General features: G+C 55.3%; 51 protein-coding genes, 1 pseudogene and 1 riboswitch (1 of these 53 cut by a window edge). Of the genes and pseudogenes, 24 read left to right on the forward strand and 28 right to left on the reverse strand.

What is annotated here, in order from left to right; genetic code table 11:
• Positions 1-112: 112 nt before the first annotated feature.
• Positions 113-847, forward strand: a pseudogene (locus ACOTX5_RS02775) (MFS transporter); the annotation flags it as partial.
• A 54-nt stretch (positions 848-901) separates the two neighbouring features.
• On the opposite strand, the gene fbaB reads toward ACOTX5_RS02775, so the two are convergent.
• Positions 902-1954, reverse strand: coding sequence for a class I fructose-bisphosphate aldolase (gene fbaB / locus ACOTX5_RS02780; protein ID WP_015572352.1), 1053 nt, complete (start codon positions 1952-1954; stop codon positions 902-904).
• 248 nt (positions 1955-2202) lie between these two features.
• Between fbaB and ACOTX5_RS02785 the strand changes: the two genes are divergently transcribed.
• The 3 genes from ACOTX5_RS02785 to ACOTX5_RS02795 are packed head-to-tail and all read left to right on the forward strand — an operon-like array spanning position 2203 to position 5431.
• Positions 2203-3480: a nucleoside permease gene (locus ACOTX5_RS02785; RefSeq protein ID WP_045910737.1), complete on the forward strand. Its 1278-nt coding sequence runs from the start codon at positions 2203-2205 to the stop codon at positions 3478-3480.
• A complete protein-coding gene (locus ACOTX5_RS02790; protein ID WP_045910736.1) occupies positions 3477-4481 on the forward strand; it encodes an ADP-ribosylglycohydrolase family protein in 1005 nt (334 codons plus the stop codon). Before ACOTX5_RS02785 ends, ACOTX5_RS02790 begins: the two co-directional genes overlap by 4 nt.
• Complete coding sequence (locus tag ACOTX5_RS02795; protein ID WP_045910735.1) at positions 4478-5431, forward strand: PfkB family carbohydrate kinase; 954 nt, start codon at positions 4478-4480, stop codon at positions 5429-5431. The genes ACOTX5_RS02790 and ACOTX5_RS02795 overlap by 4 nt, the downstream gene beginning before the upstream one ends.
• On the opposite strand, the gene ACOTX5_RS02800 is transcribed toward ACOTX5_RS02795, so the two are convergent.
• The 3 genes from ACOTX5_RS02800 to thiM are packed head-to-tail and all read right to left on the reverse strand — an operon-like array spanning position 5405 to position 7761.
• Complete coding sequence (locus tag ACOTX5_RS02800; protein WP_003859242.1) at positions 5405-6151, reverse strand: GntR family transcriptional regulator; 747 nt, start codon at positions 6149-6151, stop codon at positions 5405-5407. The genes ACOTX5_RS02795 and ACOTX5_RS02800 overlap by 27 nt on opposite strands.
• A 42-nt stretch (positions 6152-6193) precedes the next feature.
• Positions 6194-6994, reverse strand: coding sequence for a bifunctional hydroxymethylpyrimidine kinase/phosphomethylpyrimidine kinase (thiD, locus tag ACOTX5_RS02805; RefSeq protein ID WP_045910734.1), 801 nt, complete (start codon positions 6992-6994; stop codon positions 6194-6196).
• Positions 6991-7761 (reverse strand): hydroxyethylthiazole kinase, encoded by a 771-nt coding sequence (gene thiM, locus ACOTX5_RS02810; protein WP_017693063.1) that lies wholly within the window; start codon positions 7759-7761, stop codon positions 6991-6993. Before thiM ends, thiD begins: the two co-directional genes overlap by 4 nt.
• 35 nt (positions 7762-7796) lie before the next feature.
• Positions 7797-7893, reverse strand: a riboswitch (TPP riboswitch).
• A gap of 615 nt (positions 7894-8508) precedes the next feature.
• Between thiM and ACOTX5_RS02815 the strand changes: the two genes are divergently transcribed.
• The 4 genes from ACOTX5_RS02815 (at position 8509) to ACOTX5_RS02830 (ending at position 13339) form a co-directional block, all read left to right on the forward strand.
• Positions 8509-9537 (forward strand): YadA C-terminal domain-containing protein, encoded by a 1029-nt coding sequence (locus ACOTX5_RS02815; protein ID WP_072052490.1) that lies wholly within the window; start codon positions 8509-8511, stop codon positions 9535-9537.
• A 185-nt stretch (positions 9538-9722) separates the two neighbouring features.
• Complete coding sequence (locus tag ACOTX5_RS02820; RefSeq protein ID WP_032103270.1) at positions 9723-10166, forward strand: hypothetical protein; 444 nt, start codon at positions 9723-9725, stop codon at positions 10164-10166.
• Between the two features lie 311 nt (positions 10167-10477).
• Entirely contained in the window at positions 10478-11854 is a 1377-nt protein-coding gene (locus ACOTX5_RS02825; RefSeq protein WP_015572345.1) for a diaminobutyrate--2-oxoglutarate transaminase, read from the forward strand.
• An 18-nt stretch (positions 11855-11872) separates the two neighbouring features.
• Positions 11873-13339: a pyridoxal phosphate-dependent decarboxylase family protein gene (locus tag ACOTX5_RS02830; protein WP_045910733.1), complete on the forward strand. Its 1467-nt coding sequence runs from the start codon at positions 11873-11875 to the stop codon at positions 13337-13339.
• A gap of 44 nt (positions 13340-13383) precedes the next feature.
• On the opposite strand, the gene ACOTX5_RS02835 is transcribed toward ACOTX5_RS02830, so the two are convergent.
• The 3 genes from ACOTX5_RS02835 to ACOTX5_RS02845 are packed head-to-tail and all read right to left on the reverse strand — an operon-like array spanning position 13384 to position 17170.
• Positions 13384-15582 (reverse strand): polysaccharide biosynthesis tyrosine autokinase, encoded by a 2199-nt coding sequence (locus ACOTX5_RS02835; RefSeq protein WP_045910732.1) that lies wholly within the window; start codon positions 15580-15582, stop codon positions 13384-13386.
• Entirely contained in the window at positions 15582-16031 is a 450-nt protein-coding gene (locus ACOTX5_RS02840; RefSeq protein ID WP_017383364.1) for a protein-tyrosine-phosphatase, read from the reverse strand. Before ACOTX5_RS02840 ends, ACOTX5_RS02835 begins: the two co-directional genes overlap by 1 nt.
• Positions 16031-17170: a polysaccharide export protein gene (locus ACOTX5_RS02845; RefSeq protein WP_017383365.1), complete on the reverse strand. Its 1140-nt coding sequence runs from the start codon at positions 17168-17170 to the stop codon at positions 16031-16033. Before ACOTX5_RS02845 ends, ACOTX5_RS02840 begins: the two co-directional genes overlap by 1 nt.
• A gap of 482 nt (positions 17171-17652) precedes the next feature.
• Between ACOTX5_RS02845 and ACOTX5_RS02850 the strand changes: the two genes are divergently transcribed.
• Together ACOTX5_RS02850 and ACOTX5_RS02855 are read left to right on the forward strand one after the other, a co-directional pair.
• Positions 17653-17985 carry an RcnB family protein gene (locus tag ACOTX5_RS02850; RefSeq protein ID WP_017383366.1) on the forward strand — a complete coding sequence of 111 codons (333 nt, stop codon included), beginning with the start codon at positions 17653-17655 and terminating at the stop codon, positions 17983-17985.
• Positions 17936-18415 carry a GNAT family N-acetyltransferase gene (locus tag ACOTX5_RS02855; protein WP_032654255.1) on the forward strand — a complete coding sequence of 160 codons (480 nt, stop codon included), beginning with the start codon at positions 17936-17938 and terminating at the stop codon, positions 18413-18415. The genes ACOTX5_RS02850 and ACOTX5_RS02855 overlap by 50 nt, the downstream gene beginning before the upstream one ends.
• Positions 18416-18504: 89 nt before the next feature.
• Here ACOTX5_RS02855 and apbC read toward each other — a convergent pair whose 3' ends face one another.
• Positions 18505-19614, reverse strand: a complete 1110-nt coding sequence (apbC, locus tag ACOTX5_RS02860; RefSeq protein ID WP_045910731.1) for an iron-sulfur cluster carrier protein ApbC — start codon at positions 19612-19614, stop codon at positions 18505-18507.
• 137 nt (positions 19615-19751) lie between these two features.
• Between apbC and metG the strand changes: the two genes are divergently transcribed.
• Positions 19752-21785, forward strand: a complete 2034-nt coding sequence (metG, locus tag ACOTX5_RS02865) for a methionine--tRNA ligase (RefSeq protein WP_045910730.1) — start codon at positions 19752-19754, stop codon at positions 21783-21785.
• A 109-nt stretch (positions 21786-21894) separates the two neighbouring features.
• Here the strand turns inward: metG and ACOTX5_RS02870 are convergent, their stop codons facing one another.
• Genes ACOTX5_RS02870 through ACOTX5_RS02880 form a run of 3 tightly spaced genes read right to left on the reverse strand, consistent with a single transcriptional unit; the run spans position 21895 to position 24810 of the window.
• Positions 21895-22365: a DUF1456 family protein gene (locus ACOTX5_RS02870; protein WP_015572337.1), complete on the reverse strand. Its 471-nt coding sequence runs from the start codon at positions 22363-22365 to the stop codon at positions 21895-21897.
• A gap of 46 nt (positions 22366-22411) precedes the next feature.
• A complete protein-coding gene (gene btsR, locus ACOTX5_RS02875; RefSeq protein WP_015572336.1) occupies positions 22412-23131 on the reverse strand; it encodes a two-component system response regulator BtsR in 720 nt (239 codons plus the stop codon).
• Positions 23125-24810, reverse strand: coding sequence for a sensor histidine kinase (locus ACOTX5_RS02880; RefSeq protein WP_032648895.1), 1686 nt, complete (start codon positions 24808-24810; stop codon positions 23125-23127). Before ACOTX5_RS02880 ends, btsR begins: the two co-directional genes overlap by 7 nt.
• A gap of 218 nt (positions 24811-25028) precedes the next feature.
• On the opposite strand from ACOTX5_RS02880, the gene mlrA reads away from it, so the two are divergent.
• Both mlrA and ACOTX5_RS02890 read left to right on the forward strand, forming a co-directional pair.
• On the forward strand, positions 25029-25769 hold the full coding sequence (gene mlrA / locus ACOTX5_RS02885; protein WP_017693055.1) for an HTH-type transcriptional regulator MlrA: 741 nt from the start codon (positions 25029-25031) through the stop codon (positions 25767-25769).
• Positions 25770-25838: 69 nt separating this feature from the next.
• The gene (locus tag ACOTX5_RS02890) at positions 25839-25952 is read left to right on the forward strand and encodes a protein YohO (protein WP_017383372.1); all 114 of its coding nucleotides are present in this window, start codon (positions 25839-25841) and stop codon (positions 25950-25952) included.
• Here ACOTX5_RS02890 and ACOTX5_RS02895 read toward each other — a convergent pair.
• The 5 genes from ACOTX5_RS02895 to bglX form a co-directional block, all read right to left on the reverse strand.
• Positions 25927-26664 carry an ABC transporter permease gene (locus ACOTX5_RS02895; protein ID WP_017383373.1) on the reverse strand — a complete coding sequence of 246 codons (738 nt, stop codon included), beginning with the start codon at positions 26662-26664 and terminating at the stop codon, positions 25927-25929. The genes ACOTX5_RS02890 and ACOTX5_RS02895 overlap by 26 nt on opposite strands.
• Positions 26648-27598, reverse strand: a complete 951-nt coding sequence (locus tag ACOTX5_RS02900; RefSeq protein WP_015572334.1) for an ABC transporter ATP-binding protein — start codon at positions 27596-27598, stop codon at positions 26648-26650. Before ACOTX5_RS02900 ends, ACOTX5_RS02895 begins: the two co-directional genes overlap by 17 nt.
• A complete protein-coding gene (locus tag ACOTX5_RS02905; protein WP_033487343.1) occupies positions 27591-28748 on the reverse strand; it encodes an ABC transporter permease in 1158 nt (385 codons plus the stop codon). The genes ACOTX5_RS02900 and ACOTX5_RS02905 overlap by 8 nt, the downstream gene beginning before the upstream one ends.
• A 12-nt stretch (positions 28749-28760) precedes the next feature.
• A complete protein-coding gene (osmF, locus tag ACOTX5_RS02910; protein ID WP_003859284.1) occupies positions 28761-29678 on the reverse strand; it encodes a glycine betaine ABC transporter substrate-binding protein OsmF in 918 nt (305 codons plus the stop codon).
• Positions 29679-29814: 136 nt separating this feature from the next.
• Positions 29815-32112, reverse strand: a complete 2298-nt coding sequence (gene bglX, locus ACOTX5_RS02915; RefSeq protein WP_023304110.1) for a beta-glucosidase BglX — start codon at positions 32110-32112, stop codon at positions 29815-29817.
• A gap of 189 nt (positions 32113-32301) precedes the next feature.
• On the opposite strand from bglX, the gene dld reads away from it, so the two are divergent.
• Positions 32302-34059: a D-lactate dehydrogenase gene (dld, locus tag ACOTX5_RS02920; protein WP_015572331.1), complete on the forward strand. Its 1758-nt coding sequence runs from the start codon at positions 32302-32304 to the stop codon at positions 34057-34059.
• Between the two features lie 102 nt (positions 34060-34161).
• Positions 34162-34716: a GNAT family N-acetyltransferase gene (locus ACOTX5_RS02925; RefSeq protein WP_045910728.1), complete on the forward strand. Its 555-nt coding sequence runs from the start codon at positions 34162-34164 to the stop codon at positions 34714-34716.
• Positions 34717-34821: 105 nt separating this feature from the next.
• Here the strand turns inward: ACOTX5_RS02925 and pbpG are convergent, their stop codons facing one another.
• Entirely contained in the window at positions 34822-35745 is a 924-nt protein-coding gene (pbpG, locus tag ACOTX5_RS02930) for a D-alanyl-D-alanine endopeptidase (RefSeq protein WP_015572329.1), read from the reverse strand.
• A 167-nt stretch (positions 35746-35912) separates the two neighbouring features.
• Entirely contained in the window at positions 35913-36500 is a 588-nt protein-coding gene (locus ACOTX5_RS02935; RefSeq protein ID WP_003859296.1) for a Yip1 family protein, read from the reverse strand.
• A gap of 157 nt (positions 36501-36657) precedes the next feature.
• On the opposite strand from ACOTX5_RS02935, the gene ACOTX5_RS02940 reads away from it, so the two are divergent.
• A complete protein-coding gene (locus tag ACOTX5_RS02940) occupies positions 36658-37230 on the forward strand; it encodes a DedA family protein (RefSeq protein WP_015572327.1) in 573 nt (190 codons plus the stop codon).
• A 77-nt stretch (positions 37231-37307) separates the two neighbouring features.
• On the opposite strand, the gene ACOTX5_RS02945 is transcribed toward ACOTX5_RS02940, so the two are convergent.
• The 3 genes from ACOTX5_RS02945 to dusC form a co-directional block, all read right to left on the reverse strand.
• The gene (locus ACOTX5_RS02945; RefSeq protein ID WP_023295053.1) at positions 37308-38072 is read right to left on the reverse strand and encodes an SDR family oxidoreductase; all 765 of its coding nucleotides are present in this window, start codon (positions 38070-38072) and stop codon (positions 37308-37310) included.
• Positions 38073-38122: 50 nt separating this feature from the next.
• On the reverse strand, positions 38123-39541 hold the full coding sequence (gene mdtQ, locus ACOTX5_RS02950; RefSeq protein WP_045910727.1) for a multidrug resistance outer membrane protein MdtQ: 1419 nt from the start codon (positions 39539-39541) through the stop codon (positions 38123-38125).
• A 331-nt stretch (positions 39542-39872) separates the two neighbouring features.
• On the reverse strand, positions 39873-40808 hold the full coding sequence (dusC, locus tag ACOTX5_RS02955; protein WP_015572323.1) for a tRNA dihydrouridine(16) synthase DusC: 936 nt from the start codon (positions 40806-40808) through the stop codon (positions 39873-39875).
• 168 nt (positions 40809-40976) lie between these two features.
• Here dusC and ACOTX5_RS02960 point away from each other — a divergent pair, with 168 nt between their 5' ends.
• From ACOTX5_RS02960 to ACOTX5_RS02985, 6 genes are all read left to right on the forward strand, one after another.
• Positions 40977-41372 carry a CidA/LrgA family protein gene (locus ACOTX5_RS02960; protein WP_063438812.1) on the forward strand — a complete coding sequence of 132 codons (396 nt, stop codon included), beginning with the start codon at positions 40977-40979 and terminating at the stop codon, positions 41370-41372.
• A complete protein-coding gene (locus tag ACOTX5_RS02965) occupies positions 41369-42064 on the forward strand; it encodes a CidB/LrgB family autolysis modulator (RefSeq protein WP_015572322.1) in 696 nt (231 codons plus the stop codon). Before ACOTX5_RS02960 ends, ACOTX5_RS02965 begins: the two co-directional genes overlap by 4 nt.
• Positions 42065-42192: 128 nt before the next feature.
• Positions 42193-43077, forward strand: a complete 885-nt coding sequence (gene cdd / locus ACOTX5_RS02970) for a cytidine deaminase (protein WP_017383380.1) — start codon at positions 42193-42195, stop codon at positions 43075-43077.
• Between the two features lie 127 nt (positions 43078-43204).
• On the forward strand, positions 43205-43915 hold the full coding sequence (gene sanA, locus ACOTX5_RS02975; protein WP_017383381.1) for an outer membrane permeability protein SanA: 711 nt from the start codon (positions 43205-43207) through the stop codon (positions 43913-43915).
• A gap of 134 nt (positions 43916-44049) precedes the next feature.
• On the forward strand, positions 44050-45399 hold the full coding sequence (locus ACOTX5_RS02980; RefSeq protein ID WP_045333653.1) for a type II toxin-antitoxin system HipA family toxin: 1350 nt from the start codon (positions 44050-44052) through the stop codon (positions 45397-45399).
• The gene (locus tag ACOTX5_RS02985; RefSeq protein WP_045333654.1) at positions 45396-45833 is read left to right on the forward strand and encodes a helix-turn-helix transcriptional regulator; all 438 of its coding nucleotides are present in this window, start codon (positions 45396-45398) and stop codon (positions 45831-45833) included. The genes ACOTX5_RS02980 and ACOTX5_RS02985 overlap by 4 nt, the downstream gene beginning before the upstream one ends.
• Before the next feature lie 38 nt (positions 45834-45871).
• Here the strand turns inward: ACOTX5_RS02985 and mglC are convergent, their stop codons facing one another.
• The 7 genes from mglC to ACOTX5_RS03020 form a co-directional block, all read right to left on the reverse strand.
• Positions 45872-46882, reverse strand: coding sequence for a galactose/methyl galactoside ABC transporter permease MglC (gene mglC / locus ACOTX5_RS02990; protein WP_003859318.1), 1011 nt, complete (start codon positions 46880-46882; stop codon positions 45872-45874).
• A gap of 15 nt (positions 46883-46897) precedes the next feature.
• Complete coding sequence (gene mglA, locus ACOTX5_RS02995; RefSeq protein WP_003859320.1) at positions 46898-48418, reverse strand: galactose/methyl galactoside ABC transporter ATP-binding protein MglA; 1521 nt, start codon at positions 48416-48418, stop codon at positions 46898-46900.
• Positions 48419-48497: 79 nt separating this feature from the next.
• Positions 48498-49496 (reverse strand): galactose/glucose ABC transporter substrate-binding protein MglB, encoded by a 999-nt coding sequence (mglB, locus tag ACOTX5_RS03000; RefSeq protein WP_017383382.1) that lies wholly within the window; start codon positions 49494-49496, stop codon positions 48498-48500.
• 295 nt (positions 49497-49791) lie between these two features.
• Complete coding sequence (galS, locus tag ACOTX5_RS03005) at positions 49792-50814, reverse strand: HTH-type transcriptional regulator GalS (protein ID WP_003859324.1); 1023 nt, start codon at positions 50812-50814, stop codon at positions 49792-49794.
• A gap of 155 nt (positions 50815-50969) precedes the next feature.
• Positions 50970-52127, reverse strand: coding sequence for a DUF418 domain-containing protein YeiB (yeiB, locus tag ACOTX5_RS03010; RefSeq protein WP_015572318.1), 1158 nt, complete (start codon positions 52125-52127; stop codon positions 50970-50972).
• An 18-nt stretch (positions 52128-52145) separates the two neighbouring features.
• The gene (gene folE / locus ACOTX5_RS03015; protein WP_015572317.1) at positions 52146-52814 is read right to left on the reverse strand and encodes a GTP cyclohydrolase I FolE; all 669 of its coding nucleotides are present in this window, start codon (positions 52812-52814) and stop codon (positions 52146-52148) included.
• 102 nt (positions 52815-52916) lie between these two features.
• Positions 52917-54065 carry a YbfB/YjiJ family MFS transporter gene (locus tag ACOTX5_RS03020; RefSeq protein WP_017383385.1) on the reverse strand — a complete coding sequence of 383 codons (1149 nt, stop codon included), beginning with the start codon at positions 54063-54065 and terminating at the stop codon, positions 52917-52919.
• Positions 54066-54202: 137 nt separating this feature from the next.
• Between ACOTX5_RS03020 and fghA the strand changes: the two genes are divergently transcribed.
• Positions 54203-55030: an S-formylglutathione hydrolase gene (gene fghA / locus ACOTX5_RS03025; protein ID WP_045910726.1), complete on the forward strand. Its 828-nt coding sequence runs from the start codon at positions 54203-54205 to the stop codon at positions 55028-55030.
• Between the two features lie 267 nt (positions 55031-55297).
• Positions 55298-56725, forward strand: partial view of a ligand-gated channel protein gene (locus ACOTX5_RS03030; protein ID WP_234101213.1) — the 5' portion only. It continues 558 nt past the right edge of the window; 1428 of the gene's 1986 nt are visible here — the first part of the coding sequence; its start codon is at positions 55298-55300; the stop codon falls past the right edge of the window.

Below are 56725 nucleotides of genomic sequence, written 5' to 3' on the forward strand. Positions count from 1 at the left end.
TTCGCACATCTTGTTGTCTGATTATTGATTTTTCGCGAAACCATTTGATCATATGACAAGATGTGTATCCACCTTAACTTAATGATTTTTACCAAAATCATTAGGGGATTCATCAGTGCGCAGCGTCAAAACCCCAACGCACATGCATAATCTCTCCACCCGGGAAAAATTCGCCGAGCTGGGCCGTGCGGCGACGCTGCTCTACACCAACCGCAGTATTCTGCTCTCCAGCATGGTGCGTATCATCAACACCCTCTCCCTGTTCGGGTTTGCCGTCATCATGCCGATGATGTTTGTTGACGAACTGGGCTTCACCACCTCCGAGTGGCTTCAGGTCTGGGCGGTATTCTTCTTCACCACCATCTTCTCGAACGTCTTCTGGGGCGTGGTGGCGGAAAAAATGGGCTGGATGCGGGTGGTGCGCTGGTTTGGCTGCATCGGGATGGCGCTCTCGAGCCTGGCGTTTTACTACATTCCGCAGCACTTCGGGCATAACTTTGCCATGGCGCTGGTCCCGGCCATCGCGCTGGGGATTTTTGTGGCGGCCTTCGTACCGATGGCGGCGGTGTTCCCGGCGCTGGAGCCGCGGCACAAGGGGGCGGCGATTTCGGTGTATAACCTGTCAGCCGGTCTGTCTAACTTCCTTGCGCCGGCGATTGCCGTGGTGCTGCTGCCCTGGTTCAGCACGCTCGGCGTGGTCATCGCCTATACGGTGCTTTATCTGCTGGCTTTTGTTCTGTGTGCCTTTATCCGCGTCACGCAGCCGGGCTTAGAAAAAGCAAATAGCAGCAAGAGAGGGATGGCGGGTCTGCTGAATACTCCTCATCCTGAAACGCTGAAGGAGTAAGCGAGAGAACTTTCCTGCCGGGTCACGCTTATCCCGGCAGGAAGATGCGTGCGATTAGGCAATCGTCACTTTATTGTCCAGATAGACATCCTGAACCGCATTAATCAGCTTCACGCCGTCGGCCATGGATTTTTTAAACGCTTTGCGGCCCAGGATCAGCCCCATTCCGCCGGCGCGTTTGTTAATCACCGCCGTGCGCACCGCGTCGGTCAGATCGGTTTCACCGCCTGCTGCACCGCCGGAGTTAATCAGCCCGGCGCGGCCCATGTAGCAGTTAGCCAGCTGGTAGCGCACCAGATCGATAGGGTTGTCGCTGGTCAGCTTGCTGTAGACGCGGTCGTCGGTATAGCCAAAGTTCACCGCTTTATACCCGCCGTTATTCTCGGCCATTTTCTGTTTCACGATGTCCGCGCCGATGGTTGCCGCCAGGTGATTTGCCTGACCGGTCAGATCCGCAGATACGTGGTAATCCACGCCGTCTTTCTTAAACGCGTTGTTACGCAGATAGGCCCACAATACGGTCACCATCCCCAGCTCGTGCGCGCGCTCAAACGCGGCAGAGATCTCTTCTATCTGCCGACGCGACTGCTCAGAGCCAAAATAGATAGTCGCCCCGACCGCTACCGCACCCATGTTGAACGCCTGTTCGACGCTGGCGTACAGTGTCTGGTCGTATTCGGTTGGGTAGCTCAGGGTTTCGTTGTGATTCAGCTTGACGAGGAACGGAATGCGGTGAGCATAGCGGCGGGAAACGGAGGCCAGCACGCCATACGTCGATGCCACACAGTTACAGCCCGCTTCAATCGCCAGCTCGACAATGTTTTTCGGGTCAAAGTAGAGCGGGTTAGCAGCAAACGACGCTCCCGCCGAGTGCTCTACGCCCTGGTCAACGGGCAGAATGGAGAGATACCCGGTCCCGCCCAGACGACCGGTATTGTAAAGCGTCTGCATATTTCGCAGTACGGCAGGCGGACGGTTGTTGTCGACCATGACGCGGTCTACGTAATCATGGCCTGGCAGATAAAGCTGATCGGCTGGAATGGTCATACAACGATGCTGTAAAAGGCTGTCGGCGTCTTTGCCAAGCAGTTGCGCAATATCAGTCATAGTGATGCTCCCGTAAGTCCGACATGATGTCGGAGCGTGTGATCCAAGCCCACGTTTTTGCAGGCAGACTAAGCCTGGTACCGACTTAACCTATTTTCCACCATTTGCAACTTTTTTAAGCACAATCTGCTGGCTCGTTTCGTGTACAACATTTTTGTTACACTGATCAAACAATCGCCTTAAAGGTATTTAAAAGGTATTATCACATGGTATGTTACATGCGTACCTCTGACATGCAGGATTAAAAAATGAAAACGAAAGTCCAACTGTCATTCATGATGTTCGTTGAATGGTTTATCTGGGGCGCATGGTTTGTGCCGCTGTGGCTGTGGCTGAGTAAGAGCGGGTTTACCGCCGGGGAAATTGGCTGGTCGTACGCCTGTACCGCGATTGCCGCGATCCTCTCTCCCATCCTTGTCGGCTCGCTGACTGACCGTTTCTTCGCCGCCCAGAAAGTGCTGGCCGTGCTGATGTTCGCTGGCGCGATTCTGATGTATTTCGCAGCACAGCAAACCCAGTTCAGCACCTTCTTGCCGCTGCTGCTGGCCTACTCCCTGACCTATATGCCGACCATCGCGCTGACCAACAGCATCGCCTTTGCGAACGTCGATGACGTGGAGGCTGATTTCCCGCGCATCCGCGTGATGGGCACCATCGGCTGGATTGCCTCCGGCCTGGCGTGCGGCTTCCTGCCGCAGATGATGGGCTATAGCGACATCTCTGACACCAATATCCCGCTGCTGATGACCGCTGCCAGCTCCCTTCTGCTTGGCGTCTTCGCGTTGTTCCTGCCGAATACCCCGCCGAAGAGTACCGGCAAGCTGGATTTCAAAGTGATGCTGGGGCTGGATGCGCTGATCCTGCTGCGCGATAAAAACTTCCTGGTGTTCTTCTTCTGCTCGTTCCTGTTCGCCATGCCGCTGGCCTTCTACTATATCTTTGCCAACGGCTATCTCACCGAAGTGGGGATGAAAAACGCCACCGGCTGGATGACCCTCGGCCAGTTCTCTGAAATCTTCTTCATGCTCGCTCTGCCATTCTTTACCAAACGCTTTGGTATTAAGAAGGTCTTGCTGCTGGGCCTGATCACCGCCGCCATTCGCTACGGTTTCTTTGTTTACGGCGGCGCCGAGCAATACTTCACCTACGCCCTGCTGTTCCTCGGCATTCTGCTGCACGGCGTAAGCTATGACTTCTATTACGTCACCGCGTACATCTACGTGGATAAAAAAGCGCCCGTGCACATGCGCAACGCGGCGCAGGGCTTGATCACGCTGTGCTGTCAGGGCTTTGGTAGCCTGCTGGGTTACCGTCTCGGCGGCGTGATGATGGAAAAAATGTTCGCATATAAAGAGCCGGTGAATGGGCTGACCTTCAACTGGGCCGGAATGTGGACGTTTGGTGCAATCATGATTGTGGTGATTGCCGTGCTGTTTATGCTGTTTTTCCGCGAATCGGATAAAGAGATCACCGCAATTGAGGTGGTTGATGGCGATACCGCGCTGACACGAGGGGAAGTTAAATGAAACAAGACCGTATTCTCGGTGCTCTTTACGGGCAGGCGTTAGGGGATGCGATGGGGATGCCGTCGGAGCTGTGGCCGCGCAAGCGGGTGAAAGCGCACTTCGGCTGGATCGACCGTTTCTTACCCGGCCCGGCTGAGAATAATGCCGCCTGTTACTTTAAGCAGGCCGAATTTACGGATGATACGTCGATGGCGCTGTGCCTGGCCGACGCGATTATCGAATGCGACGGGGAAATTAACCCTGAGGTTATCGGTAAGCATATTCTGGACTGGGCGCTGGATTTTGACGCGTTCAATAAGAATGTGCTCGGCCCGACCTCCAAAATTGCCCTGAACGCCATCCGTGACGGCAAGCCGGTGAGCCAGCTGGAAAACAACGGCGTCACCAACGGGGCGGCGATGCGCGCCTCCCCGCTGGGATGCCTCCTGCCAGCCACGCGTCTGGCGCACTTTGTGGAACAGGTTGCGTTAGCCTCCAGCCCGACCCATAAATCGGATCTCGCCATCGCCGGTGCGGTGGTGATCGCCTGGGCGGTTTCACGCGCTATCGACGGCGAGCGCTGGCATCACATCGCCGATGCCCTGCCGGGTATTGCCCGTGCGGCGCAGGAGGCGAACACGACCACCTTCAGCGCATCGCTTTCCGCTCGTATTGAGCTGGCCCTGAAAACCGTGCGCGAAGCCAACGGTACCGAGTCCGCCAGCGAGCAGATCTATCAGCTTATTGGCGCGGGCACGAGCACCCTTGAGTCCGTTCCGGCGGCGATTGCGATGGTCGAACTCGCGGGTACCGATCCGAACCGCTGCGCGGTGTTATGCGCCAACCTGGGCGGTGATACTGACACTATCGGCGCGATGGCGACGGCCATCTGCGGCGCGCTACACGGTGTACAGGCCATTGATCCGGCGCTCAAAAACGAACTTGATGCCGTAAACCGGCTCGATTTCGGCCACTACTGCGAAAAACTGCTGCACTTCCGGGAGCACAGGGAGGGCGTATGAGTGCTTTTGCCCGCCGTCTCGAAACCCTTCACGCCACGCGCCCCGTAACGGTGCTCGGCGCGGCGGTCATCGACGTGATTGCCGACGCCTACGCCCTGCCCTGGCGCGGGTGTGATATCGAGCTGAAGCAACAGGGAGTGAATATTGGCGGCTGCGCGCTGAATATCGCCATCGCCCTGAAGCGGCTCGGCATTGCTGCGCAAAATGCCCTTCCCGTCGGCCACGGCGTGTGGGCCGATATTATCCGTAACGCCATGGCAAAGCAGGATCTGCACAGCGCCGTGGAAGCGGAAACGGGCGATAACGGCTGGTGCCTGGCGCTGGTGGAGCCTGACGGTGAACGGACCTTTATGTCGTTTAGCGGCGTGGAGAACCAGTGGCAGCCGCGCTGGCTGGACGGATTAAGCGTACCGGCAGGGAGCCTGATCTCTTTGTCCGGCTACCAGCTGGCGTCCCCCAGCGGTGAGCTGCTGACGGCCTGGCTGGAAAGTCTTCAGGATGTGACGCTCTTTATCGATTTCGGTCCGCGCATTGCGGATATTCCCGACCCGCTAATGGCACGCATCATGGCCTGCAAACCAATCGTCTCGCTCAATCGTCAGGAGGCGGAACTTGCCGCCGAATGGCTTGGCGTGAACGTGGAAGAGCTCGGCCCACGGTGGCAGCAGAGGTTTGGCGCTGCGCTGATCGTACGCCATGATAAAGACGGGGCGGTGTGGTATGACGGTGACGCTTCCGGACACGTTCCGGCGTTTCCTGCTACCGTAGTCGATACCATCGGCGCGGGTGACAGCCATGCGGGAGGTACTCTTGCCGGGCTGGCCGCGGGATGGTCACTGCCAGAGGCGGTGCAGCTTGGCAATGCCGTAGCCGCCTGGGTAGTCAGCCATCGCGGTGGCGACTGCGCCCCCACGCGCGAGGCCCTACTCCTCGCACACAAAGACGTATAGGTCGCTGCGGCAGTAGCTGATGCTGTACTCAATTGGCCGGTGCTGTTGATCGAGCGCGACTTGCTTGATCACCAGCACCGGTATCTTATCGTCCATCTTGATATGCGCCTGAAACTCGCTGTCCGGCATCCGGGCGCTGACGCGCGAACGGGTGCGTTGCGGAAAGATATTCTGGCTGCGGAAGTAATCATAAAGCGAGACGCCGATGTCGTCCGGGTTGGGGATTAACCCTACCGGTACCCAGGACTCCTCTATTGATACCGCATCGTCATCCACGTAGCGGATGCGCTTAAGCAGAAAGACATCGCTGTCTGGCGCAAGGGAGAGGTGGCGGGCGATCTCCTCCGGACATTTCACGACGCGTTTATTAACCCACAGCGTGTTGGGCGTTTTGCCCCGTAGCACCACCTGCTGAGAAAACCCGCGCGCCTCTTTTAGCGAATATTCAAAGATATTGTTAATTTGCGTACCGTATCCACGCGCGCGGGTGACGACGCCAGCCTCTTCAAGCGCCTGCATCGCTTTACGCACCGTAATGCGCGACACACCGGCCAGCTGGCTCAGATCGCGCTCGCCAGGCAAAATATTACCGTGCGCGAGCACGCCGCTGCGTACCGCGTTTTTAACCGTTTCGGCAAATTTCAGGTACAACGGCGTGTTGTCCGGTGCGGCAATTCGTTCCTTGAGTTGAGCAATTAACCGGGTATGCGCTTGTTCCATCTCTGTTTTTCTCTGGCATAAGGTTTTATGCCAGTATACGGCTTACCACCATGCATGAAAATGGTGAACCGGCCCAATACCGTGACCCACTTCCAGAGAATCGGCTTTTGCCAGCGCGCCCGAGAGCCAGATCTTCGCCTCCTGCACCGTATCCGCCCAGTTCGCGTTTCGGGGACGCAGCGCCGCCAGCGCCGCCGAGAGCGTACAGCCCGTGCCGTGGGTGTTTTTGGTCTGTACGCGCGGGGCGGTGAAACGTTGCGCGCCATCGCGGGTGAAGAGCCAGTCCGGGCTTTCTGCATCATCAAGATGACCGCCTTTCATCAGCACCGCGCGACACCCCATCGCCAGCAGCGCATTGCCCTGCTCTTTCATCTCACGTTCGTTTTGCGCGTGTGGCGCGTCCAGCAGCGCGGCGGCCTCAGGGAGATTTGGCGTGATCAGCGCCACCTGCGGCAGCAGCTTTTTACGCAGGGTGTCGACGGCCGAGGCGGAGAGCAGCGGATCGCCGCTTTTGGCCAGCATCACGGTATCGAGCACCACGTTTTTTATCTGATAACGTCTGAGACGTTCAGCAACCGCGTCAACAATGTCCGCCTCTGCGAGCATGCCGATTTTGGTGGTGTCGATACGTACATCGCTGAATACCGAATCCAGCTGTGCGGCGACAAAATCCGGCTCAATACGATATACCGACTGTACACCGCGCGTGTTTTGCGCCACCAGCGCGGTGATAACCGAGCATCCGTAAGCGCCGAGCGCAGAGAAGGTTTTCAGGTCTGCCTGGATCCCCGCTCCGCCGCTGGGATCGGTTCCCGCAATAGTCAAGGCATTAATGCGTGTCATACCAGCTCCTCCAGCGCGTAAAGCGCATCCAGAAACGCCGGGGCAAAGCTGCCGGGGCCCCGGCTGTGAGTCAGTGCAGCTGACCCTGCGCGCTTCATAAAGCCGCAGGCTGCCGTCGCATTATCAAGCCTGTCGCCAGGCAGCGAACAGCAGGCGGCGACGACCGCCGAGAGCGCACAGCCTGTTCCCACCACGCGGGTCATCAGCGGGTCGCCGCCCGCGACCGTACGGGTTCGCTGACCATCAGTGATGTGATCCACTTCTCCTGTGACGACCACAACGGCATGGGTCTGACGGGCGAGCGTCTGCGCAGCGGTCAACGCGCTCGCCGCCGTATCGGTGGAATCAACCCCGCGCCCGCCCGCACTCATTCCGGCAAGGGCGAGGATTTCGGAGGCGTTTCCACGAATGGCCGCAGGTTTAAGGGACAATATTTGCTGGCAAAATCGGGTGCGGTACGCCAGCGCGCCAACCGCAACCGGATCCAGAACCCAGGGCGTACCCGCGGCTACCGCGCTCTCAATGGCCCGACGCATCGACTGGGCGCGCGGCGCGGTGAGTGTACCCACGTTGATGAGCAGAGCATCGGCAAGCGCGGCAAACTGTTCCGCTTCCTCGGCTTCGATCACCATTGCCGGGGAAGCACCCAGCGCGAGCAAAACGTTGGCGGTGAAGGTCTGCACGACATCGTTGGTCATACAGTGCGTGAGCGGGGAACGGGTTCGGAATTGATGTAAAACGTGTGAATCGAGCAGGTCAGGCTGCATGGTTTCGCTCCTGCCGTGCGTGAAGAAGCGATGACCGGGTAGGCATCTGACTTCCCTACGCTGGCATTATCCAGATCAGGTAATACGGGTATTTCTCAGCCTTCACAAAGAAGGGCACCCCGAGTCAAATTACTTATAAAACAGTTGCTTACGAAATGGCAATTCGTAGTCATGTAGTGTAACCGGGGGGTAACCCGGGTGCAAGGAGTTTCGGGCTGTCCGTTAACCCCCTGTAACGCACAATAAACGACAAGATATTAACTACCCTCAATATGTATACATTATTATTCAGTTAATTATACCGCCATATTTGTTAAGAACTCATGAAAAATATTATTCACTCTCTGTGCTGAGAAATTTTATTTGTATCCATAATGACGCACCGGGAGTGCTTTTATAAGACAGTCCACTTTCTTTCGTATGAAATAAATCAACACATTAATGTAAACATTTATTTTTCAGAATTTTATCTCTGTCAAACACTTAATTTAACCCTTTCATTTACCACTTCATTTTCACCTTAATGTTTACATTAATAACAACCGCAAAATGACTTTTACGCCGTCGGAACTATTCATAATATTTATGACTTAGATCAACATCATTGGTTTGCGTTTAATTGATAGTTTACTCGCGTTACTAAATAAGATTTAAACAACGTTCACCGTTTTTTAAATCCAGAAAATAAAGCTGTTCAGCTTCAGTATTTTTCAACAGTTAATGATGTGAGCTTTTCAAATGAAATCTATGAATAAAACCTTTATTGCTATTTTTGTAATGGGCGTTGTCTTAGCGGGTACAACGAACCTGGCTGAAGCCGCGAATACGGTTTGGGACGATCAGCAAATCACTAATATTGTCAATGACCATCAGGATCAGATTGCACAAAACAACGCTGATAGCATTAACCGTGATATCGCAACGGATAACCGCTTAACGCAGGTTAATGACGACCTTCAGTCCACAAAATTAGGCGTGTTAGTCGTGGATAAAATGGCTAATGACGCACATCAGAAAGCATTACTTGCAGGTGCGCTTGCCGATACCGCTAGTCTGAAAAGTGAGACGGCCCTACAAGGTGTGGCGACTAACGGCGCAGCCATAATCAACCTTCAACACATCGATAATGTTCAGGATAGCCGCCTTACTGCTCTCGAAAATGCACCTAAACCCATCAACGGTACAGATGGAGCGAAAGGTGAAAAAGGGGATATCGGTGCAACCGGCGCGAAGGGTGAAAAAGGCGATGCTGGCGCGACAGGCATGAAAGGTGATAAGGGTGATAAGGGTGATACTGGCGCACAAGGCATTGCGGGAAGAAACGGTCGCGACGGTGTAGACGGTCATAACGGTAAAGATGGTGTGACAACCACCGTGACACAACGACAGCTGGATACGGCTATCCAGGCGAAGGTCGCTAAAAATAGCCTGGCTGTTACTGCCGCCACGCAGGATCTGCAAGCCACCAGGCAGACATTACAGGCAATGAATACTACCACCAGCCAGCAATTTAAATCTCTGCGTGATGAAGTGGACAATAATAATAAGCAGGCCAATGCCGGTATTTCAGGGGCGATGGCGATGGCGGGTTTGCCACAAGTGCAAACCAATCAGCGCGTCATGTTCTCTGCTGGCGGCGCGACTTACAACGGCGAGAGCGCGCTTGCTGTCGGTGCGTCCGTTAACTTTAATTCCCATGTCATCGCGAAAGTGAGCTTCTCAGATGATACCGCGAATAATATGGGCGCTTCGGTTGGGATTGGAATGGGCTTTTAACGCGTAAAATAATCATCGGGAAAAATAGAATGCCTCATTTTAGCGGATGGGCATTTTGTTAATACAAAAAGATGTCTAAATATATTTTTATTTCGGTAGCCCTGTATCTGATGCTGATTTCGGTCGGGATCTGGATCGGCGTGATGTATGTCTCATGGTATTTGTGTCGTTTTTAAGGCGATAAAATGAAAAAAGTAATGATGTTCGTTATAAGTACCACCGTGCTTGCAGGTTGTGTCTCGCCGGCGCACGCCATAAACGCCCATTATCGCGCTCAATTAGAGCGTTCGGGATGCACGCAAATGAGCGCTGGCGATGGCTCTTGTGATATCAGCAAAACCAAAGCGGAAAACGCGGCACAACACGAACCAGCGACATCCATTCACGATCCCCTGCGTGAAGCCTCGTTCTCGTCGGACACGGTTAACGCCACGCTTTCTAACGGCTTCTTTAGCGCCACCGTAAACGGCAAGAAAGCCAGCGTTAAACGCCTGAATGCGAATTTCTATGAGATCCGTGGTAATGGTTTTGTGATATCGCTAAGCCTGGATGAAAACGGTATTACGGACGCGTCGTGGAATAAAACGAAGGGACGCGAACACGGTATTTTACGCGTTAGCCAGAAATAAACAGCGTAAGGAGGCTCACTGCCTCCTTTTCACCTGACAATCGCACGATTTGTCACACTCTTTTGTCTGATTTTACAATGCGGATAAATCATACGTAAGCTGCTGTTTTTATTTAGCATAAAGTGCAATCTCTCCCATACAAACGGCGATCTTCCCTGCCCTGTGCCCTGTGTCACAAAACAGTAAGCAAATTAACCATTGAGCCCGGTGACAAAAGGCTCTATATTGGCGGCGTTTTTTTCAGGCCCCATCTGTTTTTTAACTTTTTATTCAATCGTTGCTCATAACGAAGCGGCGGTTGTAGGAGTGATATGATGACGGATAAAGTCCGTATTGACACCGTAGATGCCCACAAAAGCAACGAAACCTATCTGGCCCGTCAGGCCGAATTTGAATCTAACGTCAGGAGTTATCCGCGCAAATTGCCTTTAGCGATTACGAAAGCAGAAGGCGTGTGGATCACCGATGCAGATAATAAAGAATACCTTGACTGTTTAGCAGGCGCAGGCACCCTCGCGCTTGGACACAATCATCCTGATGTGCTGAAAAGCATCCAAAATGTCATTACCAGCGGCTTGCCGTTACATACCCTGGATCTGACCACGCCGTTGAAAGACGCGTTTTCAGAATACCTGCTCTCTCTGTTGCCTGGTCAGGGCAAAGAGTACTGCCTGCAATTCACTGGCCCGTCCGGGGCTGATGCCGTTGAAGCGGCGCTGAAGCTGGCGAAAAAAGTGACCGGTCGTAGCGGTATCATCAGTTTCTCTGGTGGTTACCACGGTATGACCCACGGCGCACTGTCCGTCACCGGCAACCTGTCTCCGAAAGAAGCGGTTGACGGTATGATGCCAGAAGTCCAGTTCATGCCTTACCCACACGAGTACCGTTGCCCACTGGGTATCGGTGGTGAAGCGGGCGTGAAGGCGCTGACCTACTACTTCGAAAATCTGATTAACGACGTCGAAAGCGGCGTGCGTAAACCTGCCGCGGTGATCCTCGAAGCCGTTCAGGGTGAAGGTGGCGTGAACCCGGCGCCTGTTGAGTGGTTGCAGCGCATCCGTAAAGTCACTCAGGAACACGGTATCCTGCTGATCCTCGACGAAGTCCAGGCTGGCTTTGCCCGTACCGGTAAATTCTTTGCCTTCGAACACGCTGGCATTGAGCCAGACATCATCGTGATGTCTAAAGCAGTCGGTGGCGGTCTGCCGCTGGCCGTGCTCGGTATCAAAAAGCAGTTCGATGCATGGGCGCCAGGTCACCATACCGGTACTTTCCGCGGCAACCAGCTGGCGATGGCTACCGGTCTGACCACGCTGAAGATCCTGAAAGACCAGAACATCGCGGGCAAAGTAGCTGCACAGGGCGAATGGCTGAAAGGCCAGCTGAAAGAGATGGCGAAACGCTATCCGGTGATCGGCCACGTTCGCGGTCTGGGCATGATGATCGGTATTGAAATCGTTAAGCCACATGAAGCCGCCGATCACATGGGTTGCTTCCCGGGCGATGGCGAGCTGTCTGCACTGATCCAGAAGAAATGCTTCGAAGCCGGCCTGATTCTGGAGCGTGGCGGCCGTAACGGTATCGTTCTGCGTCTGCTGCCTTCTCTGCTTATCAGCGATGACGAGCTGAAAGTCTTCCTGGATAAATTCGAGCAGGCACTGCTTGCTGCGGGCGTTAGCCCGGCGTAACCGGAGTTGTTGAATACGATGTCTGATTCAAACCCAATTTTGTTCTCCTCTGCGCAGAGCATTGAAGCTTACCAGCAGGCGATTGAACAAAGCACTCAGGCTGTGATGCAGTGGCTGAAACAGTCTGAGATGTACCAGGGCAAAACGGTCGCGGAGCTGCGCGACCGTATTAAGCTGGATTTCAACCCGAAAGGGCTGGGCAACGAAGCGGCGATCGAACGCGCCGTGGAGTTCTTCCTGAAAGACAGTTTGTCCGTTCATCACCCGCAGTGTGTGGCGCACCTGCACTGCCCAAGCCTGGTGGTTAGCCAGGCGGCGGAAGTGCTGATCAACGCCACTAACCAGAGTATGGACTCCTGGGATCAAAGCCCGTCCGCAACCATCATTGAGATCAAACTGATCGAATGGCTGCGTACCCGCGTGGGTTATCAGGCTGGCGACGCAGGCGTCTTCACCAGCGGCGGCACCCAGAGTAACCTGATGGGGCTGATGCTGGCGCGTGACGCGTTCTTTGCGCGTCAGGGCCACTCGGTTCAGCAGGACGGTCTGACAGGCGATCTGCGTAAGATCCGCGTGCTGTGTTCGGAAAATGCCCACTTCTCCGTGCAGAAAAACATGGCGCTGATGGGTCTGGGCTACCAGTCCGTGGTGCAGGTGAAAACTGACGAATTCTCCCGCATGGATCTCACCGATCTGGCGGCGAAAATCGAACAGTGCAACGCGAACGGCGAGCAGATCCTGGCGATTGTGGCCACGGCCGGTACGACCGATGCGGGTGCTATCGATCCGCTGCGTGCTATTGCTGAGCTGGCTGCGAAACAGAATATCTGGGTGCACGTTGATGCGGCCTGGGGCGGCGCGCTGCTGATGTCTGAGCAGTATCGTCACTACCTGGACGGTATCGAGCTGGTGGATTCAGTCACCCTGGATTTCCACAAGCAGTTCTTCCAGACCATCAGCTGCGGTGCGTTCCTGCTGAAAGAAGCGCGTCACTATGAACTGATGCGCTATCAGGCGGCCTATCTGAACTCTGAGTTCGATGAAGAAGCGGGTGTACCTAACCTGGTCTCCAAATCTCTGCAAACCACGCGCCGTTTCGACGCGCTGAAACTGTGGATGAGCCTGGAAGCGCTGGGTCAGGAGCAATACGCGGCAATCATCGATCACGGCGTGACGCTGGCACAGCAGGTTGCGGCTTACGTGAAAGAGCAGTCTGCTCTGGAACTGGTGATGCAACCCCAGCTGGCAAGCGTGCTGTTCCGATTCCGTCCGCAGGCGCAGATGGATGACGCCGGTATTGCCCTGCTGAACCAGAAAATTGGCGATGCGCTGCTGGAGTCTGGCCGTGCAAACGTCGGTGTGACCGAGCATAACGGTATCACCTGCCTGAAGCTGACCCTGCTGAACCCAACCGTGACGCTGGAGGACGTAAAAATCCTGCTGTCTCTGGTTGAGCGTACCGCGCAGGAAGTGATGGCGAAGTAATGCTTATCCCTCTCCCACCCGGGAGAGGGATTGTTTTTCCCGCGCTAACGCCTTTCCCCTTTTTTCCTCGAAGCATAGCCGTATTCATACTGGCTGTACCCCGAGCTGTAATACAGCGCTGCGGATTTAACAATATCGTTGAGGATTGTGCCGCTGACCTTCACGCCAACGTGCTGTAACCGTTTAACGGTATTCTCCATCTCTTTCACGCTGGTTTTATCGAAACGGGCAACCATTAGCGTTGTTCCGGCTGCTCTGGCGACCAGCGCGGCATCGGTGACGGCCAGGACCGGCGGAGTATCAATGATGACAATGTCATATTGCTCGTTAACCCAGGACATGACGGAAAGGAATCGTTCGCTTAACAGCAATTCTAACGGGCGCAGGGGTTCCGGGCCGCAGGTGATGACGTCAATTCCCCCTTTTTCAGCATGCTGAATGACCTCCGCTAAGTCGCGTTTCCCTTCGAGCAGGCAGGACAATCCGTGGCGGTTCTCCAGACCAAAAATATTATGAACATAGCCCTGGCGCATATCCGCATCAATAAACAGCACCCGCTGACCGCTCTGCCCGGCGATGGCCGCCAGATTCGTCGCCACCAGCGTTTTTCCGCAGTCCTGCGTGGGGCCAGAAATCATCACAATGCGGTTCTCAGCCTCCATCATGGTGAAATGCAGACTGGTCCGCAGCCCGCGCACCGCTTCAACAAACATATCAGCAGGGCGATCGACGGGCAGGAAAGGCACATCCGAGGTTTTGTGTTTCCAGCGACGAGAAAACGGATTTTTTCTGCGCAACTGCGTTTTACTCCACAGCCACTGTGAACGTGGCAACGTAGCCAGAACCGGCATCCCCTGCGCTTCCAGCTGTTCGGAAAGCGTGATCCCACGTTTGAACGCCTGACGTACCAGCACGGTCCCCATTGAGAGCATTAGCCCGAACAGCGCGCCAAGAACGATGATTAACGCTTTACGCGGCTTTATCGGGTCCGGCAGCGTAACAGCCTCATCAATGATCCTCACGTTCCCGACAGCGCTGGAGCGGGAAATATTCAGCTCCTGCTGGCGCGTCAATAGCTGTAAATAAATCGTGCGACCCGACTCAACATCACGGCTCAGGCGTAAAATCTCCTGCTGCGTGGAGGGCATAGCTGACACTCGGTTATTGAGACGCTCCCGTTCCCGCTCAAGGGTCTGTCTCTTTTCATGCAATGCACGATAGGTAGGGTGACTTTTTTTAAAGAGCTGGGAGATCTCTGCCTCCCGGAACGTCAGCTCATTTAGCTGATTCTCAACGTTAACAACCTGATCCAGGACAGATTTTGCCTCCAGAGACAGGTCCACCGAGTCGCGCTGCGCCCGGTAGGCATTCAGCCGCGCTTCTGCCTGATCAAGGTCCGCGCTGATTTTCGGCAACTGCGCCTGTAAAAAATCCAGACTACGAGAATCCTGAGCCTCCTGGCGCGCGATATTTTGCTGGAGATAATTTTCAGCAATTGCATTCAGCACCCGGGCGATGCTGTCAGGATCTTCGCCCGTCAGGGTTAAGGTCACGATACCGCTCTGTTTCTCCGATTCCGCAACCGTGAGACGCTTCTTCAGCGCGTTGATCGTCTCAAGCCGCGTCAACGACTTAAGCGAAAATTGCGTGCCTGGCTCAGCCTCAATCGACGTCACCAGCAGAACGATCCCTTGCGTAACCAGCGTTTTCCCAACCTGGCCGTCGGCCTCAATGTTTTCGCCCGTCAGGTGATATTTTCCCGCTTCCTGTACGGTCAGCGTGAGCTCTTGCGCTTTGCCTTCCACCTGCGGGATCTGGAGTTCGCCTAACGTGATTTTGCCCTGCTCACGCCCTTGCAGACGCTGCCAGAGACGCCCCACCACAGGCAAAACGCGCTGCTTTGCCTGCTGTGTCAGAGCTAATTTGTCAACGGTCTCGCCGAGGATCATGCGGGATTTCAGCAGTAAAATTTCAGGGGCAACATCCGGCGACACATCGGTGCCCAGCTGGCTCAAACCTTTGAGCAGGTTGTTATCGTGTTTGTTTTCAATTTGCACCATGGCATCCGCCTGATAAACAGGTGGCGCAATCCAGGCATAGAGACCGGCGCACAGGATGAACAGGAACGTCACGCACAGAATCATCGTGCGGTGGTCGATCATCTCGACGAGCAAACGAACGAGATCGACTTCATGTTGTTGGGGTGCCGCTGCACCATAATTGTCTGTTGTGTAAGACGACATTAATGCTTCATTCCTTTCTGACCTAAACGACGTGCCCATTCCTGACTGGCTTTACCCAATAGCCCAAACACATATTCAAACGCTTCCCGGCTTTGACGGTAGGGATCGGGGATCTCCTGCGGCTCCAGCCATTGCCCAAAAAGCAGCGACTTTCCTCGAATCTCCGGCGCCATGGCCGCAATGAAGCGAAGATGTTCCGGCTCCATAACCAGGATAAGATCGGATCCCTGCATCAAATTGCGTGTCAGCCTGCGCGCCACATGACCGTCGAGGGAAATCCCATGCCGCCAGGCTACGTCCTGGGCGCTGTCATCCGCCGGGCACCCTTCAAGCCCGAATATGCCCGCCGAGGCGATATATCTGTCGGGCAGGTGCTGGCGTAAAAGCCGCTCCCCAATCGGAGAACGGCAGACATTTCCGGTGCAAACCACGAGTATTGATTTGAACATTATTGCGGCCACGATCTGATGTAACGAACCGTTTCGGTAAGGTCATGCACCCCGCTGATGGTCGGAACAAGCTGTGATATCACGCGATTCCAGCGGGACAGTGGTGCAGTGGTGACATAGACAATGTCATAGGGCTCAAGCTGAAACTCGGTGCCTAACACCATGGCTGATGCGTCCTGAGCATTGAGCTGGTAGAGGTTGGCAATTTTTTCTGAACGCTCGCTTTTCGGCAGCGAACGAATGACAAAAATTCCGGTGGCATCGGCCATATTCTGGTTCAGCCCACCGGCATTGCCCAGCGCTTCGGCCAGGGTCATGCCGCTGCGATCCATTTTCAGCGTGCTCTGTTTAACGACCTCGCCCATGACGAACACTTTCAGCGCATCGTTACGGGGGACAAACAGAATATCGCCGGGATAGAGCAGCTTATTTTGCGTGAGATCGCCATGCTGCATCAGCGCATATAGCGAGAGGCGCGTGTCCTTCCCATTATGCGTCAGCACGACATTGCGCCAGTCCGCGTCGGCAGAGAGCCCCCCAGCGGCGTTCACGGCATCCATGACCGTTAACGGGATATTGGTAATAGCCTGCTGCCCTGACTTCACCACCTCGCCCGTCACATAGGCTTTTTGTGAGCGAAAAGAGGCGACGCTGACATCCACCTGCGGGCTTTCAATAACATTGTTCAGCCGGGCCGTGATCTCCTCGCGTACCCGTGCGACCGTTTTGCCAGCCACCGGCAATTTACCGACATAGGGATAGAAAAGCGTGCCGTCGGCATTGACCCAGTTACCGGTGTCACTGGCGCTACGATACTGCCCTGCCGGGGTTGTCAGTTCAGGGTGATCCCAGACGGTGACGGTTAGAATATCCCCAACGCCGATACGGTATTCCCAGTTTTTGACCTGTTCATCCAGATTAGGATTTGCCTGAGATTTCAAAACCGATGGTCGCAATTTTTCAATTAACGAAGGCGTAAGAGGATAAACATCAATCCGTTTCTCAAGACGATCATTTGCATCTTCTGCGGCAATTATCTTTTTCCCAGCGAGATCGAGATGCTGGCCAGGGTAAAATACGCAGCCAGATAAGGGGGTAATAATTAAAAATAATATCGATACAACTGTTGTGTTTTTCATTTATTACATAATATCTTTTATAGTAGTGATTATCGTATACAGGATAAAACAGTAACATTTCACTCAAGCACAAGTTGCTGTTATTCAATGAATTAATAGAAACACAAAGAGTATTTATAAAACCACACGACATTCCTTTGGGCAGACTTTACAGCCCTGCATTGTCTTAATCAGGCATTCGGAAAGAGGGTTTCAGGCAATCTTAAATGTTCTATTTGTTGAATGCATGCCTGAATCTTAGTAAATTCGCCTTGAAAATGTTTTTTCAGAATTAATTAATAAACCAATAATTATGTTATCTGTATAAGCTCATATTTATTCGTCGAAGTAATAATTAATGACGGTTGCGACTACACAAAACCGTGCACTTTTGTTACATTTTTTGCAAACTCACCCTGTGAGGATACTTAAAATGAACTGTCTGCCATCCGTTAGCGGATCTGCACACAAAAAGTATCAGTAACGATATGACTGGAGAAAAAATGGCTAAGCGTAAATTGTTGCTTCTGGGTGTATTACTGTCACTGGCGGGGGCCGCGCACGCTGCACCGCAAACATCGACAGCGCCTTCCGGCATCAAGGCCTATGAAGAGCAAGAGTTTATTGCCGATTTTACGAAGTTTAAAATCGGCGACACCGCGCCCGCGCAGTATCAGACGCCTGAGTACACCATCAAACAGTACCAGCTGCGTAACCTTCCCGCGCCCGATGCCGGTACACACTGGACCTACATGGGTGAGAATTATGTTCTGATTGGCGATGCCGATGGCAAAATCTACAAAGCCTATAACGGAGATATTTTCTATCACCGCTGATACGATCCTAATCCGTCCGTGGCAGGAGAGCGATCGCCCTTTCCTGCGCACGCTCTTCCTTCACGCCCGACGTGAAGCCTGGCCGTGGCTGGACAGTTCTGCGTGGCAGCTTGAAGATTTTGACGCGGCAACCCTGGACGAAGGGATTTGGGTGGCGGAGCAGGATGGGCACCGACTTGGCTTTGCCTCAGTCTCGACGAACGATAATTTTCTGCACAACCTGTTTGTCGATCCGAACTATCAGAGCCTGGGCGTCGGACATGTATTGCTTGAACACGTGCAGAAGACGTTTACCAGCACGGGTTCACTCAAGTGTCTGGTGAAGAATGAGCGGGCGGTTGCCTTTTACCAGCGCCACGGCTGGCACATTGAGGCGACGGGAGATTCTCCGGACGGAGAGTATTATTTGATGCACTATCGGCTTGGGTAAAGTCAGGTGGCGCTACGCTTACCTGACCTACAAAATCGAGGTAGGCCGGGTAAGGCGAAGCCGCCACCCGGCACTAACGCGCAGAGGCGTTACACCGCGCGGAAGGCGATTTCACCCGGAATGACTTCGCCCTGCCAGTAAAGCTGCGCCGCAACGCGCCCCGCCAGCTGACGATAGATTTCCGTGAATTCGCTATCCGGACGGCTGACCACCGTTGGCTTACCGCTATCCAGATCTTCACGCAGTGTGATATGCAGCGGCAGTTGCCCCAGCAGTTGCGTGTGGTATTGCGCCGCCAGCTTTTCGGCGCCACCGGTACCAAAGATAGGCTCATGGTGCCCGCAGTTGCTGCAAATGTGCATGCTCATGTTCTCGACGATACCCAGTACCGGCACCTCCACCTTCTCGAACATGACGATGCCTTTTTTGGCGTCGATCAGCGCGATATCCTGCGGCGTGGTGACCACGACGGCGCCGGTAACCGGAATGTTCTGCGCCAGCGTCAGCTGGATATCACCGGTGCCCGGCGGCATGTCCAGTACCAGATAATCGAGGTCAGGCCACATTGTCTCCTGCAACATTTGCAGCAGCGCCTTGCTGGCCATCGGGCCACGCCAGACCATTGCGTTATCGTCCGTGACCAGGTAACCAATGGAGTTGGTCGCCAGACCGTGCGCCACGATTGGCGCCATGTGGGTGCCGTCCGGCGAGGTTGGACGCTGGTTTTCCGCCCCCAGCATGTTTGGAATGGACGGGCCGTAGATATCCGCATCCAGAATGCCGACTTTCGCCCCTTCAGCCGCCAGCGCAAGCGCCAGGTTCACGGCGGTCGACGATTTACCCACCCCGCCCTTGCCCGAGCTGACGGCGATGATGTTCTTCACGCCGTTAACGCCCGGCTGATTTTTCACGCGCTTGAGCGTGGCGATGCTGTGGCTTAGCTTCCAGTCAATTGCTTTTGCGCCGGTAATGCGCAGCAGCTCAGAGCTGGTTTGCTCTTTCAGGGCATTAAAGGCGCTGGTCCAGACGAACGGCATCTGTAGCTCAATGTGCAGCGTATCGTCCAGCCATGCGACGTGATGAAGCGCTTTCAGCGTCGTGAGATTGTGCTTCAGGGTTGGATGCTGAAAATTAGCCAGCGTCCCGGCGACCATTGCTCGTAAGGCTTCCGGTGATTTGGCCTGGGATTGAGAACTCATCCCGACTCCTTTGTTCTTGTGAATAAGACCTTAGACAAACAAGTTTACCTGAAAGGCCGCGGTTTGTGCTTACTTAATAATGCCCCTTTTGGTAATATCGAAAACCCTTTTCACAGTTAAAAGAAGTAATGCCTACTATGACTCAAGTCGCGAAAAAAATTCTGGTAACGTGCGCCCTGCCGTACGCCAACGGCTCAATCCACCTCGGCCACATGCTGGAGCATATCCAGGCTGATGTCTGGGTCCGTTACCAGCGAATGCGCGGCCACGAGGTGAACTTCATCTGTGCGGACGATGCCCACGGCACGCCGATCATGCTGAAAGCGCAGCAGCTGGGCATTTCCCCGGAACAGATGATCGCCGAAATGAGTCAGGAGCATCAGACCGATTTTGCTGGCTTTGACATCAGCTATGACAACTATCACTCCACGCACAGCGACGAAAACCGCGAGCTGTCAGAGCTGATCTACACCCGTCTGAAAGAGAACGGTTTCATTAAAAACCGCACCATCTCTCAGCTGTACGATCCGGAAAAAGGCATGTTCCTGCCGGACCGTTTCGTCAAAGGCACCTGTCCGAAATGTAAATCCCCGGACCAGTACGGCGATAACTGCGAAGTGTGCGGCGCAACCTACAGCCCGACCGAGCTTATCGAACCGAAGTCCGTGGTCTCCGGCGCGACGCCGGTGATGCGTGACTCCGAGCACTACTTCTTCGACCTGCCGTCGTTCAGCGAAATGCTGAAGGCGTGGACCCGCAGCGGTGCGTTGCAGGAGCAGGTCGCGAACAAAATGCAGGAGTGGTTCGAATCCGGTCTGCAACAGTGGGATATCTCCCGCGATGCGCCCTACTTTGGCTTCGAAATCCCGAACGCGCCGGGCAAATATTTTTACGTCTGGCTGGATGCGCCGATTGGCTACATGGGGTCGTTCAAGAATCTGTGTGACAAGCGCGGCGACACCGTAAGCTTCGACGAATACTGGAAGAAAGATTCCGATGCCGAGCTGTATCACTTCATCGGTAAAGACATCGTTTACTTCCACAGCCTGTTCTGGCCAGCAATGCTGGAAGGCAGCAACTTCCGCAAGCCGACCAACCTGTTCGTACATGGCTACGTAACGGTGAACGGCGCGAAGATGTCTAAATCTCGCGGGACGTTTATTAAGGCCAGCACCTGGCTGAACCACTTTGACGCGGACAGCCTGCGCTACTACTACACCGCGAAGCTCTCTTCCCGCATCGACGATATCGACCTGAATCTGGAAGATTTCGTGCAGCGCGTGAACGCGGACATCGTCAACAAGGTGGTGAACCTGGCGTCCCGTAACGCAGGTTTTATCGCCAAACGCTTTGACGGCGTGCTTTCTGCCGAACTGGCCGATCCTGAGCTGTATAAAACCTTCACCGACGCCGCCGCTGCGGTTGGCGAAGCCTGGGAAAGCCGTGAATTCGGTAAAGCCATTCGCGAAATCATGGCGCTGGCAGACGTGGCCAACCGCTATGTGGACGAGCAGGCGCCGTGGGTGGTGGCGAAACAGGAAGGCCGCGACGCCGACTTGCAGGCGATCTGCACCATGGGTCTGAACATGTTCCGCGTGCTGATGACCTGGCTGAAGCCGGTTCTGCCGCAGCTGGCAGCCCGCGCGGAAGCATTCCTGAACACCGAACTGACCTGGGATGCCATCCAGCAGCCGCTGCTCGGCCACAAGGTGAACACCTTCAAGGCGCTGTATAACCGCATCGAGATGAAGCAGGTTGACGCGCTGGTGGAAGCATCCAAAGAAGAGGTGAAAGCGGCTGCCGCACCGGTGACCGGCCCGCTGGCGGACGATCCGATTCAGGAGACCATCACCTTTGATGATTTCGCCAAAGTCGACCTGCGCGTGGCGCTGATCGAAAACGCGGAGTTCGTGGAAGGTTCTGACAAACTGCTGCGTCTGACCCTGGATCTGGGCGGCGAGAAGCGTAACGTCTTCTCCGGCATTCGTTCCGCGTATCCCGATCCGCAGGTGCTGATTGGTCGTCAGACCGTGATGGTGGCAAACCTGGCGCCGCGCAAAATGCGCTTCGGCATCTCTGAGGGGATGGTGATGGCCGCAGGCCCGGGCGGGAAAGATATCTTCCTGTTAAGCCCTGACGAAGGCGCGAAGCCGGGTCAGCAGGTGAAGTAATAAAAAAGCCGGATGAGAATCCGGCTTTTTTTTTGCCCGGCGGCGCTACGCTTGCACGGGCCTACGGGTTTTGTAGGCTGGGTCAGGCGAAGCCGCCATCCGGCTAAAATCACCCCTTCTGGTTATGCACCCGCTGCGTCAACCCACGCAGGAAATAACGCAGAAACTGATCCCCACACTCGCGGTAATTCTTATGATCCGGCGCGCGCATCATGGCGGTGATTTCCGGCATCGACACGCGAAATTTCTGCTCGGTCATGATCGCCAGAATGTCGTCAGTTTTCAGGGAGAAAGCAATACGCAGCTTTTTCAGCACCGTGTTGTTATTCACCCGACGCTCCAGCGCCAGCTCAGGCGCAGATTCATCTTTGCCGCGCTTGTCGTAGATCAGGCCGTTCAGAAAGCCCGACAGAATAATGTCCGGGCAGCGAACAAAACCCTCTTCATCTTCTTTAGTCATCCAGGTGTCGAACCCGGCGGACGTGGATTCCATGTCGGAGAGCGCAAGAATGCGCACCATGTCATTATTGTTCGCTTTCAGGGTGTAGCGCAGGCTACGAAGAATATCGTTACTTAGCATAGAGCCTTCGAATGTCGATGATGCAATGGCGCGCAGTGTACCAGTTTTACAGCCCTATCGCCTCTTTCAAACTTTTCAGGTAGCGACGACTGACGGGAACGGTTTGCCCGGCACGTAACACCAGCTCGGCCTGGCCGTTATCTTCCAGACGGATCTCCTTCAGGTGCGCCATGTTCACCAGATACTGACGATGGCAGCGGATTAGCGGCGTGCGACTCTCCAGCGTGCGCAGGGTCAGCTCGGTAAAGCCTTCGTTACCTTCAGCGCTGGTGACGTATACCCCGCTCAGACGGCTGCTGACAAAGGCAACGTCGTCCATTTGCAGGAGGTAAATCCGGCTGTGCCCGGTACAGGGTATAAACTTCAGGGGCTGCTGATGCTCCGGCAGCAGCGTCACGTCCTGCACGGTACGCTCCTGATGCAGGCGGGTCAGGGTCTTTTCAAGGCGTTTCTCTTCAATCGGCTTCAGCAGATAATCAAATGCGTGCTCTTCAAACGCCTTTACCGCGTACTCATCAAAGGCCGTCAGAAAGACGATATAGGGACGGTGCTCCGGGTCGAGCATGCCGACCATCTCCAGCCCGCTGATGCGCGGCATCTGAATATCGAGGAACAGCACGTCCGGGCGCAGTTTATGCACCGCACCGATGCCTTCAATCGCATTGGCACATTCCCCCACAACCTCGATATCACTCTGCTCCTGCAACAGAACACGCAGGTTTTCCCGTGCTAACGGCTCATCATCGACAATCAGCACTCTTAACATGCGTTCTCCTCCAGCGGCAATCGTAAGGTAATTCGGGTATAGCGGTCTGGCTCACAGGCGACGGTGATACCGCAGTCGTCACCAAAATGCGCGCGCAGGCGTTTATCCACCAGGCTCATGCCCAGACCGCCTGACGCGGAAGCTTCATACAGCCCCGCGTTGTCTTCAATATCCAGCACCAGATGGCGGTTAAAACGGGAAGCGGAAATCATAATCTCTCCACTTCCCAGCAGCTGCGACGTCCCATGCTTAATGGCATTTTCTACAATCGGTTGCAGGGTAAAGGCCGGAAGATGCTGATACGCCAGATCGTCCGGGACGGATAACGACACCTGTAAACGTGACTGGAAGCGCGCTTTTTCAATTTGCAGATAGGCGTTTACATGCTCAATCTCGTCCGCGAGGGTGACGATCTCCGAGGGTCGCTTCAGATTTTTGCGGAAAAAGGTCGAGAGAAATTGCACCAGCTGCGCGGCCTGATCGCTGTCGCGGCGGATCACCGCCTTCAGCGTGTTGAGCGCGTTAAACAGGAAATGCGGGTTCACCTGAGCGTGCAGGAGCTTAATTTCTGACTGCGTCAGCAGCGCTTTTTGCCGTTCATACTGCCCCGCCAGGATTTGCGCCGAAAGCAGCTGGGCGATCCCCTCCCCCAGCGTGCGGTTGATGGAGCTGAACAGGCGGTTTTTGGCTTCGTAAAGCTTAATAGTGCCCATGACGCGCTGGTTTTCACCCCGCAGGGGAATGACCAGCGTAGAGCCGAGTTTGCACTGTGGATGCAGGGAACAGCGGTACGGCACTTCATTTCCGTCGGCATACACCACTTCACCCGTTTCAATAGCGCGCAGGGTATAGGCCGAGGAGATCGGTTTGCCCGGCAGATGGTGGTCGTCGCCGGTACCGGTAAACGCCAGCAGCTTCTCGCGATCGGTAATCGCCACGGCTCCGATATCCAGCTCTTTATACAGCACCTGCGCCACCTTCATACTGTTCTCCTCGTTGAATCCCTGCCGCAGGATCCCTTCCGTCGACGCCGCAACTTTTAAGGCGGTGGCAGAAAATGCCGAGGTGTATTTTTCGAACATGGCGCGTTTGTCGAGCAGAATGCGCATAAACAGCGCCGCACCTACGGTATTGGTGACCATCATCGGTGCGGCAATGCTGCTGACCAGATGTAACGCATCGTCAAACGGGCGCGCGATCAGCAGGATGATCGCCATCTGCGCCATTTCCGCCACGAAGGTAATCGCCCCTGCGGTAAAGGGACTGAACACTTTATCCGGGCGACCGCGCTTAATCATATAGCTGTGGACGAGACCACCGAGCAGCCCTTCGACGATGGTGGAGATCATGCAGCTCAGCGCCGTCATACCGCCCATCGAATAGCGGTGCAGGCCGCCGGTTAACCCCACCAGACCGCCGACAACCGGGCCTCCGAGCAGCCCGCCCATTACCGCGCCGATGGCGCGCGTATTGGCGATGGAATCTTCGATATGGAGACCAAACCAGGTCCCCATAATGCAGAATATGGAAAATACGACGTAGCAGAGGAATTTGTGCGGCAGACGGACGGTGACCTGCATCAGCGGGATAAACAGGCGCGTTTTGCTCATCAACCAGGCGATGACAAGGAACACGCACATCTGCTGAAGCAACAGCAGCACCAGATTAAACTCGTACATACTCACAAACCGCACATTCTAAAAACGCGTAACATACACTGATAGCGGTTAACTTTCTTTGAAACGTGCCAAAAAAGCGATAAATCGTGTCCGCCATCACACCTTTTGCCGGAGATAACCTGTCTTTCGTATAATTTGTACAAAAAAGAATCAAATCTTCCTGGTTCCGCAAAGTGGGTCTACAGTTAAGCTGGGGACGCGCAAGCCTGGGGGCGAAAATGGCGCTTTACACAATAGGTGAAGTGGCACTCCTGTGTGATATCAATCCCGTTACGCTACGGGCGTGGCAGCGACGGTATGGATTGCTTAAGCCGCAAAGAACGGACGGGGGGCACCGCCTGTTTAACGATGCGGATATTGACCGGATCCGCGAGATCAAAAGCTGGATCGACAATGGCGTACAGGTCGGCAAGGTAAAATCGCTTCTGAGCCAGGACGATCCAGATACGCAGCTTCTCTGGCGCGAGCAGCAGGAAACGCTGCTGAGGCTGTTGCAGAGTGGCAATTTGCAGCGTCTGCGCGGCTGGATCAAAGAACAGGGTCGAGACTACCCGGCGCAAACCTTGATCACCCATCTTTTTATTCCCCTACGGCGTCGGCTTCAGTGTCAGCAAACCACCTTACAGGCACTGCTCAGCATGCTTGATGGCGTGCTGATTAACTATATTTCCGTCTGTCTTGCCTCAGCGCGGAATAAAAACAGCAAAGATGCGCTGGTGATCGGCTGGAACGTACACGATACCACCCGACTGTGGCTCGAAGCCTGGATTGCCACCCAGCAGGGCTGGCGCGTTGACGTGCTTGCCCACTCCCTGGCCCAGCTCAGGCCGGAACTGTTTGAGGGACAGACGCTGCTGGTCTGGTGCGGCGAAGTCCCCTCCGCTTCCCAGCAGCAGCTCCTGACGGAATGGCGCGAACATGGTTATCCCGTTTACTCGCTGGGGCCAAATGCGTCGTAACGGCATTTAATGGTTCATTAACAGCTGCGCTTCACCGTATAATTGTTCCGTTAACAACAGGAGCACATGATGAAGGCAACGAAACTGGCCGTAATTACCCTCTTTGCACTGATGGCCATCAGCGGTATCGGTGGCGTTATGCTTGCAGGTTATTCATTTATTGTTCGCGGCGGTGTTGGCTGAGGTATCCGGCCAGGCGTTCAAACAGGCGATCCACCACAATCGCCGCCAGCGCAACCAGAACCGCCCCCTGAATAATGTAAGCCGTATTAAACCCGCTTAACCCGATAATGATCGGCGTTCCCAGCGTATTGGCTCCGACCGTCGAGGCGATGGTTGCCGTACCAATGTTGATAATCACGGACGTTCGCACGCCGGCGATAATCACCGGTGCGGCCAGCGGCAGTTCGACCTTCACCAGCCGCTGCCAGGCGCTCATCCCCATCCCTTCCGCTACGCTCAGCACCGATGCAGGCACCGCCGCAATCCCCGCCAGCGTCCCTTGCAGAATGGGCAACACGCCGTACAAAATCAGCGCAATGATGGCAGGCTCCTGCCCAAAACCGATCGCCGGCACGGCAATCGCCAGCACGGCCACCGGCGGGAAGGTCTGCCCCGTTGCGGCGATGGTCTCCACCAGCGGACGAAACTCCCTGCCCGCGGGTCTCGTCACCGCAATCCCGGCGCCTGTGCCCAGCACGATGGCAATCACGCTTGACACCGCCACCAGCCAGAAGTGCGCCAGGGTGAGATTAACAAAGCTCTCCTGCTGGTACACCGGGCGCGGCAGCCCGGGAATAAGCGCATTAAACAGCGCCGCGCTGTGCGGCATCAGGTAGAGTAAGGCGATAAACAGCCCTGTCAGCCAGAGTAACGGATCACGGACCCACTTCACGCGTCACCTCCCCCGCCAGCAGATCGCGAAAATGGATCGTCCCGCATGGCGTCCCCTGCCCGTCCGCAACGGGTAATACCTCGCACTGCCGGGCGACAAACGCCGACAGGGCATCGCGCAGGCTCATCCCATCGTGCAGCGGTTCACCACCGATTTGCGCATCCTGCGGACGCAGATAGTCCCTGACGGTGCGCAGCGAGAGCAGCCTGACGCCCAGCTCGCTGCGGCCAAAAAATTCACGCACAAAATCATTCGCCGGCGAGGTTAACAGCTCAAGCGGCGTACCCTGCTGGACGACTTCGCCGTGATCCATCAGTATCAGACGATCGGCCAGCCGCAGCGCTTCGTCGATATCATGCGTCACCAGCACGATGGTGCGCCCTAGAATACGGTGGATGCGACTCATCTCCGCCTGAAGTGCGCCGCGGGTGACCGGATCCAGCGCGCCGAAGGGCTCATCCATCAGCAGCACCTGCGGGTTAGCGGCCAGCGCGCGCGCCACCCCGACCCGCTGCTGCTGTCCGCCGGAAAGCTGGTGCGGATAGCGGTCGCGAAGCGACGCGTCCAGGCCCAGCAGCGCCATCAGCTCGTCGACACGCTCATTGATCTTCCCCCGGGACCATTTTTCCAGCTGTAGCACGGTGGCAATGTTCTGGGCCACCGTCCAGTGGGGAAACAGGCCGATGGACTGAATGGCGTAGCCCATACGCCGCCGCAGTTCCAGCACCGGCAGGCTGCGGATCTCCTCTCCGGCAAAGCGAATCGTCCCGCTGTCATGTTCCACCAGCCGGTTGATCATCTTCAGCGTCGTCGATTTTCCCGACCCCGACGTCCCGATCAATACCGAGAACGCCCCCTCGGCAAAATGCAGATTGAGGTGGCTTGCCGCCGGACGGCCCGCAAAGGTTTTACTCACATCATGAAATTCAATCATTGGCTCTTCTCCTGAGCAGCGCGAGCCACAGGGCAAACAATGCATCCAGTACGACCGCCAGCGCAATCGTGGGCACAACGCCCAGCAGCACCAGATCCAGCGCGCTGCTCAGCAGCCCCTGGAACACCAGTGCCCCAAAGCCGCCCGCCCCGATCAGCGCGGCAATCACCGCCATCCCCACGGTTTGCACCGTCACCACCCGCAGGCTGCGAACCAGCAGCGGAAGCGCAAGCGGCAACTGTATTTTCCAGAAACACTGGCGCGCACTCATCCCCATCGCATGGGCGCTTTCCAGCACGTCAGGCGGAACCTGGCTTAACCCCGCCACCACGCCGCGCACCAGCGGCAGCAGCGCATACAGCACAAGGGCGATAAGGGCAGGCGTCAGCCCGGTTCCGGCAATGCCTGCCGCGGCCAACGCAGGGAAGGATTTCACCAGACCGGCCAGGGGGGCAATCAACAGGCCAAACAGGGCAACGGAGGGGATGGTCTGAATAACGTTGAGCACGGTAAAGACGGCGCCCTGGCGGCTGGGATGCCGGTAGCACCCGATGCCCAGCGGCACGCCCAGCAGCAGCGCCGGGATCAGCGTCCCAAACAGGATCGTCAGATGTTGCGCCAGCGCGTTGTCAAACACCTCCTGGCGGTTGGCGTACTCTTTTAACAGCGAGAGTTGATTCAGATCGCCGCTGAAGAGGATCAGCAGAGGGATAACCCAGAATTGCGCGTTCAGCAGCCAGCGCCAGACGGGTAGCGGCGTGAGACGGCGAATGGCATCGCTACAGACCAGCAGACAAAGTGCCAGCCACAGCCACAGCCCGCTGCCAATCGACGTGCGCGCCAGCGGGCTTTCAACCGAGGCCATCTGCGTTGCCGCCTGTCCCGCGCTCCAGAACAGCACAATAAACAGCGCTTCGCTGAGCAGAAGCGTCAGCCACAGGGCGGTTCGCCCCGGCCAGAAGGCTAAGGCAACAGTACTCGCCAGCGCCGCGCCCAGCAGTAGCGGCGTAAATGACCAGATCTGCCAGAGCGCGCGCGGTTCGCCCGACACCAGACGGTTTGGCGCGACATTTACAAAGGGTAACGCGACCGCCGCAATGGCCACACAGGCCAACAGCAGCAGGACGCGGTTATGACATTTTATTGGCACAGCCTTGTCCCGTTACTTCACAAGCCCTTGTTGTTTCAGGAAATCGGCAGCCACTTTTTTGGCATCCAGCCCCTCAACGGCAATGCTGGCATTCAGCTGTTGCAGCGTTTTCGCATCCAGTTTTTCAAACACCGGTTTGAGCCATTCCGCAATATCCGGGTAGGCTTTCAGCACCGCCTCGCGCACGACCGGGGTTGGGGCGTAAATGGGCTGAACGCCTTTCGGGTCGGTCAGGGTTTGCAGGCCAAGCGCAGCGACCGGGCCGTCGGTGCCGTAGGCCATCGCCGCGTTGACGCCGGAGGTTTGCTGCGCCGCCGCCTTAATGGTCACCGCCGTGTCGCCGCCCGCCAGAGAGAGCAGTTGTGCCTGATCGAGCTTGAAATCATAGGCTTTTTCAAACGCTGGCAGGGCGTCAGCGCGCTCGATAAACTCTGCCGAGGCCGCGAGCTTAAACTCGCCCTTCTCTTTCAGGTAGCGGCTGAGATCGTCAAGCGAGGTGAGCTTGCCTTTCTCGGCGATATCTTTGCGCACCGCGATGGTCCAGGTGTTGTTGGCCGGTGCCGGGGTCAGCCAGACCAGCTTATTTTTTTCCGCGTCCAGCTTTTTGACTTTTTCGTACCCGGCTTTGGCATTTTTCCAGGCCGGATCGTTTTCATCCTTAAAGAAGAAGGCCCCGTTGCCGGTGTATTCCGGGTAGATATCCAGCTCGCCGGACGTAATGGCACCGCGCACCACAGGCGTGGTGCCAAGCTGTACTTTATTGACCGTTTTCACGCCGTGGCTTTCGAGTACCTGCAAAATGATATTGCCGAGCAACGCACCCTCGGTATCAATTTTGGAACCCACCTTAACTGGCTCTGCGGCCTGTAGCGGCAGGCTCAGCGCCGCCAGAAGCACCGCCGATCCTGTTATCCCCTTAATCATCGTCATTCTGCTTTCCTCATTATTTTGTGGCCTTTTTCATAGGCTTGAGAGAAAAGCGTAGCTTAAAACAGCGAATTTAACCGTTTTTCGTACAAGATGAGAGGCATCCCCCGCCAGACGGGGGATGGGGAGGAAGGTAAGATTATTGCAGTTCGAATTCGGCTTTGTTCACGCGGGCGGAATCCACGCCGATGAAGACGTTGAATTTGCCAGGCTCGGCATCGTATTTCATCTGCTGATTCCAGAACTTCAGCGCATTCACGTCAATCGGGAAGCTGACCGTTCTGGTTTCGCCCGGTTTCAGGTTGACCTTCTCGAAGCCGCGCAGCTGTTTCACCGGACGGCTCATGGAGGCCGTGACGTCCTGAACGTACATCTGGATCACCGTCGCGCCTTCGCGTTTGCCGCTGTTGGTCACCTCCACGCTGGCGGTCACTTTGCCGTCACGCTTCAGGGTCGGCGCCGACATTTTGACGTCAGACACCTTGAAGGTGGTGTAGCTCAGGCCATAGCCAAACGGATAGAGCGGGCCGTTAGCTTCGTCGAAGTAACGGGACGTGTACTTGTTCGGCTTGTCGGCGTTGTACGGGCGACCGGTGTTCAGGTGGCTGTAGTAAACCGGGATCTGCCCGACGGAGCGCGGGAAGGACATCGGCAGCTTGCCGGACGGGTTGTAATCGCCAAACAGCACGTCGGCAATGGCATTACCGCCTTCGGTACCGGCGAACCAGGTTTCCAGAATGGCGTCAGCCTGCTGATCTTCTTTCACCAGCGCCAGCGGACGCCCGTTCATCAGCACCAGCACCAGCGGCTTGCCGGTGGCTTTCAGGGCCGCGATCAGATCGCGCTGGCTTTGCGGGATGGTAATGTCGGTACGGCTGGAGGCTTCGTGCGCCATCCCCTGCGCTTCACCCACCACCGCGACCACCACGTCGGACTGCTTCGCGGCGTTAACCGCTTCGTCGATCATCTCTTTCGGCGTGCGCGGATCCACCTTCACCGCTTCCTCGTACTGGTTGAGGAAGGTCACGATGTCTTTATCGTTGGTGACGTTCGCGCCTTTGGCGTAAACCACTTTTGCATTATCACCCACGGCGCTCTTAATGCCGGTCAGCACGGTAACGGACTGATCCGCCACGCCTGCGGCGGACCAGCTGCCCATGACGTCGCGCTTGCTGTCGGCCAGCGGACCAACCACGGCAATGGTGCCGGATTTTTTCAGCGGCAGCGTGTCGAGACGGTTTTTCAGCAGCACCAGGCTTTCGCGCGCTACTTCCCGGGCTTCCTTACGGTGCAGACGGCTTTCGGCGTTAGTGTCCGCCGGGTCTGAATCCTTCGGCCCCAGATGGCTGTAAGGATCGTTAAACAGCCCCATGTCATATTTCACGTTCAGCACGTGGCGAGCGGCGTCGTCCAGCTCTGCCATCGTCACTTTGCCGCTCTTCACCAGCCCCGGCAGGTATTTGCTGTAGTACTCGTCGCTCATGCTCATGTTGATGCCGGACTTGAGCGCCACGCGTACCGCGTCTTCCGGATCGGACGCCGTGCCGTGTTTAATCAGCTCTTTAATCGCGCCGTGGTCAGAGACGGTAATGCCCTTAAAGCCCCACTGGTCGCGCAACACGTCTTTCAGCAGCCACGAATCGGAGGTGGCAGGCGTGCCGTTGAGAGAGTTCAGCGCTACCATCACCGCGCCGCTCCCCGCGTCCAGCCCTGCCTTGTATGGCGGCATGTAGTCGTTAAACAGGCGCTGTGGGCTCATGTCGACGGTGTTGTACTCTTTACCGCCCTCCACCGCGCCATAGGCGGCGAAGTGCTTGACGCTGGTCATGACCGAGTAACGATCTGCCGGGCTTTTGCCCTGCATCGCTTCCACCATGGTTTTGCCCATCGTGGCGGTTAAATACGTGTCTTCACCGAAGCCCTCCGAAGCGCGGCCCCAGCGCGGATCGCGGGAGACGTCAACCATCGGCGCCCAGGTCATATTCAGGCCGTCGTCTGCGGCTTCATATGCCGAAACGCGCCCGACGGTTTTCACCGCATCAAGATTAAAAGAGGAGGCTAAGCCGAGGCTAATCGGGAAGACGGTACGCTGGCCGTGCACCACGTCATAAGCGAAGAACAGTGGAATTTTCAGGCGGCTCAGCTCCATCACCTGATCCTGCATCTTGCGGATATCCTGGCGGGTAACGGTGTTAAAAATGGCCCCTACCTGCCCGTCTTTGATCATCTCGCGAATGGCTTCTTTCGGGTTATCCGGACCGACGCTGATCAGGCGCAGCTGGCCGATTTTCTCATCGACCGTCATCTTTTTGAGTAAATCCGTGACAAAGGCGTCGCGGGCTTCGGGCGTGAGCGGGTGATTACCAAACAAATCCTCTGCCAGCGCAGGTTGCAGCGCCAGGCTGACGGCGACACCTACAGAACATAGCCATTTCATGTTGTTATTCTCTCTCATCAATAACCGCGGGAAGCACCCGGCCAGACCGTGCGAAAAGCGCAGTGTGCCATAAAGCCTGAAAACCTTGCAGGGTTATTCTCTGATTTTTCTCATGAATACCCGACCGCTCAACGGCTAATCGCGCTATGCTTTACAGCGAGAAATTTGCCCCACCACAAGGAGTGGAAGATGTCTTCTGTTCGAACTGACGATAACACTACATTTATTAACGAACTGTCTCGCCTGGTTGGTCACTCTCACCTGCTTACCGACCCGGCCAAAACCGCCCGCTATCGGAAGGGCTTTCGCTCCGGCCAGGGCGACGCGCTGGCGGTAGTCTTCCCCGGTACGTTGCTCGAATTGTGGCGCGTGCTCAGCGCCTGCGTTGCGGCAGACAAGATTATTTTAATGCAGGCTGCGAATACCGGCCTGACCGAAGGTTCCACGCCGAACGGCAACGATTACGATCGTGACATCGTGATTATCAGCACCCTGCGCCTCGACAAACTGCACCTGCTGGACAAGGGCGAACAGGTGCTCGCCTTCCCCGGCACCACGCTTTACTCGCTGGAAAAAGCGCTTAAACCGCTGGGACGCGAACCGCACTCGGTGATCGGCTCATCGTGCATTGGCGCCTCGGTGATCGGCGGGATCTGCAATAACTCCGGCGGCTCGCTGGTGCAGCGCGGCCCGGCTTACACGGAAATGTCGCTGTTCGCCCGTATCGATGAAAACGGCAAGCTGACGCTGGTTAACCATCTGGGGATCGATCTGGGCGTAACGCCAGAGCAGATCCTCAGCAAACTCGACGATGACCGCGTAAAGGACGAAGACGTTCAGCACGATGGCCGTCACGCGCATGACCACGATTACATCACCCGCGTGCGCGATATCAATGCCGATACGCCGGCGCGCTATAACGCCGATCCGGATCGCCTGTTTGAATCCTCCGGCTGCGCGGGCAAGCTGGCCGTTTTTGCGGTGCGCCTCGATACCTTCCCGGCAGAGAAAAAGCAGCAGGTGTTTTACATCGGCACCAATCAGCCGGAGGTGCTGACGGAGATCCGTCGTCATATTCTGGCCGAGTTCACTCACCTGCCGGTGGCGGGCGAGTATATGCACCGGGACATTTACGACATCGCCGAGCGCTACGGCAAAGATACCTTCCTGATGATCGACAAGCTCGGCACCGACAAAATGCCGTTCTTCTTCACTATGAAGGGCCGCACCGACGCGATGCTGGAGAAAGTATCGTTGTTCAAACCGCACTTCACCGACCGCTTTATGCAGAAGCTGGGTAACGTCTTCCCGGCGCATTTACCGGAGCGGATGAAGACCTGGCGCGACAAGTATGAGCACCATCTGCTGCTGAAAATGGCCGGGGACGGAATTGCCGAAGCGCAGAGCTGGCTCACCGAATTCTTCAAAACCGCCGACGGGGATTTCTTTGCCTGTACGCCGGAAGAAGGCAGCAAAGCCTTCCTGCACCGCTTCGCCGCGGCGGGTGCTGCCATCCGTTATCAGGCGGTGCATTCCGAAGAGGTGGAGGATATTCTGGCGCTGGATATCGCCCTGCGTCGCAACGATACCGAGTGGTTTGAACATCTGCCGCCGGAGATCGACAGCAAGCTGGTGCATAAGCTCTATTACGGCCACTTTATGTGCTATGTCTTCCATCAGGATTACATCGTCAAAAAAGGGGTTGATGCACACGCGCTGAAAGAACAGATGCTGGCGCTGCTGCACGAGCGTGGCGCGCAATATCCTGCCGAGCACAACGTAGGACACCTGTACAAAGCGCCGGAGACGCTTAAACAGTTTTATCGCAAAAATGACCCTACAAACAGTATGAACCCGGGCATTGGTAAGACAACGCGGAAGAAATACTGGAAAGAGAGTGCCGAAACAGAGGAACACAATACGCAAGCCTCTGATGAACTCTTATAGCCAAATTTAAGAGATTGTTAAGCCCTCCTCAAACGTACTAGAGTATCTGCCTGTTGCCAGAGAAACGTTTCTCTGGCTTTCCAAACAAGGAGCGGGCAGAACATGTCGGCTGTAGAAATTTTCCCCGAAACTGAAATCGAGGTGCGCGACGCCCTTCCTGACGATGCGCATGCCATCTCGGCGATATACGCCTGGCATGTGCTTCATGGCCGTGCGTCCTTCGAGGAAGTTCCTCCCACCGTCGATGAGATGCGTCAGCGGATGAAGAGCGTGACCGACAGCGGTTTAACGTGGCTGGTTGCGCTGTATCGCGGCATTGTTGTCGGCTACTGCTACGCCACGTTTTATCGTCCACGCCAGGCCTACCGGTACACCCTTGAGGAATCCATCTATGTGGATGCCAGCACTACCGGGCGCGGGTTTGGCTCGGCCTTACTCCAGGCACTGATCGCCCGTTGTGAACAAGGACCCTGGCGGCAGATGATTGCCGTGGTTGGTGACGGAAACAATAATGCGGGATCGTTACGGCTGCATAAAAAACATGGCTTCGAGGTTGTCGGTCAACTGCGCAGCGTGGGGTATAAGAAGGGGGACTGGCGGGATACGTTGATCATGCAGCGTCCACTCAACGATGGTGACTGGACGCTGCCGGAGTAGGCGCTTTAGCCCGGTGGCGCTTCGCTTACCGGGCCTACGTATCGGGGCCGCTTTAGGGCCGTAGGCCGGGTAAGGCGAAGCCGCCACCCGGCACAGACAGGCGGCTCAGTCGTTCTGCGCCGTCGCCATCTGTTCCGCTTTCTGCTTTTTATACGCCAGCGCTGAAGCCGGCACCGGCTGCACTTTCCCGGTTTCAATCCAGGTGCGCAGGCGGCTGGCATCCGCGAAGTGGGTATATTTACCAAAGGCATCCATCACCACCAGCGCCACTGGCTTACCGTTAAATACGGTGCGCATCACCAGGCAGTGCCCTGCCGCATTGGTGAATCCGGTCTTGGTTAACTGAATATTCCAGTTATCGCGATACACCAGATGGTTAGTGTTGCGGAACGGCAGCGTATACGCCGGGTTCGAGAATGTCGCCATCTCCTCACGCGTGGTGCTGAGCTGACCGATCAGCGGGTATTGCTTACTGGCGATCAGCAGCTTTGTTAAATCACGCGCCGTCGAGACGTTATGAATCGACAGACCGGTTGGCTCCACGAAATGGGTATTTTTCATCCCCAGCGCTTTGGCTTTGGCGTTCATCGCGCGGATAAACGCGTCGTAACCACCAGGATAATGGTGGGCAAGGCTCGCCGCCGCGCGGTTCTCAGAGGACATCAGCGCCAGCAGCAGCATATTTTTACGGCTGATTTCACTGTTCAGACGCACGCGAGAGTAGATCCCTTTCATCTCTGGCGTGTGGCTGATATCCACCTTCAGCTTTTCGTCCAGCGGCAGTCGTGCATCAAGCACCACCATCGCGGTCATGACTTTGGTTATGGAAGCGATCGGGCGCACCAGATCCGGATGACTGGCGTAGATCACCTTGTTGGTATTCAGGTCAACGATCATCGCGCTGCCGGACGCAATCTGGGGTTGCGCAGCAGCGGTGGCGACTGCGGTCGTTTTGGCGATGGCTGGCGCGGTAGCGGAGACGCCCAGCAGCAGCGCAAGACTAAGGAGTGACACTCGAAATTTCAGCATGATGAGACTTCTGATAATGATTCACGCACGTTATGACGTACACCGCCTGTGTCAACGGATAAACACAGGCTGGCTTCGGCATCATAGCGATCACCGTGCGTTGTCGCCAGCGGAGAATCATAACCAGATGCTGCATTGCTGGCATTTACGCCAGCAATGCAGGGAACTTAAAAGAGACGGTATCCATAACCCCAAAGAATAACTGTCAGGGCCAGTAGCGCCTCAAGGACCAGTACGCCGATGGCAAGCGTAGAGCTGGAGAAGCTCAGGCCCTCTTCTTTATTGATATTGAGGAAGGTTGGCACCCCTACATACAGCAGATAACCGGTGTAAAAGAGGGCAACCGTACCGATCAGCGCGCACAGCCAGACCAGTGGATAGAGCGCGACAATACCGCTCAAAAACAGCGGGGTCGCGACGTATCCGGCGAAGACCATACAGTGTGCCAGCGACGGGCGCTGCGGATAGTTGCGCGCCATCCAGTGGATGACCCGCCCCATCACAGCCACCCCGGCCAGCATCAGGCCATAAAACAGAATGGCCAGGTACAGTCCGGTAAACCAGGAAAGCTGAACCACGGTGCCGTCACCAAAGTTCCAGCCTATCTGCGTAGTACCAATAAACGCGCAGACCACCGGCACCGCTGCCATCAGCAGGACATGGTGGGTATAGTGATGCGCGACCGTTTCGTTCTCGTTACGGATCACCTGCATTTCACGATCGGGATGGGAGAAAAGTCCCCAGACATGGTTCATAACGCCCCCTTGTTGTCGGCCCGTCAGCGATAGCTTAAGTATAATGCAGGCTTTAGATTATTTTATGTACAGTGGGAAATTTCCGTTGATTGCCGCGCGGTTGATGGATGGGGTATATGATTAACGCAGGCACAGTAAGGGAGATGACGTTTACGTAATGGATATCAACGGTCTTATTGAACAATATGGATACGCCGCGCTGGTGATCGGCAGCGTCGCGGAAGGCGAAACCATCACGCTGCTGGGCGGGGTGGCCGCACATCAGGGATTGCTGAAATTCTCGCTGGTGGTCGCCGCCGTCGCGTTGGGCGGTATGATTGGCGATCAGCTGCTCTACTTTCTGGGGCTGCGCTTTGGCCCAACGCTTTTGCAACGTTTTGCTAAGCATCAAAAGAAAATTCGCCGTGCTCAGCGGCTTATCCAGCGACGTCCCTGGCTGTTTGTGATTGGTACCCGCTTTATGTACGGCTTTCGCATCATCGGGCCAATACTGATTGGCGCGAGCCGCTTACCGCCGAAAATCTTCCTGCCGCTGAACATTCTCGGGGCGATTGCCTGGGCGCTGATTTTCACCACGCTTGGCTACGTGGGTGGCGAAGTAATAGGTCCGTGGCTGCATAATCTCGATCAGCATCTTAAACACTGGGCCTGGTTGATCCTGGTTGTTGCAGTGGTGATTGTGGTACGGCTGTGGCTCAAGCATCGCGAAAAGCGGCGGGATGAAGAGTGAGTTCGGCCTGCTGCCCCTCACCCTACCCCTCTCCCCAAACGCTATACACCCTCTCCCCTTGGGGGTGAGGGGAATGCTTATTCCGCAGGCTTAAACTGCGGATTCGCCAGCATAAAACCGCCGTCGACGATAAACGACTGCCCGGTGGTGTAGCTGGCGTCGCTGTCACACAGCCACGCCACCAGGCTGGCAATTTCTTTGGTATGCCCTGGCCGTGCCAGCGGGATTTCCGGCATTGCGCCTTCTTTCACTTCGCTGTCGTCCATATCATTCATCGGCGTGGCGATCGCTCCGGGCGCAACGGCGTTCACCAGAATCTTATGTTTAACCAACTCCAGCGCCATCGACTTTGTTAACCCGCCCAGCGCATGTTTGGCCGCCGTATAGGCGCTGGCGTCCGGCAATGGCGTATGTTCATGCACCGAGGTGATATTCACGATCCGCCCCCCTTCCCCCTGCTTCACCATCTGACGCGCCGCGATTTGCGAGCAGAGAAACGCGCCGTCCACGTCAACGGTGAATATGTGCCGCCAGTCGTCAAACGACAGGTCCAGAAATGGCGCTTTATTCATCGCCCCGGCATTGTTAACCAGCACATCCAGCCGCCCGAAACGCGTAATCAGGGTTTCAATGGCCTTTGCGCCTTCCGGCAAATTGCTTAAGTCGAGATGAATGGCCTCGGCACGCTGCCCGCGCGCTTCAATTTCACGGCAGGTTGCCAGCGCCCCTTTCTCATCTGAATGCCAGGTTACTCCGACATCAAACCCGCGTTCGGCCAGCATCAGGGCCGTCGTTTTGCCAATTCCTGAATCCGATGCGGTAACAATTGCGACTCGCGTCATACTCACCTCCTGATAATCTGCAAAGAGGTAAGTATAGATAATGCGCAATGTTAGCCGTGATGATATCCGCCACCCAGCGCGGAGGTGAGCTGGAGCGTGGCATCCACGTACTGACCTTTCAGCATGAACCCGGTAATACGCTCTTTGAGCGCCGGAATTTTTGCTTCACTCACTCGGGAGCCGGCAATGATCCCGGCGCTGAAACGCGCCTGTGCCAGCGCAACGACGCGCGCCGCATCTTTTTCGATCTGCTGCTGGTGCTGATTTTTGGCGGTCAGCGTTTCCACTTCGCTGGCCGTCCGGGCAACCTGGTTTACGGCATCTACCACGGCCTTGTTGTAGTTCGCCACGGAGAGGTTGTTTTGCGCCTGGGCGATATCCAGGTTCGCATTCAACCGACCGCTGTCAAAAATTGGCAGCGTCAGCCCGGCGGTTACGCCCATTTGCTGCGCAGATGAGCGGAACAGGTCACTCAGGTGCAATGCATCCTGCTGCAAGAATGCCATCAAATTGATGTCAGGGTAGAACGCGGCTCTGGCGGCATCCACTTCGCTCATGGATGCTTCGATATACCAGTGCGCCTCCTGCAAATCCGGGCGCCGAGCCAGCAGTTCATAACCGAGCGTTGATGGCAGCGACGCCTCTGCGTCAGGTAAGGCATGCCGGGCGAGCGTGACTGAAGGGGTATGGGTCAACGCATTCAGACGCGCCTCAATGACCTTCATTTTGCCATGCACGTCAGCGAGCTGTTCATCGATTTTGCTGGCATTAATATCCGTTTCAACGCCTTCCACCGAGGAGGTAATGCCGTGCTGATAAAGCTCGCGATCGGCACCGATGATATTTTCCTGCTCCCGTTTGATTTGCGCGAGTACGTCACCCACCGCGGCCTCGGTCTGCCAGTCCCAGTACAGCCGCGCGACGCTGCTGGCGAGCAGCTGGCGGGTCTGCTCCAGCTCCGCTTTTTGCGCATTCACCTGACCGATGCGGGCCTCAATTTGGGCGCGGTTTTTACCCCATAAATCCAGATCCCAACCCGCCGTCAGACCAAAGGTGCCGTTGGTGTACCAGGGGCCGGTTGTCCCCGCCGCCGGGTCGGTCAGCGCAAATGGCCCCATCAGCCCCTCTGCCGACATTTTTTGCCGTTCAACATCTGCGGAAAAATCCAGCTGTGGACCCTCAGCAGCGACAGCGGCTTTCGCCTGTGCTTCCGCCAGGGTAATACGCTGACGGGCAATTTGCATATCCGGCGCATCCGCCAGCGCTTTGTCGATCAGCGCGTTGAGCTGGGGGTCGTTAAAGTCTTTCCACCATTCGCTTTTTGGCCAGTCGGCATGACGCAGTTGGGTATTTACAGCTGCGGCGGCGGCTTGCGTTTTTACTGGAGACACCGTGGCATGTTCCGGCGCGCAGGCGGCCAGCATAAAAACAAGAGGAGCACTCAGAGATAAAGTAAGAGAACGTTTCATTACGCCATGAACTCAAAAAAATAAAGGCGCAACTTACGCTTACTGACGTTCCGTTTTTTAGTAACGCGTGGCAATCCGCATATTGTTATACATTTTCATATCCGGAAATTTATTCCCCAAGACAATGATTTAATTTCATGTATTCATGCTAATTATGAATTGGCTGCTACACTTACTTCGACAGACATACGCAGGAGAGGCGAATGAAAATATTATTGTGGGTTATTTTGATTATATTTCTGATAGGGCTGCTGGTGGTAACCGGCGTATTCAAGATGATTTTCTGATTCTGCTGCCCGGCTCCGCGCCGGGCAAGCTCTTCACACTTCGCTCAGGATTTTGACTGGATCACCCGGGCAATATCCGCAGACGTCTGTAGCGTACGGATCTCCTGAAATAATCCCAGCGCGTCGTCGTACTCTTTACGCAAATAACTCAGCCACTGCTTAATGCGCGCGACGTGATACAAGCCGGTATCGCCTTGCTTTTCCAGCCGCGTGTATTTTTGCAGTAGTTTCACCACATCCGCCCACGGCATCCGCGGCTCATTATATTTCACCACCCGGCTGAGGTTCGGCACGTTCAGCGCACCGCGGCCAATCATCACGGCATTACAGCCGGTCTCTTTGAGGCAGGCCTGCGCGCTCTCGTAATCCCAGATTTCGCCGTTGGCAATCACCGGGATCGTAAGCCGTTTGCGGATCTCGCCAATCGCCTGCCAGTTAATGCGCTCGGCTTTATAACCATCCTCTTTGGTTCGCCCGTGCACCACCAGCTCGGTGGCGCCCGCCTGCTGCACCGCGTCAGCAATTTCAAACTGCTTGTCGTCGCTGTCCCATCCCAGACGCACTTTGACCGTCACCGGCAGGTGCGATGGCACCGCCTCACGCATGGCCTTTGCGCCGCGATAAATCAGCTCCGGATCTTTAAGTAGCGTCGCCCCCCCGCCGCTGCCGTTGACCAGCTTTGACGGACAGCCGCAGTTAAGATCGACGCCGTACGAACCAAGCGCTACCGCGCGGGCGGCGTTTTCAGCCAGCCACTCAGGATACTGGCCGAGCAGCTGGACACGCACCAGCGTACCGGACGGGGTACGGCTCTGACGATGCAGTTCCGGGCAGAGACGATAAAATGATTTTTCTGGCAGCAACATATCGACCACGCGCAGAAACTCCGTCACGCAGAGATCGTAATCGTTCACCTCGGTAAGCAGCTCGCGCACGAGAGAGTCGAGCACTCCTTCCATCGGGGCCAGTAAAACACGCATTCTGAGTACCTGTGAAAAAAGACGCGCTATAGTAGCTGCTCTCTATGTATGTTGAAAGCCCGGCGTTCCATTGCGGAATGTCTGGTATGCCCAAAATTCATGATGTGATCCGTGGCACATTTTCAGGTTTAATTGTATGATGAATACGTCGCAGCAAGGACTTTCACCATGAGCAAATCACTGAATACTATCTGGCAATACCTTCGCGCCTTCGTCCTCATTTATGCCTGCCTGTACGCCGGCATTTTTATCGCTTCGCTGCTGCCGATTACGATACCCGGCAGCATTATCGGCATGCTGATCCTGTTTGTGCTACTGGCATTACAGGTGCTGCCCGCGAAATGGGTTAATCCGGGGTGCTTCGTTCTCATTCGCTATATGGCCCTGCTTTTTGTGCCTATCGGCGTTGGGGTGATGCAGTATTACGATGTGCTTAAAGCGCAGTTCGGCCCGATTATGGTCTCCTGCGCCATCAGTACGCTGGTGGTATTCCTGGTCGTCAGCTGGAGTTCACACATTGTGCATGGCGAACGCAAGGTCGTCGGGGAGAAAACAAAAAAATGATGGCGAATATCTGGTGGTCCCTGCCGTTAACCCTGGTGGTGTTCTTTGCTGCGCGTAAGCTTGCGGTGCGTTTCAAAATGCCGTTGCTGAACCCGCTGCTGGTCGCCATGGTGGTGATTATTCCTTTTCTGCTGCTCACCGGCATTCCTTATGAACGTTACTTCGCCGGGAGCAAGATCCTCAACGATTTGTTGCAGCCTGCCGTGGTGGCGCTGGCGTTTCCTTTATATGAGCAACTGCATCAGATCCGCGCGCGCTGGAAATCCATCATTACCATCTGCTTTGTGGGTAGCCTTGTTGCGATGATCACCGGCACCTCGGTGGCCTTATTGATGGGCGCGTCGCCGCAGATCGCCGCCTCTATCCTGCCTAAATCCGTCACCACGCCGATTGCCATGGCCGTGGGCGGCAGCATCGGGGGCATTCCGGCCATCAGCGCCGTGTGCGTGATTTTTGTCGGTATCCTGGGCGCGGTGTTTGGTCATACGCTGCTGAATATCATGAAAATTCGGACCAAAGCGGCACGCGGTCTGGCGATGGGTACCGCCTCGCACGCGCTGGGCACCGCACGCTGCGCGGAACTGGATTATCAGGAAGGGGCATTCAGCTCGCTGGCGCTGGTGATCTGCGGGATTATCACTTCCCTGGTCGCGCCGTTTATCTTCCCGATTATTCTGGCAGTCATGGGCTAAAATTTGCGATGCGTCGCGCAAATTTCATTTTCATTTCATAAGTTGCACACATAATGAGATTTGGATCACATATAAAGGCCGTACGGCTCCGTACACTACCGATCCATTAACCTTGATGAGGCAACGTCATGCATCCACGTTTTCAAGCTGCTTTCTCTCAGCTTGCAGAGAATTTGCAATCAGCCCTGGCTCCGGTTCTGGCGGATGCGCATTTCCCCGCCCTGCTGACGGCAGATCAGGTCACGGCCCTTAAACAGGCAACGGGGCTGGACGAAGACGCGCTGGCTTTCGCCCTGCTGCCCCTTGCGGCTGCCTGCGCCCGCGCTGACCTTTCCCATTTTAACGTAGGCGCAATTGCGCGCGGCGTGAGCGGAACCTGGTACTTCGGCGGAAACATGGAGTTTCTTGGTGCGACCATGCAGCAAACCGTCCACGCGGAGCAGAGCGCCATCAGTCACGCCTGGCTGCGCGGCGAAAAAGCCCTGCGCGCCATCACCGTCAACTATACCCCTTGCGGCCACTGCCGCCAGTTTATGAATGAGCTGAACAGCGGTCTTGAACTGCGTATCAACCTGCCGGGACGCGCACCGCATACGCTGGGTGATTACCTGCCGGATGCTTTCGGCCCGAAAGATCTTGAGATCAAAACCCTGCTAATGGACGAGCAGGACCACGGTTATGCGCTCTCGGGAGATGAGCTGAGCGAAGCGGCCATTGCCGCCGCCAATAAAAGCCACACGCCATACAGCAAATCTCCAAGCGGCGTCGCCCTTCAGTGCCGCGACGGCCGCATCTTCACCGGCAGCTATGCAGAGAACGCCGCATTTAACCCGACGCTGCCTCCGCTCCAGGGTGCCCTGAACCTGCTTAGCCTGAACGGGTATGACTACCCGGATATTCAGCGCGCAATCCTGGCTGAAAAGGCCGATGCGCCGCTGATCCAGTGGGACGCGACCGCAGCCACGCTGAAAGCGCTGGGCTGTTCAACCATCGACCGCGTGCTGCTGGCATAATCTGTTCGGCGGGCAGAGTTGCCCGCCAGTCTGACGAAAAACCCCTCAGTTGAATCGCTGTTTCTTGCGCTAACCAGGCGGGTACAGTAGCCTGAGGGAAATTTCATCATCGGTACGAGCCATCTGCATGTTAAAGCGCGTGTTTTACAGCCTGTCTGTCCTGGTCGGCATACTGCTGTTGATCGTGCTGGGTCTCGACCGCTGGATGAGCTGGAAAACAGCCCCCTACATTTTTGATGACCTACAGGATCTCCCCTACCGTCAGGTTGGTGTGGTGCTTGGCACCGCCAAGTATTACCGCACTGGCGTCATAAATCAGTATTACCGGTATCGTATTCAGGGCGCGCTGAACGCCTATAACAGCGGCAAGGTGAACTATCTGCTGCTGAGCGGCGATAACGCGCTGCAAAGCTATAACGAGCCGGTGACGATGCGCAAAGATCTGATTGCCGCAGGCGTCGACCCGGCCGATATCGTGCTCGACTACGCCGGATTCCGCACGCTTGATTCCATCGTGCGTACCCGCAAGGTGTTCGACACCAATGATTTCATCATCATTACCCAGCGTTTCCACTGCGAGCGGGCGCTGTTTATCGCCCTGCATATGGGCATTCAGGCGCAGTGTTATGCGGTGCCATCGCCAAAGGATATGCTGAGCGTGCGCGTACGTGAGTTTGGCGCTCGTTTTGGCGCGCTGGCTGACCTGTACTTATTCAAACGTGAACCGCGCTTTTTAGGCCCGCTGGTGCCGATCCCAACGATGCACGAAGTGCCAGAGAATGCACAGGGTTACCCGGCGGTAACGCCAGAGCAGTTGCTGGAAATTCAGAAGAAGTAATTCAGATCTACAATGCGTGATATAAAACGCATTACTCTCTTTTTAGACACCTAATGAGTGATATAAGTAGCAATACTTGTTTTTATCACTGACTATGAGTAATATTTTACACATTGTCGCGTTATGGAGGTGAGATGGAGACGTTAACCGTACAGGCATATCTGAACGAAACATGGACGGATATCGCTCTCATCAAATATCCAGGAAGTGAAAAAAATGACTGGAATACCACGCAGTTAGACTATCTCACTGAGTATGCGATTAATTTTCTCGACTATGATGATTTTCACGCAGTCTCAGTCAATCACCCTGTATCACTCTTTTTTGATGACCATGGCCAACCGGGCTGGCTGCGATTTATCGACGATATTATTCCCGCCGGAGCAAGCCGCCGTTACTGGATTAATGCGCTCGACATCAGTGAATTACCCGTTGGCCAGCAAAATTTCTTATTGCTGAAATTTGGCACAATGTCCCCTGTGGGGAATTTGCGCATAAAAGAATCCGTCCCAGAATGGAATAAATTCGCCAGCACTAAAACGTTTACGGTTGCGGACGTAATCGATCGTGCGGCCGATTTTCTGGATTATGCCCAGGAAAGAGGCGCGGCGGCGGGTGGTGCAACCGGTGCTGGCGGTGAAGCGCCTAAACTTTTGCTGCGCTGTAGTGAAACTGATGCCATCTGGATCGATACCTGGCAAAACGAGCCGGATAACCGGGACCGCTATTATTTGGTTAAATATCCACGCGGTAACAGGACAGAAGTTGATTGTAATATTCTGCGAGCTGAATTCCATTATTATCATGAGCTTAACGCGATGGGTTTTTCCACGATCCCAGTGGAAACAATGCGCCTTGAAGAAGGTAGCCATTACCCGTCTCTGTGGTTACCGCGTTTCGACATAGTGAGAAATGAGCAGGACCAACTGGTCAGGCTGGGTATGGAATCGGTGTATTCGCTATTACAAAAGGCACCCGGCACCCTCCTTGATCATGAGACAACGTTGCGCACGTTAATTAATAAAATCACCTCCAGCCATATGGTCCAGCAGCAGGGCTATCATTTTGATATTCCGGGATTTGTAACAGAATGGGTGCGTCGCGATCTGCTAAATATTATTTTTGGAAATAGTGACAACCATGGGCGAAATACCGCCTTTGTGAAGGCTGAAAATCAAATTATGCTCTCCCCTGTATATGACTTTGCGCCGATGAAAGCCGATCCTGAAGGGATACCAAGAACCCTGAAGTGGTCATTATCTTGCGAATCAGGAGGGGATTATAATTTCAACACTATCGCACAAACGCTGGCGGAGTGGATCCCTCCCACAACATTACTTGATGCTCTGCATGAAACAGCCGTTCAGCTTATTGATCTCCCGGAAAGGCTGGCGGCGCGAGGCGTTCCGGAACAGATAATGGAAATGCCCGCGATGGGTTTTCGCTACATCCCGGATAAACTTTCCCGTTGGGGTTTATTATGAAAACACCTAATGAAGCTGAATCAGAGCTTTTACAGACATTAGCTCAAGTACGCAGCGTAAATAAAAAGCGACATCATGACGAGGCGGAAGATCCGGACAAGCCATCGGTAGTGAAGAGGCAACGCGTTACACAAGGCTTAACGCGGATTAGTACTCTTGATCGCCAGGCTGTACTGCATGCAGCCATACGGGACATTTTGCTGGGGAAAATTACACAGGGAGAGGCGCTGAAAAGGCTCAGGGTCGAGGTGTTAGGGCTGAAGCAGGATGAATATGCAAAGCTGGTCAGCGTATCCCGGAAAACATTGTCGGATGTAGAAAATAACAGAGGCAATTATTCCGCTGACGTCATAAATAAAATCTTTAAACCCTTTGGGCTTCAAACCGGACTAGTGCCCGTTTCAAAATCGCTTATCGCTTCACTTTTCTCATAAAAAAACCCGCATCGCTGCGGGTTCTTTCATTCCAGCGCTTATTTCTTACGCGCGTACTTCAGTGAATCCAGCGCAACCGCGAAGATGATGATGGCGCCCTTGATGATGTACTGCCAGTAGGGGTTCACGCCGATGTAGGTCAGGCCGTAGTTGATAACGGTGAAGATGATCACACCGGTCACCACGCCCAGCACGGTACCCACGCCGCCGCTGAAGGAGACGCCGCCAACCACGCAGGCTGCAATCGCATCCAGTTCGTACATAAAGCCGAGGTTGTTGGTTGCAGAGCCGATACGGCCCGCTTCCAGCATCCCGCCGAAGGCGTAGAAGACCCCGGACAGGGCGTAAATCATCAGCAGGTTCAGAGCCACGTTGACCCCGGACACTTTCGCCGCTTCAGGGTTACCGCCGATAGCAAAGATGTTTTTACCGAAGCGGGTTTTGTTCCACAGGATCCAGACGAACGCCACCGCAATCAGCGCATAGAAGGTGATGTAGGAGAGACGGAAGCTGCCCAGCGCAACAAACCCCTGCGTGAAGGTCGAGAAGCCGCTGTCGAAGCCAGAGATTGGAGACGCGCCGACGAAATCGTAGTACAGGGAGTTGATACCATAAACGATGATCATCGTGCCAAGCGTGGTGATGAATGGCGTCACGTTCAGGTAAGCAATGATGATGCCGTTAATCAGGCCAATTACCGCGCCGATGGCGCACACGATCAGGATCACCACGAAAATCGGCATGGTCGCCATCTCCGGGAACACCTTGTTAGCGTTTTCCATCGACTGCAACAGGGTTGCCGCAATGACCGCCGCCAGACCCACCTGGCGCCCTGCCGAAAGGTCAGTCCCCTGGGTAACGATAAGTCCCGCCACGCCAAGCGCGATAATAATACGTACGGAAGACTGGGTCAGAATGTTACTCAAGTTCAGCAGACTTAAGAACGTAGGGTCCTGGAAAATAATAATCGCCAGCAAGACTAAAAGAACAACGTAAATACCGCCTTCTTTCAGATAAGTGAGAAAACTTTTTTTATTTAACGCACTCATGAGGAGCCCCTGATCTTAAAGGTGCAAAGACGCAAGACGCAAAATTTCGTTTTGCGTTGTCGTTTTGGTTTCAACAATACCGGCAACGAGACCATTGCTCATAACCAGAATACGGTCTGTGATCCCTAACAATTCCGGCATTTCGGAAGAAATAATAATGATCCCTTTATCTTTTTTCGCCAGCTCGGCGATCAGCTGGTAGATCTCAAATTTTGCACCCACGTCGATACCGCGCGTAGGTTCATCCAGCATCAGAATTTCAGGCTGGGTTAATAGCCAGCGTCCAATAATGACTTTCTGCTGGTTCCCTCCCGAGAGTGAGCCAATTTGCGTGCGGTGGCCCGGCGTTTTCACGCGCATGGAGTCAATCACCCACTGGGTATCGCTCTTCATGCGGGAATTATCCAGCAGCCCGACTTTGTTTTTGTAATTGCGAATATTAGAAATTAACGAGTTAAAGTTAATATCCAGATAAGCGTAAATACCGGTGGAACGACGCTCTTCCGTCACCAGCGCAAAGCCATTATTAATGGCTTCGTTGGCGTTGTGGTTGTTGATCTTCTTACCGTGCAGCGTAATGGTGCCTTCTGCTTTCTCCCGGATACCAAACAGGGTTTCCACGATATCGGTGCGCTTAGCGCCCACCAGCCCTGCGATGCCAAGGATCTCCCCCTTGTGCAGATCGAAAGAGACATCGCGGATAGACGGCTGACGCAGCGAGGTCAGGTTACGCACCTCCAGAATCACTTCGCCTGGCTTGTTTTCTTTATCCGGGAAGCGCTGGTTCAGGGAACGGCCAACCATCATGGCGATAATCTTGTCCATGTCCAGCCCTTCCAGCGGCTGGGTGGCAATCCACTGGCCGTCGCGCAGGATGGTGATTTCATCGCACAGCTGGAAGATCTCTTCCATTTTATGTGAGATATAGACAATGCCGCAGCCGCGATCTTTCAGCTTACGAATAATGGTAAAAAGGTGGTTAACCTCTTTTTCCGTTAATGACGATGTCGGTTCATCCATGATCACGATTTTCGCATCATAGGAGAACGCTTTGGCAATTTCGATCATCTGCATCTGGGAAACGGATAATGTCCCGACGCGTGCGCGCGGGTCGATATCAATATCCAGCTCATCAAAAATGGCTTTGGTGTCGCGATACATTTTATCCTGATCGACAAAGACACCTTTGGTTGGATAACGACCCAACCACATATTATCCATAACTGAACGTTGCAGAACCAGGTTTAATTCCTGGTGTACCATCGAGATACCGTTCTCCAGCGCTTCTTTCGCTGAATGGAAGTCGATCTCTTTTCCCTGAAAAAGAATGCTGCCAGAATCTTTTTGATAGATCCCAAAGAGGCATTTTAATAATGTTGATTTACCCGCACCGTTTTCACCCATTAACGCATGAATAGAGTGTGGACGAACTTTTAAATTAACATTATCGAGCGCCTTAACACCGGGGAATGACTTGTTGACACCGGTCATTTCCAACAAGTATTCACCGGACGACTGAGTAGTTGTGCTGACCATAATTATACCTTGTTGGCCTCGCATATCGCGTTATAAAAGGGCGCAACGAATTGCGCCCAGTGAAGACAATGCAGATAACTTATTTACCGATAAACTCAGCCAGGTTGGACTGGTCTACGCCCACGTAAGGAACGCGAACGATTTTGTTGTCAATTTTCCAGTTAGTCCCGTCAGCGGCGCCTTTACCGTCGGCCAGGTTTTTCGCCAGATCGAAGGTGGCTTTCGCCTGGTTGTTGGCATCGTTCAGCACGGTACCGGCCATAGCGCCAGATTTCACCAGCGCCAGCGCTTCTGGCAGGGCATCCACACCGAACACAGGAATGGCGGACTTGTTGTGGGCTTTCAGGGCTTCAACGGCACCCATTGCCATCGCATCGTTGTTGGCGATGACCACTTCAATTTTGTTGGCGTTCGGACCAGAGAGCCACGCGTCCATCTTATCTTTCGCCTGAGCGGTGTCCCACATTGCGGTGTCTAACGCCAGCTGCTGGGTTTTCAGGCCCTTGTCGTTCAGCTCTTTAATAACGTAGGTGGTACGTGCTTCAGCATCCGGATGGCCCGGTTCGCCTTTCAGCAGAACGAACTGAATCTGACCATCTTTGTTCAGATCCCAGTTCGGGTTCGCCGCCCAGTGTTTCGCAATCAGATCGCCCTGGATAATCCCGGACTCTTTGGAGTCGGTACCCACGTAATACGCTTTATCGTAGCTGTCCAGCGCCTTACGGGAAGGTTCTTTGTTGAAGAAGACAATTGGCACGTTCTGGCCGCGCGCTTTCTCGATCACCGTGCCTGCCGCAGCCGGGTCAACCAGGTTAATAGCCAGCGCTTTCACGCCTTTTGCCAGAAGAACGTCAATCTGATCGTTCTGTTTGGACTGGTCATTCTGGGAGTCATTCATCAGCAGCTGCACGTCTGGCGCTGATTTAGCATCTTTTTCAATTGCTTTACGCACAACGGACATGAAGTTGTCGTCGTATTTATAGATAGTCACGCCAATACGGGTATCCGCTGCGTGCGCTGCTGCGCCAAAAAGCATGCTTGCCATGACAGCAGACAGAGTCAACACCTTCTTATTCATGGTATCTCCGGTTTTTTTTATGCAGGGTAGTTCTTGTGAAAAACGGTCGGCGGGCAGAAGTTAATAAAACGTTACTGATCGCCGAAGTTCACTTATAAAATGTCCAGCTTCCGTGTTCGGTAACGCTCCAGAAATGCGTTTTATTCGTTGTTTGAGGCATGCTGGTAACGGTAAAAGTGAATAATCACCGTTACATTGTGTTTCAGCCCCTAAAACGCTGACATCATAGACAGCGGCTTGTTAAGATACTGTGAATTTACTCACAGATTGAAAACGGTTACATCACGTGATGTTATCAGTTAGTGATCGGAGCCACAGTTTGTCGGATAGCGACCGAATGGCGGCGAACTAAAGTCGGCATAAAACAATGCGTTGCGTCAGGATCTAACAGCCCTGCCGCCCCCTGTAACGCCAGCTCTGTCGCCAGTTTCGCCATCGACGCAATGGGGTAACGCACCGTTGTCAGCTGCGGATCGGTGTAACGGGCAATCGGGATATCGTCAAAGCCGATCAGCGATAAATGCTGTGGCACCGCAATGCCGTTGTCTTTCAGCGCGGTAAGCGCACCTGCCGCCATGCTGTCGTTATAGGCAAACACGGCCGTCAGCTGAAGATTACGCCCCAGCAGTTCCACCATTGCCGCTTCACCGCCCTGCATGTCCGGCGAACCGGTACCTACCCAGCTTTCCAGCGGCGCAATGCCCTGCTCTTTCAGGGCGTTTTGCCAGCCCTCGCGGCGCATCATGTCGTCTTCAATACCGTGGCTGGAGGCCAGATAACCAATGCGCTGATGGCCGTTGCTGATGAGCATCCGCGTCGCCATCATCGCGCCGCTGATGTTATCCAGACCGACGCAGCGGTGCGCGTAGCCGGGGACGATACGATTGATCAGCACCATGCCGGGGATTTGCTCCATAAACCCGGCCAGCTCTTCATCGCTCAGGGCTTTAGAGTGCACAATCAGGGCGTTACAGCGCTGGCGGATCAGTACCTCAATGGCATAACGCTCTTTTTCAGCCTCGTGATAGCTGTTGCCAATCAACACATATTTCTGGTGCTGCTGGGCAACGACGTCCACCGCTTTGACCAGCGCGCCGAAGAAGGCGTCAGACACGTCCATCACCACTACGCCAATGGTATCGCTAACCTGCGTCGCCAGCGCCTGGGCATTAGCGTTTGGCCGGTACCCCAGCTGGGTCACGGCTTTCATTACGGTTTCACGCGTTTCAGGGCTGACCAGCGCACTGTTGTTCAGCACGCGGGAGACAGTAGCAACAGAAACACCCGCCTGGCGGGCGACGTCACGAATGGTGATCATATTCACCACCCTTTAAAGGATTGCAGCAACTCACAGACACCCCCTGTGTTTAGCAAGGTGGCTATTCTGGCAGCGAGAGAGAGGAGACTACGTGAAGAAGCTCACACAGATGAAAACGCTTACATCCGTTTTGTTAATGATTGTGATCCAGATCGTTATCTGGATGTATTACGCAATGACACGCCCGAAGCACGGGCGGTTAACCGTCGCCATGCCCATTCCAGCGGGCCCTGGCGGAAAAAACGCAGCCAGACAACCGAAAACACCACGTTAACAATCCAGACCGGAATAACAAACGCCAGCAGCGTCAGGCGGTCGAATTTCATAAACAGGCCGAATCGGTAGAAAAGCGTGGTGCATATCAGCGTTTGCAGGATGTAATTGCTTAACGCCATCCGCCCAACGCAGGCCACCGCACTGACGATCCACAGGCGGGAAAGCTGGGGCCAGAAGCCGTAGATCAGCGCCGCATAGCCAATAGTCTGGAACGGCGCGCTCAGTTCGCGCGGCACCTGCAACAGGAATGCACACCAGCGGTAATCCCACTGAAGATGCCACTGCATCATCACCGCCGGGAGGTTGATGATCACGCCGAGCAGCACCAGCCCTGCTCCCGTACGACGATAGTGTCGCAGGCTAAATTCCCCTTTCAGCCAGCCGGTGCGCATCAGGGCTGCGCCCATCAGCATCATCCCCGCCAGTTGCCAGCCGTATTGCGCGCCCAGCGCCAGCAGGTTATCGCCGAGCATATCGGCCCGGTTGCCTATCGCTTCCATGCCGCCTTTCAGCTTCCAGAACTGCTCATATTGCAGGTTGGCCGCATCCGGGATCCATGAACGACTGGTGGAAGCATCGGCAATCATGCCAAGCAGCAATAACACGGCCAGTCCCATGACATAGAGCATCACGCCGGTATTAAACAGGCTTTTCACACCGGGCGCGTCGCGGATCAGCCGCCAGCAAATCAGCCCCACCAGACCATACGCGAGCAGAATATCGCCGTCCCAGAACAGCAGCCCGTGAATAAAACCGAGGATAACCAGCAGCGTTAAACGCGACTGGATCCAGCGCGTACCGCGTTTGAGGAGAAGCTGAAGTCCCGCGCCAAACAGAAGCGCAAAGAGGGTCAGGAATTTAACCTGTGCAAAGAGATCGAGGATTGCCCACGTCCAGGCGTCGCTGCGCGTGATGTCGCCATACCACGCAGGATTCAGATAGGCGGCCTTCGGCAGACCGAAGGCGCTGATATTCAGCAGCAGGATACCGAGAATGGCGACGCCGCGAACAAAATCGAGCGTGACGTTTCGCTCCATGGTCCCTGCCCTGTCTGATTAGTTGTGGTGACGCACGGCGCGCAGGAACTCCTGGCGGGTGTTCTGGCTCGATTTGAACAGGCCGCCCAGCGAAGTGGTGGTGGTTGCGCTGGTTGCATCACGCACGCCGCGCGCTTTCACGCAGTAGTGCACCGCGTCGATAGACACCGCCACGTTGTTAGTACCCAACAGAGTTTGCAGTGCGGTCAGGATCTGCTGCGTCAGACGCTCCTGCACCTGCGGACGCTGGGCAAAGAACTGCACGATGCGGTTGATCTTGGACAGGCCAATGACCGTATCTTTTGGAATATAGGCCACCGTCGCTTTACCATCGATGGTCACAAAGTGATGCTCGCAGGTGCTGGTCAGCGTGATATCGCGTACCGTCACCATCTCATCGACCTTCATCTTATTTTCAATGACGGTGATTTTCGGGAAGTTCGCGTAATCCAGGCCGGAGAAAATTTCGTCGACGTACATCTTCGCGATGCGGTGCGGCGTCTCCATCAGGCTGTCGTCGCTCAGATCGAGATTCAGCAGTTGCATGATCTCCGTCATATGGCCGGCGATCAGACTCTTGCGGGTATCATTGTCCAGCTCCTGCACGGGCGGGCGCAGTGGCGTTTCAAGACCGCGCGCAACCAGCGCTTCATGGACAAGGGCTGCTTCTTTACTGAGTGATGACATTCTTTTCTCCTGCAGGTGTGGCGTCTTTTGCCCTCGTTGTGGCAAAAGTGTGCGCTCATTGTGCGTGAGGCGACGCACATAATCCAGTATTCACGACGATAATTATTGCAATTGCTGTTGCCTTTCAGCCTGACGGTTCCAGACTAACGCTCCGCCAACGAACAGCGCGATCCCCGCCAGCCCCAGCGCAGGTTCCAGCCGATGCGTGAGCCAGGTCGACAGAGCCGACGTGACCGGACCCACCAGCTGACCAATGGCATACCCGGTGGTGAGCAGTCCCGCCATATAACGCGTGTGGTCTGGCGCCAGCTCGCGACCGTACAAAAGAGAGAGCTGCACGGCGCAGAGGAACCCGCCGCCCACCAGCAGCCCACCCGTCAGCAAGCCGCCTATGCCCGGCAGCAGCCAGGCCGCCAGCACGCCAATCCCCTGTAACCACAGAACAATCGCCAGCCTGCGGTTAGCGCTTGATGTATGCCGCAGGGCAATGCTGAGCGCAATTCCCACCACCGAGGCGGCGCCAAATATCGGCCAGACAAACTGGGCAAACAGGCTGCCAGGAAAACGCACCGCCGCCATTTGCGATAAAAAGGTCGCCGGGAGGATATAGCCGAACCCTGCCAGGCTGTAGCTCCAGACCAGACGCTTGAGATCTGCGGTCAGCAGCAGCGGTTCAGGCGCGGTACCGGGCCGATGGAGCTGCCCGGACCGCGGCAGGTAGCGCGCCACCAGCACAATCAGCACCAGCGCCAGTACGCCGTAGATTTGCCATGCCGCCCCGGCGGACAAGGATTTCGCCTGAATATAGACCGCCAGCAGGCCGCTCAGGGCGATGCCGGCCCCGGGTCCGGCAAAGACGGCCGCACTGAGTCCCGGTTTGCCCAGCTGCCCCAGCCGCTCGTTGGTCCAGGCGGCAATCAGCACCATCGACCAGCCGCTCATGCAGCCGATCACAAAGCGCAGCAGACCGTGAACAACGGCATTATCTGCCGCCGCGGAGAGCAGCGTTAGCGCCACCGCACCGGTGATGCCAAGCCAGAGACGCGTTTCAACGAAGCGATGGGCGCGCATGGCATCCCATGCCCCCACCAGATAGCCCAGATAGTTCATTGCCGCCACCAGCCCCGCGCTGGTAAGCGTGAGTTGCCCGGCGGCTATCATCAGCGGCACCTGAGGCGTGAAGGCGAAGCGCCCTATCCCCATCGCCACGACCAGAACCACAAATCCGCTGAGCGCGATACGCAGCGCCATGATCGCTCCAATTGTTAAAGAAAAGTAAATTTATGATGCAACATCTCGCCGTCCTGCGAAAGAGAAAGTTGCTCACAGGTCAATGAAAACTCTGTATTATGCGTTTTATGAATCGTCTTACCTTTAAGGAGCCCTGCATGGAACTGCTCGAAGAGCATCGTTGTTTTGAAGGTCGACAGCAGCGCTGGCGGCACGACTCCACCGCGCTGAATTGTGCTATGACGTTCAGCATTTTCCTGCCCCCTGCGGACAATCCACCGGTGCTGTACTGGCTTTCAGGCCTGACCTGCAACGACGAAAACTTCACCACCAAAGCGGGTGCCCAGCGTATTGCCGCCGAACTGGGCATTGCGCTGGTGATGCCAGATACCAGCCCGCGTGGCGATGACGTGGCCGACGATGCCGGATACGATTTGGGTAAAGGCGCCGGGTTCTATCTCAACGCCACGGAACAACCGTGGGCGAGCCATTACCGCATGTATGACTACATTCGCGATGAACTGCCTGCCCTGGTGCACTCTCAGTTCGCGGTCAGCGAGCGCTGCGCGATAAGCGGACATTCGATGGGTGGCCACGGGGCGCTGATAATGGCGCTGAAAAATCCGGGGAAATACACCAGCGTGTCCGCATTTGCGCCGATTGTGAACCCAACGCAGGTGCCGTGGGGGCAAAAAGCCTTTACGCACTATCTGGGTGAAGAAGCAGAAAAATGGCAGGAATGGGACAGCTGCGCGTTGATGCTGGCGAGCGACTCGGTGAATGCGATCCCGATGCTTATCGATCAGGGCGATGCGGATCAGTTCCTCGCCGGACAGCTACAGCCTGCGGTGCTGGCGGAAGCCGCGCACCAGAAGGACTGGCCGCTAACGCTGCGCATTCAGCCGGGATACGACCACAGCTATTACTTCATGGCGTCCTTTATTGAGGATCATCTCCGCTTCCATGCGGAGCATCTGTTCAGATAAGTTCCGCCTTTTGCCCGGTAGCGCCTCCTGCCTACCGGGTCTTCCCCTCCCCCTCTTTACATACTTCTATCCGCTTGAATCCAGGCTGATTTCTGTCGCCGATACCCAAACACAAATGATTTCAATTATCATTTGTGTTTACAATTCTACATTCTTTTGTACAATTCCAGGCTCTTCTCCATCTCAAAGAGTTCTTACAAGACAAAAACATACAGTTCTCAGGGTTATCCCGATGGAGTTTTATTCATTTTTATACGGAATGTACAAATGACAATACCGCGCATTAAGCTCCTGGCCGTCGCCATTGGCGCTGCCACATGTTCCCCCTTCGTTCACGCAGCCGATCAGGACACCGTTGTCGTCACCGCGACGGGTTTTGAACAAAAAATCCAGAATGCCCCCGCCTCCATCTCTGTGATTTCAAAACAGCAGATTGAAGATAAAGCCTACCGTGATGTTACCGATGCCCTGAGAGACGTCCCGGGCGTTGTCGTCACTGGCGGCGGGAGCAGCAGTGATATCAGTATTCGCGGCATGGCCTCTCAGTACACCCTGTTCCTGGTGAACGGCAAACGCGTCAGTACGCGAAGCACCCACCCCAACAGCGACAACTCGGGTATTGAACAAGGCTGGCTGCCGCCGCTGGAGTCCATTGAGCGCATCGAAGTCATCCGCGGCCCGATGTCCTCGCTTTACGGCTCCGATGCTATGGGTGGCGTAATTAACGTCATTACCAAAAAAGTCTCGAACACTAAAGCCTGGACCGGTTCGTTGCATGGCGATGCGACCTTCCAGGAAAACAATGATTCCGGCGATATCTTCCAGACCAACGCCTACGCTTCTGGTCCCCTGATCGACGGACTGCTGGGCGCAAAAGTGACGGGGCTGTTGTCACGCCGCGCAGAAGATAAAATCGTGAACGGCTATAACGAGCAGAAAATGCGTAACGGTGGCATTACGCTGAACTTCACGCCGGACGAGAAGAACGATTTCGACCTCGACTTTGCTCGCGAGCTTCAGGACAGAAACAGCACCCCGGGGATGTCGAAAGCGGCTGAAACCTGCCGGGGAACAACCTGTACGCCAAATACCAAAAGCGACTCGCGCTATGAGCACACGACCTACTCGTTAACCCACAGCGGGTATTACGACGACTTCAATACCACCAGCTATATCCAGCAGGAAGAGACCAATAATCCAGGTCGCGAAATGCGCTCCTATAACACCACCTTCAACAACCAGAACCAGATTTTCCTCGGCGATCATACGTTGACCCTCGGCGGGCAGTATCGTTATGAGAAACTGCGCGACAAGGGTAATCAGCTGGAAGCTGCTGACGGCCTGAACAAACTGACGCGCTGGAGCTGGGCCCTGTTTGCCGAAGATGAATGGGCAATGACGGAAAGCTTTACGTTGACCGGCGGCCTGCGTATGGACAAAGACCAAAACTACGGTACTAACTGGACGCCGCGCGGTTACGGCGTATGGCACCTGGCCGATCAGTGGACGTTAAAAGGCGGGGTTTCGGCTGGCTATCGTGCGCCGGATCTGCGTCAGTCGTCTGCCAGCTGGGGCCAGGTAACGGGTGGCGGCCGTCTTGACGGTATCATCGTTGGCAACCCGGATCTGAAACCAGAGAAGAGTCTGAGCGAAGAGCTCGCCCTGCTCTGGGATAACAACGATAACCTGAATGCC

This window comes from Enterobacter cloacae complex sp. IR5441, from assembly GCF_049238215.1.
In the GTDB taxonomy this organism is placed as follows: Bacteria; Pseudomonadota; Gammaproteobacteria; order Enterobacterales; family Enterobacteriaceae; genus Enterobacter; species Enterobacter hormaechei_C.

Bases quoted from the DNA above. Each gene is read 5' to 3' on its own strand.
- ACOTX5_RS02825 (WP_015572345.1), top strand. From the start codon at position 10,478: ATGATGACGGATAAAGTCCGTATTGACACCGTAGATGCCCACAAAAGC.
- ACOTX5_RS02845 (WP_017383365.1), bottom strand. From the start codon at position 17,170: ATGAAAAACACAACAGTTGTATCGATATTATTTTTAATTATTACCCCC.
- fghA (WP_045910726.1), top strand. From the start codon at position 54,203: ATGGAACTGCTCGAAGAGCATCGTTGTTTTGAAGGTCGACAGCAGCGC.
- ACOTX5_RS02795 (WP_045910735.1), top strand. From the start codon at position 4,478: ATGAGTGCTTTTGCCCGCCGTCTCGAAACCCTTCACGCCACGCGCCCC.
- mlrA (WP_017693055.1), top strand. From the start codon at position 25,029: ATGGCGCTTTACACAATAGGTGAAGTGGCACTCCTGTGTGATATCAAT.
- mglC (WP_003859318.1), bottom strand. From the start codon at position 46,882: ATGAGTGCGTTAAATAAAAAAAGTTTTCTCACTTATCTGAAAGAAGGC.
- apbC (WP_045910731.1), bottom strand. From the start codon at position 19,614: ATGAGTTCTCAATCCCAGGCCAAATCACCGGAAGCCTTACGAGCAATG.
- ACOTX5_RS02840 (WP_017383364.1), bottom strand. From the start codon at position 16,031: ATGTTCAAATCAATACTCGTGGTTTGCACCGGAAATGTCTGCCGTTCT.
- bglX (WP_023304110.1), bottom strand. From the start codon at position 32,112: ATGAAATGGCTATGTTCTGTAGGTGTCGCCGTCAGCCTGGCGCTGCAA.
- ACOTX5_RS02880 (WP_032648895.1), bottom strand. From the start codon at position 24,810: ATGTACGAGTTTAATCTGGTGCTGCTGTTGCTTCAGCAGATGTGCGTG.
- mdtQ (WP_045910727.1), bottom strand. From the start codon at position 39,541: ATGAAACGTTCTCTTACTTTATCTCTGAGTGCTCCTCTTGTTTTTATG.
- ACOTX5_RS02835 (WP_045910732.1), bottom strand. From the start codon at position 15,582: ATGTCGTCTTACACAACAGACAATTATGGTGCAGCGGCACCCCAACAA.
- ACOTX5_RS02790 (WP_045910736.1), top strand. From the start codon at position 3,477: ATGAAACAAGACCGTATTCTCGGTGCTCTTTACGGGCAGGCGTTAGGG.
- ACOTX5_RS02820 (WP_032103270.1), top strand. From the start codon at position 9,723: ATGAAAAAAGTAATGATGTTCGTTATAAGTACCACCGTGCTTGCAGGT.
- ACOTX5_RS02855 (WP_032654255.1), top strand. From the start codon at position 17,936: ATGGCAAAATCTACAAAGCCTATAACGGAGATATTTTCTATCACCGCT.
- ACOTX5_RS02850 (WP_017383366.1), top strand. From the start codon at position 17,653: ATGGCTAAGCGTAAATTGTTGCTTCTGGGTGTATTACTGTCACTGGCG.
- cdd (WP_017383380.1), top strand. From the start codon at position 42,193: ATGCATCCACGTTTTCAAGCTGCTTTCTCTCAGCTTGCAGAGAATTTG.
- ACOTX5_RS03020 (WP_017383385.1), bottom strand. From the start codon at position 54,065: ATGGCGCTGCGTATCGCGCTCAGCGGATTTGTGGTTCTGGTCGTGGCG.
- dld (WP_015572331.1), top strand. From the start codon at position 32,302: ATGTCTTCTGTTCGAACTGACGATAACACTACATTTATTAACGAACTG.
- ACOTX5_RS02980 (WP_045333653.1), top strand. From the start codon at position 44,050: ATGGAGACGTTAACCGTACAGGCATATCTGAACGAAACATGGACGGAT.
- ACOTX5_RS02935 (WP_003859296.1), bottom strand. From the start codon at position 36,500: ATGAACCATGTCTGGGGACTTTTCTCCCATCCCGATCGTGAAATGCAG.
- ACOTX5_RS02815 (WP_072052490.1), top strand. From the start codon at position 8,509: ATGAATAAAACCTTTATTGCTATTTTTGTAATGGGCGTTGTCTTAGCG.
- ACOTX5_RS02945 (WP_023295053.1), bottom strand. From the start codon at position 38,072: ATGACGCGAGTCGCAATTGTTACCGCATCGGATTCAGGAATTGGCAAA.
- ACOTX5_RS02985 (WP_045333654.1), top strand. From the start codon at position 45,396: ATGAAAACACCTAATGAAGCTGAATCAGAGCTTTTACAGACATTAGCT.
- ACOTX5_RS02960 (WP_063438812.1), top strand. From the start codon at position 40,977: ATGAGCAAATCACTGAATACTATCTGGCAATACCTTCGCGCCTTCGTC.
- thiD (WP_045910734.1), bottom strand. From the start codon at position 6,994: ATGACACGCATTAATGCCTTGACTATTGCGGGAACCGATCCCAGCGGC.
- pbpG (WP_015572329.1), bottom strand. From the start codon at position 35,745: ATGCTGAAATTTCGAGTGTCACTCCTTAGTCTTGCGCTGCTGCTGGGC.
- ACOTX5_RS02925 (WP_045910728.1), top strand. From the start codon at position 34,162: ATGTCGGCTGTAGAAATTTTCCCCGAAACTGAAATCGAGGTGCGCGAC.
- ACOTX5_RS02800 (WP_003859242.1), bottom strand. From the start codon at position 6,151: ATGGAACAAGCGCATACCCGGTTAATTGCTCAACTCAAGGAACGAATT.
- btsR (WP_015572336.1), bottom strand. From the start codon at position 23,131: ATGTTAAGAGTGCTGATTGTCGATGATGAGCCGTTAGCACGGGAAAAC.
- ACOTX5_RS02900 (WP_015572334.1), bottom strand. From the start codon at position 27,598: ATGATTGAATTTCATGATGTGAGTAAAACCTTTGCGGGCCGTCCGGCG.
- sanA (WP_017383381.1), top strand. From the start codon at position 43,205: ATGTTAAAGCGCGTGTTTTACAGCCTGTCTGTCCTGGTCGGCATACTG.
- fbaB (WP_015572352.1), bottom strand. From the start codon at position 1,954: ATGACTGATATTGCGCAACTGCTTGGCAAAGACGCCGACAGCCTTTTA.
- metG (WP_045910730.1), top strand. From the start codon at position 19,752: ATGACTCAAGTCGCGAAAAAAATTCTGGTAACGTGCGCCCTGCCGTAC.
- ACOTX5_RS02965 (WP_015572322.1), top strand. From the start codon at position 41,369: ATGATGGCGAATATCTGGTGGTCCCTGCCGTTAACCCTGGTGGTGTTC.
- ACOTX5_RS02890 (WP_017383372.1), top strand. From the start codon at position 25,839: ATGAAGGCAACGAAACTGGCCGTAATTACCCTCTTTGCACTGATGGCC.
- galS (WP_003859324.1), bottom strand. From the start codon at position 50,814: ATGATCACCATTCGTGACGTCGCCCGCCAGGCGGGTGTTTCTGTTGCT.
- ACOTX5_RS02785 (WP_045910737.1), top strand. From the start codon at position 2,203: ATGAAAACGAAAGTCCAACTGTCATTCATGATGTTCGTTGAATGGTTT.
- dusC (WP_015572323.1), bottom strand. From the start codon at position 40,808: ATGCGTGTTTTACTGGCCCCGATGGAAGGAGTGCTCGACTCTCTCGTG.
- osmF (WP_003859284.1), bottom strand. From the start codon at position 29,678: ATGACGATGATTAAGGGGATAACAGGATCGGCGGTGCTTCTGGCGGCG.
- ACOTX5_RS02870 (WP_015572337.1), bottom strand. From the start codon at position 22,365: ATGCTAAGTAACGATATTCTTCGTAGCCTGCGCTACACCCTGAAAGCG.
- ACOTX5_RS02830 (WP_045910733.1), top strand. From the start codon at position 11,873: ATGTCTGATTCAAACCCAATTTTGTTCTCCTCTGCGCAGAGCATTGAA.
- yeiB (WP_015572318.1), bottom strand. From the start codon at position 52,127: ATGGAGCGAAACGTCACGCTCGATTTTGTTCGCGGCGTCGCCATTCTC.
- mglA (WP_003859320.1), bottom strand. From the start codon at position 48,418: ATGGTCAGCACAACTACTCAGTCGTCCGGTGAATACTTGTTGGAAATG.
- mglB (WP_017383382.1), bottom strand. From the start codon at position 49,496: ATGAATAAGAAGGTGTTGACTCTGTCTGCTGTCATGGCAAGCATGCTT.
- thiM (WP_017693063.1), bottom strand. From the start codon at position 7,761: ATGCAGCCTGACCTGCTCGATTCACACGTTTTACATCAATTCCGAACC.
- ACOTX5_RS02940 (WP_015572327.1), top strand. From the start codon at position 36,658: ATGGATATCAACGGTCTTATTGAACAATATGGATACGCCGCGCTGGTG.
- folE (WP_015572317.1), bottom strand. From the start codon at position 52,814: ATGTCATCACTCAGTAAAGAAGCAGCCCTTGTCCATGAAGCGCTGGTT.